This window comes from Chitinophaga sp. H8 (assembly GCF_040567655.1).
Taxonomy (GTDB): Bacteria; Bacteroidota; Bacteroidia; order Chitinophagales; family Chitinophagaceae; genus Chitinophaga; species Chitinophaga defluvii.
In genome coordinates this window covers 3,460,293-3,517,963 of record NZ_JBEXAC010000001.1, presented here as the reverse complement: position 1 = coordinate 3,517,963, position 57,671 = coordinate 3,460,293, and the positions used below count along the sequence as shown (strand labels likewise).

General features: G+C 46.3%; 47 protein-coding genes (2 of these 47 cut by a window edge). 31 read left to right on the top strand and 16 right to left on the bottom strand.

Annotation, left to right across the window (positions count from 1 at the left end; all coding sequences use genetic code 11):
• On the top strand, positions 1 to 28 hold the 3' portion of the coding sequence (locus ABR189_RS13425) for a sugar phosphate isomerase/epimerase family protein (RefSeq protein ID WP_354661017.1). Its footprint begins 1,004 nt before the window's first position; only the last 28 of its 1,032 coding nucleotides appear in the window; its start codon lies beyond the left edge, outside the window; its stop codon occupies positions 26 to 28.
• A gap of 78 nt (positions 29 to 106) precedes the next feature.
• On the opposite strand, the gene ABR189_RS13420 is transcribed toward ABR189_RS13425, so the two are convergent.
• Positions 107 to 952 (bottom strand): dienelactone hydrolase family protein, encoded by an 846-nt coding sequence (locus ABR189_RS13420; protein WP_354661016.1) that lies wholly within the window; start codon positions 950 to 952, stop codon positions 107 to 109.
• A 103-nt stretch (positions 953 to 1,055) separates the two neighbouring features.
• Between ABR189_RS13420 and ABR189_RS13415 the strand changes: the two genes are divergently transcribed.
• A complete protein-coding gene (locus ABR189_RS13415; protein WP_354661015.1) occupies positions 1,056 to 1,403 on the top strand; it encodes a hypothetical protein in 348 nt (115 codons plus the stop codon).
• A 133-nt stretch (positions 1,404 to 1,536) separates the two neighbouring features.
• Here ABR189_RS13415 and ABR189_RS13410 read toward each other — a convergent pair whose 3' ends face one another.
• The gene (locus ABR189_RS13410; protein ID WP_354661014.1) at positions 1,537 to 2,379 is read right to left on the bottom strand and encodes a FecR family protein; all 843 of its coding nucleotides are present in this window, start codon (positions 2,377 to 2,379) and stop codon (positions 1,537 to 1,539) included.
• Between the two features lie 219 nt (positions 2,380 to 2,598).
• Here ABR189_RS13410 and ABR189_RS13405 point away from each other — a divergent pair, with 219 nt between their 5' ends.
• The 3 genes from ABR189_RS13405 to ABR189_RS13395 are packed head-to-tail and all read left to right on the top strand — an operon-like array spanning position 2,599 to position 5,173.
• Positions 2,599 to 3,777, top strand: a complete 1,179-nt coding sequence (locus tag ABR189_RS13405) for a proline dehydrogenase family protein (RefSeq protein ID WP_354661013.1) — start codon at positions 2,599 to 2,601, stop codon at positions 3,775 to 3,777.
• Between the two features lie 43 nt (positions 3,778 to 3,820).
• Complete coding sequence (locus ABR189_RS13400; RefSeq protein ID WP_354661012.1) at positions 3,821 to 4,642, top strand: thymidylate synthase; 822 nt, start codon at positions 3,821 to 3,823, stop codon at positions 4,640 to 4,642.
• 36 nt (positions 4,643 to 4,678) lie between these two features.
• On the top strand, positions 4,679 to 5,173 hold the full coding sequence (locus ABR189_RS13395; protein WP_354661011.1) for a dihydrofolate reductase: 495 nt from the start codon (positions 4,679 to 4,681) through the stop codon (positions 5,171 to 5,173).
• 2 nt (positions 5,174 to 5,175) lie between these two features.
• Here ABR189_RS13395 and dnaG read toward each other — a convergent pair whose 3' ends face one another.
• From dnaG to ABR189_RS13380, 3 genes are all read right to left on the bottom strand, one after another.
• Positions 5,176 to 7,143 (bottom strand): DNA primase, encoded by a 1,968-nt coding sequence (dnaG, locus tag ABR189_RS13390; protein ID WP_354661010.1) that lies wholly within the window; start codon positions 7,141 to 7,143, stop codon positions 5,176 to 5,178.
• Between the two features lie 68 nt (positions 7,144 to 7,211).
• Positions 7,212 to 8,045 carry a hypothetical protein gene (locus ABR189_RS13385; protein WP_354661009.1) on the bottom strand — a complete coding sequence of 278 codons (834 nt, stop codon included), beginning with the start codon at positions 8,043 to 8,045 and terminating at the stop codon, positions 7,212 to 7,214.
• A 221-nt stretch (positions 8,046 to 8,266) separates the two neighbouring features.
• Positions 8,267 to 9,055 carry a hypothetical protein gene (locus ABR189_RS13380; protein ID WP_354661008.1) on the bottom strand — a complete coding sequence of 263 codons (789 nt, stop codon included), beginning with the start codon at positions 9,053 to 9,055 and terminating at the stop codon, positions 8,267 to 8,269.
• Positions 9,056 to 9,336: 281 nt separating this feature from the next.
• On the opposite strand from ABR189_RS13380, the gene ABR189_RS13375 reads away from it, so the two are divergent.
• Complete coding sequence (locus ABR189_RS13375) at positions 9,337 to 10,509, top strand: acetyl-CoA C-acyltransferase (RefSeq protein ID WP_354661007.1); 1,173 nt, start codon at positions 9,337 to 9,339, stop codon at positions 10,507 to 10,509.
• Positions 10,510 to 10,826: 317 nt separating this feature from the next.
• Here the strand turns inward: ABR189_RS13375 and ABR189_RS13370 are convergent, their stop codons facing one another.
• Complete coding sequence (locus tag ABR189_RS13370; RefSeq protein ID WP_354661006.1) at positions 10,827 to 11,459, bottom strand: hypothetical protein; 633 nt, start codon at positions 11,457 to 11,459, stop codon at positions 10,827 to 10,829.
• A gap of 245 nt (positions 11,460 to 11,704) precedes the next feature.
• On the opposite strand from ABR189_RS13370, the gene ABR189_RS13365 reads away from it, so the two are divergent.
• Entirely contained in the window at positions 11,705 to 12,688 is a 984-nt protein-coding gene (locus ABR189_RS13365; protein ID WP_354661005.1) for a pyruvate dehydrogenase complex E1 component subunit beta, read from the top strand.
• Between the two features lie 87 nt (positions 12,689 to 12,775).
• Here ABR189_RS13365 and ABR189_RS13360 read toward each other — a convergent pair whose 3' ends face one another.
• Positions 12,776 to 13,405: a VOC family protein gene (locus ABR189_RS13360; RefSeq protein WP_354661004.1), complete on the bottom strand. Its 630-nt coding sequence runs from the start codon at positions 13,403 to 13,405 to the stop codon at positions 12,776 to 12,778.
• 345 nt (positions 13,406 to 13,750) lie between these two features.
• On the opposite strand from ABR189_RS13360, the gene ABR189_RS13355 reads away from it, so the two are divergent.
• From ABR189_RS13355 to ABR189_RS13310, 10 genes are all read left to right on the top strand, one after another.
• Positions 13,751 to 16,987 (top strand): SusC/RagA family TonB-linked outer membrane protein, encoded by a 3,237-nt coding sequence (locus ABR189_RS13355; protein WP_354661003.1) that lies wholly within the window; start codon positions 13,751 to 13,753, stop codon positions 16,985 to 16,987.
• A 30-nt stretch (positions 16,988 to 17,017) separates the two neighbouring features.
• Positions 17,018 to 18,565, top strand: coding sequence for a RagB/SusD family nutrient uptake outer membrane protein (locus ABR189_RS13350; protein WP_354661002.1), 1,548 nt, complete (start codon positions 17,018 to 17,020; stop codon positions 18,563 to 18,565).
• Positions 18,566 to 18,578: 13 nt separating this feature from the next.
• Positions 18,579 to 20,075, top strand: coding sequence for a M81 family metallopeptidase (locus ABR189_RS13345; protein WP_354661001.1), 1,497 nt, complete (start codon positions 18,579 to 18,581; stop codon positions 20,073 to 20,075).
• Positions 20,076 to 20,143: 68 nt separating this feature from the next.
• Complete coding sequence (locus ABR189_RS13340; RefSeq protein ID WP_354661000.1) at positions 20,144 to 21,127, top strand: mannonate dehydratase; 984 nt, start codon at positions 20,144 to 20,146, stop codon at positions 21,125 to 21,127.
• 22 nt (positions 21,128 to 21,149) lie between these two features.
• Positions 21,150 to 24,188, top strand: coding sequence for a cellulase family glycosylhydrolase (locus ABR189_RS13335; RefSeq protein ID WP_354660999.1), 3,039 nt, complete (start codon positions 21,150 to 21,152; stop codon positions 24,186 to 24,188).
• Positions 24,189 to 24,350: 162 nt separating this feature from the next.
• Entirely contained in the window at positions 24,351 to 25,655 is a 1,305-nt protein-coding gene (locus ABR189_RS13330) for an aspartate aminotransferase family protein (protein ID WP_354660998.1), read from the top strand.
• 107 nt (positions 25,656 to 25,762) lie between these two features.
• Entirely contained in the window at positions 25,763 to 26,656 is an 894-nt protein-coding gene (locus ABR189_RS13325) for a helix-turn-helix domain-containing protein (protein WP_354660997.1), read from the top strand.
• Positions 26,657 to 26,800: 144 nt separating this feature from the next.
• Positions 26,801 to 28,375, top strand: coding sequence for a hypothetical protein (locus tag ABR189_RS13320; RefSeq protein WP_354660996.1), 1,575 nt, complete (start codon positions 26,801 to 26,803; stop codon positions 28,373 to 28,375).
• Between the two features lie 85 nt (positions 28,376 to 28,460).
• Positions 28,461 to 29,885, top strand: a complete 1,425-nt coding sequence (locus tag ABR189_RS13315) for a sugar porter family MFS transporter (RefSeq protein ID WP_354660995.1) — start codon at positions 28,461 to 28,463, stop codon at positions 29,883 to 29,885.
• A gap of 33 nt (positions 29,886 to 29,918) precedes the next feature.
• Entirely contained in the window at positions 29,919 to 30,683 is a 765-nt protein-coding gene (locus tag ABR189_RS13310; protein ID WP_354660994.1) for an SDR family NAD(P)-dependent oxidoreductase, read from the top strand.
• 17 nt (positions 30,684 to 30,700) lie between these two features.
• On the opposite strand, the gene ABR189_RS13305 is transcribed toward ABR189_RS13310, so the two are convergent.
• The 5 genes from ABR189_RS13305 to ABR189_RS13285 form a co-directional block, all read right to left on the bottom strand.
• Positions 30,701 to 31,600 (bottom strand): SMP-30/gluconolactonase/LRE family protein, encoded by a 900-nt coding sequence (locus ABR189_RS13305; RefSeq protein ID WP_354660993.1) that lies wholly within the window; start codon positions 31,598 to 31,600, stop codon positions 30,701 to 30,703.
• A gap of 24 nt (positions 31,601 to 31,624) precedes the next feature.
• Positions 31,625 to 34,078, bottom strand: coding sequence for a phosphoenolpyruvate synthase (ppsA, locus tag ABR189_RS13300; RefSeq protein ID WP_354660992.1), 2,454 nt, complete (start codon positions 34,076 to 34,078; stop codon positions 31,625 to 31,627).
• A 148-nt stretch (positions 34,079 to 34,226) separates the two neighbouring features.
• On the bottom strand, positions 34,227 to 35,108 hold the full coding sequence (gene cysM / locus ABR189_RS13295; RefSeq protein WP_354660991.1) for a cysteine synthase CysM: 882 nt from the start codon (positions 35,106 to 35,108) through the stop codon (positions 34,227 to 34,229).
• 24 nt (positions 35,109 to 35,132) lie between these two features.
• Positions 35,133 to 35,948, bottom strand: a complete 816-nt coding sequence (locus ABR189_RS13290; RefSeq protein ID WP_354660990.1) for a serine O-acetyltransferase — start codon at positions 35,946 to 35,948, stop codon at positions 35,133 to 35,135.
• Positions 35,949 to 36,178: 230 nt separating this feature from the next.
• The gene (locus tag ABR189_RS13285) at positions 36,179 to 37,033 is read right to left on the bottom strand and encodes a DUF4846 domain-containing protein (RefSeq protein WP_354660989.1); all 855 of its coding nucleotides are present in this window, start codon (positions 37,031 to 37,033) and stop codon (positions 36,179 to 36,181) included.
• Positions 37,034 to 37,218: 185 nt separating this feature from the next.
• Here ABR189_RS13285 and ABR189_RS13280 point away from each other — a divergent pair, with 185 nt between their 5' ends.
• From ABR189_RS13280 to ABR189_RS13235, 10 genes are all read left to right on the top strand, one after another.
• Complete coding sequence (locus tag ABR189_RS13280; RefSeq protein ID WP_354660988.1) at positions 37,219 to 38,403, top strand: sigma-54-dependent transcriptional regulator; 1,185 nt, start codon at positions 37,219 to 37,221, stop codon at positions 38,401 to 38,403.
• 37 nt (positions 38,404 to 38,440) lie between these two features.
• A complete protein-coding gene (locus ABR189_RS13275; protein WP_354660987.1) occupies positions 38,441 to 39,109 on the top strand; it encodes an alpha/beta hydrolase in 669 nt (222 codons plus the stop codon).
• Between the two features lie 236 nt (positions 39,110 to 39,345).
• On the top strand, positions 39,346 to 40,527 hold the full coding sequence (lepB, locus tag ABR189_RS13270; RefSeq protein WP_354660986.1) for a signal peptidase I: 1,182 nt from the start codon (positions 39,346 to 39,348) through the stop codon (positions 40,525 to 40,527).
• Between the two features lie 210 nt (positions 40,528 to 40,737).
• Positions 40,738 to 41,604 (top strand): helix-turn-helix domain-containing protein, encoded by an 867-nt coding sequence (locus ABR189_RS13265; RefSeq protein WP_354660985.1) that lies wholly within the window; start codon positions 40,738 to 40,740, stop codon positions 41,602 to 41,604.
• 218 nt (positions 41,605 to 41,822) lie between these two features.
• Entirely contained in the window at positions 41,823 to 42,743 is a 921-nt protein-coding gene (locus tag ABR189_RS13260) for an alpha/beta hydrolase (RefSeq protein WP_354660984.1), read from the top strand.
• Between the two features lie 26 nt (positions 42,744 to 42,769).
• Positions 42,770 to 43,693 (top strand): alpha/beta hydrolase, encoded by a 924-nt coding sequence (locus ABR189_RS13255; RefSeq protein ID WP_354660983.1) that lies wholly within the window; start codon positions 42,770 to 42,772, stop codon positions 43,691 to 43,693.
• A 236-nt stretch (positions 43,694 to 43,929) separates the two neighbouring features.
• Complete coding sequence (locus tag ABR189_RS13250) at positions 43,930 to 45,504, top strand: Na+/H+ antiporter (protein WP_354660982.1); 1,575 nt, start codon at positions 43,930 to 43,932, stop codon at positions 45,502 to 45,504.
• Positions 45,504 to 46,538 carry an MBL fold metallo-hydrolase gene (locus ABR189_RS13245; protein WP_354660981.1) on the top strand — a complete coding sequence of 345 codons (1,035 nt, stop codon included), beginning with the start codon at positions 45,504 to 45,506 and terminating at the stop codon, positions 46,536 to 46,538. The genes ABR189_RS13250 and ABR189_RS13245 overlap by 1 nt, the downstream gene beginning before the upstream one ends.
• A 14-nt stretch (positions 46,539 to 46,552) precedes the next feature.
• Positions 46,553 to 47,038, top strand: a complete 486-nt coding sequence (locus ABR189_RS13240) for a cytidine deaminase (RefSeq protein ID WP_354660980.1) — start codon at positions 46,553 to 46,555, stop codon at positions 47,036 to 47,038.
• A 117-nt stretch (positions 47,039 to 47,155) separates the two neighbouring features.
• On the top strand, positions 47,156 to 47,860 hold the full coding sequence (locus ABR189_RS13235) for a tetratricopeptide repeat protein (protein ID WP_354660979.1): 705 nt from the start codon (positions 47,156 to 47,158) through the stop codon (positions 47,858 to 47,860).
• Between the two features lie 162 nt (positions 47,861 to 48,022).
• Here ABR189_RS13235 and argS read toward each other — a convergent pair whose 3' ends face one another.
• Both argS and ABR189_RS13225 read right to left on the bottom strand, forming a co-directional pair.
• Positions 48,023 to 49,948, bottom strand: a complete 1,926-nt coding sequence (gene argS / locus ABR189_RS13230) for an arginine--tRNA ligase (RefSeq protein WP_354660978.1) — start codon at positions 49,946 to 49,948, stop codon at positions 48,023 to 48,025.
• A 148-nt stretch (positions 49,949 to 50,096) separates the two neighbouring features.
• Positions 50,097 to 51,443, bottom strand: coding sequence for an OmpA family protein (locus ABR189_RS13225; protein ID WP_354660977.1), 1,347 nt, complete (start codon positions 51,441 to 51,443; stop codon positions 50,097 to 50,099).
• Between the two features lie 320 nt (positions 51,444 to 51,763).
• Here ABR189_RS13225 and dnaK point away from each other — a divergent pair, with 320 nt between their 5' ends.
• From dnaK to ABR189_RS13205, 4 genes are all read left to right on the top strand, one after another.
• Positions 51,764 to 53,683 (top strand): molecular chaperone DnaK, encoded by a 1,920-nt coding sequence (dnaK, locus tag ABR189_RS13220; protein WP_354660976.1) that lies wholly within the window; start codon positions 51,764 to 51,766, stop codon positions 53,681 to 53,683.
• A 169-nt stretch (positions 53,684 to 53,852) separates the two neighbouring features.
• Positions 53,853 to 54,887 (top strand): dipeptide epimerase, encoded by a 1,035-nt coding sequence (locus ABR189_RS13215; protein ID WP_354660975.1) that lies wholly within the window; start codon positions 53,853 to 53,855, stop codon positions 54,885 to 54,887.
• Positions 54,888 to 54,980: 93 nt separating this feature from the next.
• Positions 54,981 to 56,075 carry a sensor histidine kinase gene (locus ABR189_RS13210; RefSeq protein WP_354660974.1) on the top strand — a complete coding sequence of 365 codons (1,095 nt, stop codon included), beginning with the start codon at positions 54,981 to 54,983 and terminating at the stop codon, positions 56,073 to 56,075.
• A complete protein-coding gene (locus ABR189_RS13205; RefSeq protein ID WP_354660973.1) occupies positions 56,072 to 56,788 on the top strand; it encodes a LytR/AlgR family response regulator transcription factor in 717 nt (238 codons plus the stop codon). The genes ABR189_RS13210 and ABR189_RS13205 overlap by 4 nt, the downstream gene beginning before the upstream one ends.
• Positions 56,789 to 56,850: 62 nt before the next feature.
• On the opposite strand, the gene ABR189_RS13200 is transcribed toward ABR189_RS13205, so the two are convergent.
• Both ABR189_RS13200 and ABR189_RS13195 read right to left on the bottom strand, forming a co-directional pair.
• A complete protein-coding gene (locus ABR189_RS13200) occupies positions 56,851 to 57,129 on the bottom strand; it encodes a hypothetical protein (RefSeq protein WP_354660972.1) in 279 nt (92 codons plus the stop codon).
• Positions 57,116 to 57,671: the end of a C25 family cysteine peptidase gene (locus ABR189_RS13195; protein ID WP_354660971.1), read on the bottom strand. Its footprint extends 968 nt past the window's final position; the window shows 556 of its 1,524 coding nt (coding positions 969–1,524); its start codon lies off the right edge, out of view; it ends in the stop codon at positions 57,116 to 57,118. Before ABR189_RS13195 ends, ABR189_RS13200 begins: the two co-directional genes overlap by 14 nt.

Below are 57,671 nucleotides of genomic sequence, written 5' to 3'. Positions count from 1 at the left end.
GTTGAAAGTAGGTCGTGAACTGGCTTAAACAGTAGGATAACTGAAATGAAAAAAAACAGGGGCTGGTAATCTACCGGCCCCTGTTTTTTATAGTAGTTATAGCTTGTTATTTTAAATACTGTTTTAAAAAAGTAATGGCATGTGAATAGGCTTCTTTGGTAGCATGGCTGTCATAGATCGGATTGCTGGGATTGGCAAATCCATGGTCAGCATCATACTGTTTTACCATCAGCGATTTACCTGCCTCCTGCATATGCACTTTAAACTCCTCCACAACCTGGGGTGTGATGAATTTATCTTTGTTGGCAAAAATACCCAATACGGGCGCATGCAACGCCTTCAGGGCGCTCACTTCTTTCTCCGGCATCCCATAATACATCACGCAGGCCACTCCCTTAGTACCCGCCATCATGGCTGCCTGTAATGACCAGCCGCCTCCAAAACACCAGCCCAGTGTAGCAATCTTTGCATGAGGAGGGGCATAGGCAAAGGCGCCTTTAATGATACTGCTGGCTCTTTCTGTTTTCACAGACTGCATGATCTTACTGGCATCTTCCCGGTTGGTGGCTACCCGCTGGTCATAGAGGTCTACTGCTATTACATTTACCTGCTTGCCCAGATCATTAAAAAGTTTTTCCGATTCCTTTTTTACAAAATCATTCAGCCCATACCATTCATGTATCACATAGAGATATTTATCAGAAGGATGAGTGGCTTTAAACATAAAACCATGCCCTTCCTGTCCGTCGGGGGTACTAAAGGTAATGGCAGTACCTGCTGTGCCCTGGTAAGTATAAGGTAGCGGATTGTCATGCGCCATCCGGAAATCTTCCCGGCTTCCCAGTTGGGCAAATTCAGTAGTGGCGTCCTGATGGCAGCAGGCTGCAGTACCCTGTGCCCATATCTTTAAATTGCCGGCCAGCAATAAGCATACAAGTGACAGCTTTTTCATAAAAGAACAGGTTTATACCCTAAAAGGTACAAAAAAATCCACTGGCATGATTTTAGTTTTATACGGGTGGTAAACCTGATTGTTGACCACTAAAAATGAAACCATGGAAAAACCATCTGAAATGAATACGCTCAGTAATATTATGGAAAAGCTGCGTTTAAAGGGACTGGATGATGAATTTACGTTGTCTGATCATGGCAAGCTGCAAAGTCCTAAAACGCAAAAGATTTACAACCCGGATGATTTGACCATTATTAAAACATTTCGCTTTGAAGGTGAGTCAGATCCATCTGATTCCTCTGTATTATACCTGATGGAAGATGCAGCCGGCAATATGGGGTATGTAATTGACGCTTTTGGGGCGTACAGCAATCATGAAGGGCCTGCCTTCGATGACTTTCTAAAGAAGATTCCGGTAACAGATCGGGATGAACAGGAACTGTTTAAATAAAGAAAGAGAGTGCAATCAGTATACAAAAACAGCCACGAATATTCGTGGCTGTTTTTGTAATCAGGTTATCCTTGTTTACCGGGCAGAGTATATACGTATTGCCGTGATGGTTATAGCGGGTAGTACGGTAAACTTAAAACTTAATGACGATGCCACCATCTTTCTCTTTGAAAGTGAAGTGATAGTTTTTGCCCAGTTCTGCTAATGTTTGCTGGAGGGTAAACCGGTAAAAGCTGCCGGAAATATCCGGCACTTTGCTGGCATCGCCGGTAATGGTAATCGTGGTATTATACCATTCTTCCAGTTTGCGCACAGTGGCCATCAGCGGCACATGCTGCAATACCAGGCTATCTTTCAGCCAGGCTTCCTGTTCTTCCGGCACAAATGTTTCTTTTTCCATCAGGTCTATCTCCTTATTGGCCAGTATCATATTACCCCTTTCCAGGTCTTCCGGTTGATTATCGGTAGGAGAGTGATAGGACTTTACCATTTTTACTTTTCCATCCAGTATATAGGCGGTAGCACCTTGCTGTGTAATAAAAGAGCGGATTTTAAAAGCAGTACCGGCAGTAGTAGCGGTGAGCTTATCCGTTTTTACTACAAAAGGGCTGTCGGCCGCAGGTACTGCAAAAAATGCTTCTCCGTCCAGGATCACCCGACGGTGCTTGGCTGGAAAACTTCCAGGTACCAGCAGGGTAGAATTAGAATTCAGGATTACACTGGTACCATCGGCCAGGGTGACATTTTTCCGGGTGCCTAAAGTGCCCTCGTGCAGGATATAGGTTTCTGTGCTGTCCATCAGGGACGTAATACCGGGAGTAGTATTTTCCTGGCATCCCCAGTTGAAATTGCAAAAGGAGGCGAGCACAAGCAGTACCGGAAGCCCCCATGGACGGTAACTGGAACGGCACGTAACCGGTAAGGGAGCATTACTTTTTTTTAATGGGCTGGTAGATGTATTGGAATTTATTTGCATGGCGGCAATTACAGGTAAGCAATAAAAATAATTAAAAAATGAAATGTATTTATGCGCTGATTAATTTTAAGAGATCGCAAAGAAGCTGGCAATTTAGTTAATAAAAGGGTAAGATTTTTTGACAATATTAGAAAATGGTAAAAGCGGCATATCATCCCACCGTCATGAAGTACCCCGGGGTTTTGTTAGAATAATGAGAGCCCCTTAACTTTGCGAACCATGGAAAAGCAGCTACCATTATCATTTGATAATACCGCCATAGCGTTTGAGAGCAAGACGGACAAGGATTTAAGAAAAGCCAACTTTTTATTCAGTAACATCGGCAAACCCTGGCTGGTGAAGTTAGGAGCAATATTCACTCCCTGGGCCTTTAAATTAAGACTGCCTGTTAAAGGCATCATTAAAAATACCATCTTTCAACAGTTTTGCGGAGGAGAAAGCCTGGAAGACGCGGCGCACACTGCCCTGTTACTCGGTAATTATAATGTAGGCATTGTGCTCGACTATGGGGTAGAAGCCATGGAAGGTGAAGAAAGCTATGATAAAGCGGTACCTGAATTTATCCGTGCTATCCAGTATGCTGCTGATAAACCTTATATTCCATTCATTGCTATCAAGGTAACCGGCTTTGCCCGCTTTGGCCTGCTGGAAAAGGTACACCGTAAAGATCCCCTTACCCACCAGGAACAGCAGGAATATACACATGTACGTTCCCGTATCCATTCTGTAGCTGAAGCGGCTGCCCAGCATAACGTTGGCCTGCTGATAGATGCGGAAGAAAGCTGGATACAACAGCCTGTGGATGACCTGGCAGATGAAATGATGGCACTGTTTAATAAAGAAAAGGTGATCATCTACAATACATTCCAGCTGTATTGCCATGACAGGCTGTCTTTCCTGCAACAGTCTTTTGAAAAAGCACAACGACTGGGATACCTCCTGGGTGCCAAGCTGGTAAGAGGTGCCTACATGGAGAAGGAAAATAAACGTGCGGAAGAAAATAATTATCCTACTCCTATACAGCCCAGCAAAGCGGCTACGGATAAAGATTATGATACTGCAGTAAGATTCTGCCTGGACAGGGTGGCACAACTGGGTGTATTCATCGGCACCCACAATGAAAACAGTTGTATGCTGGCGGCACAATACATGGATCAGCGGGAGATCGTACATAATCATCCACATGTGAGCTTTTCACAGTTGTACGGAATGAGTGACAATATCACCTTTAACCTGGCACATGCCGGCTACCGGGTATCTAAATACCTGCCTTATGGCCCGGTAAAGGATGTAATGCCTTACCTGATACGCCGGGCACAGGAAAATACTTCCATTGCCGGGCAAATGGGCCGGGAACTGGGGCTGATTAAGAAAGAGTTTAAGAGAAGACGTTTATAGCTGCATTTTACGGATTATCTATTATTCCGTAACTTGCCATGTTATGCAGCAGTACTTATCATTATTACAACATATTATAGATAACGGCACTACTAAAACAGACCGTACCGGTACCGGTACTACCAGCTGTTTTGGCTACCAGTTCCGCTTCGATCTGAAAGCAGGATTTCCGGTAACAACTACTAAAAAACTGCACCTGAAATCCATTATATATGAATTGCTTTGGTTCCTTAACGGGGATACCAATATCAAATACCTGAAAGAACACGGTGTAAAGATCTGGGATGAATGGGCGGATGAAAATGGTGACCTGGGACCTGTATACGGTAAACAATGGCGTAGCTGGGAAGCCCGTGACGGTAAAGTGATTGACCAGATCAGTGATGCCTTGCACCAGATAAAAAACAATCCTGATTCCCGACGTATTATTGTCAATGCCTGGAATGTGGGCGACCTGCCGGATATGGCTTTAAGTCCCTGTCATTGCCTGTTCCAGTTTTATGTAACCCCTCCCGATGCCGGCAAAGGTGAAACCAAAGGCAAACTCAGTTGCCAGCTATATCAGCGCAGTGCGGATGTGTTTTTAGGCGTACCTTTCAACATTGCGTCCTACGCATTGTTAACGATGATGATGGCGCAGGTGTGCCACCTGGAACCAGGAGAATTTATCCACACCTTTGGAGATGTGCATTTGTACAGCAACCATCTGGAACAGGCTACCCTGCAATTGAGCAGAGCGCCTTTCCCGCTGCCGCAAATGAAGATCAACCCGGATGTGAAAGACCTTTTTTCATTTAAGTATGAAGACTTTGAGCTGGTCAACTACCAGCATCATGCACATATCAAAGCGCCGGTAGCCGTATAGTACATTCATCATCACGCATTCGTAATCTGTCATCCCATGATCATTTCCGTTATTGTAGCGGCATCAGAAAACCAGGTAATAGGTATTGATAACAAACTGCCCTGGCACATGCCGGCAGATCTGAAATATTTCAAAAGCCATACACTGGGAAAACCAATTATCATGGGACGGAAAACTTTTGAATCGGTGGGTAAGCCATTGCCGGGACGACAGAATATTGTGATTACCCGGCAGCCGGATTATAAGCAGGAAGGGGTATGGGTAGTGCCTTCTATTGCAGCAGCTATTGATAAAGCCCGCACATTTGAAGGATCAGAAATGTTTATTACCGGTGGTACAGAAATATTCAAACAGGCGCTGCCGTTGGTGCAACGCGTATATTTAACCCGCATACATACTATCGTAGAAGGAGATGCCTATTTCCCTGTTATTCATGAGCCGGAGTGGACCTTGGTGAAAGAAGATGCCCATCAGCCGGATGAAAAACATAAATATGCCTATTCCTTTCAGGTGTGGGAACGCAGAAAATAATCTTATCTGAAGATAACGGTGCCCAGTCCCTGGGTCAGTTCTTTTTCCAGTTGCTTGAGATGCTGGTGTATTTCCATGCAGGTGATCTGTGACTCGGAGGTATCGGCCTTTTCCATTTCCTGCTGGTTTTCCTGGATCAGTTTTTTGATCTTTCTTAAAATGAGGTAGTTGGTGGTGGAAATAGTATCCTTGAGATAGGCATTGTCGCCAAAAACGGTATCTATTTCAAAACGTTCTTTCCAGTTTACACTCAGCTCCGCTTCTTTATCTTCCAGGATCATAGATACCTGTTTGCACAGGTCCTGGTCCTGATGGTAGAGAAACCATTTTTTATCCGGTGTATTCCCTTCATCGTACAATGTCTTGTACTCCCGCAGTATTTTTTTCACTGTTTCACTGTCTGCCAGTGATTCAAAATCATAAGGCAAATGGAAAATATAATCTGCTACAGTATTCTGCTCTTCTTCACTGAAAGGCATATCACCAAAGCGCAGTAATATTTTTACCAGTTCTCTTTCCTGCTTTTCATCTTTGTTAAAAAAGGAATCAATTTCACTGTTGCCCGCCTCCATGGCCTCCATAGCGGCAATAGCTTCTTCCGACAGATCATCTACCTGAGGGGGAGCGTTTTTGGCAGCCAGGTTTTCCCTTTTTTGCAGGCGTTCCCGGATAAATTTATTCACCAGGTTAATCAGCCCCTGTTCATCAATTTTGAGGAACTGGCTGCACTGGCGGATATAATCCTGTTGTTTGGTAAAATCCTCTACCTTATCAATTTTGGAAATCGTTTCGGCAATGTCATTTACCAACTGTGACTTGCGTACACTGTCGTTACCGGCTTCCTTCATGGAAAGCTGGAGCTTGAAGAGTACAAAGTCCTGTTTATTTTCTTCTATAAATTCCCGGAATGCAGGTGCTCCGAGCTTTTGTACGTAGCTGTCAGGATCTTCCTTATCAGGGATCAGTACCAGCTTTACGTTCAGTCCTTCTTCAATGGCCAGGTCCAGCCCTCTCAAGGCCGCTTTGACACCCGCATTGTCCCCATCATACAGAATAGTGAGGTTGTTGGTGTATTTCTTGATCAGCCTGAGCTGGTCCTGGGTAAGGGAGGTACCGCTGGATGCCACTACGTTTTCAATCCCCGCCTGGTGCAGGGAGATCACGTCCGTATAACCTTCTACCAGCAAACATTCGTTGAGCTTGTCAATAGCATGTCGGGCAAAGTAGGTACCATACAGTACTTTACTTTTAACGTAGATCTCGCTTTCCGGAGAGTTGATATACTTGGGTGCCCGGTCGGACTTGACAAGGATACGCGCACCAAAGCCGATGATTTTACCAGATTGGTTATGAATAGGAAAGATGACCCGTCCCCGGTAGTTGTCCACCGGTTGTTCATTGCGGATGGTAACCAGCCCTGTTTTTTGCAGGTATTCCAGGTTATAGCCTTTGGCCAGGGCTGCTTTTACAAAAGCATCTTTTTCGTTAAGGCAATATCCCAGCTGGAATTTACGGATGGTATCCTGTGTAAATCCCCGCTCTTCAAAATAACTCACCCCTACATTCTGTCCTTCTTCACTTTCGAGCAGTGTTTTTGAGAAGTATTCCCTGGCAAACCCATTGATAATGTGCAGGCTTTCTGCCATTAACTGGTGTTGCTTTACCTCGGCACTTACTTCGGTTTCTTCAATTTCTACCCCATATTTCTGGGCCAGCCAGCGCAATGCTTCCACATAGGAGTATTTTTCATGCTCCATGAGAAAACTGATACTATTGCCACTGGCCCCGCAACCAAAGCACTTGTAAATTTCCTTGCTCTGGGAAACGGTAAACGAAGGGCTTTTTTCATTGTGAAAAGGACACAGGCCCAGGTAGTTGGCTCCCCGCTTTTTCAGCTTTACGAAAGAGCCCACTATCTCCACAATGTCTATGCGGCTAAGTATCTGTTGTATCGTATTGGGTGAAATCACTGATCGATGTAAACAAATTGATGCAACTGCAAACTTACACGAAAATGGTGATTTTTGATGCTGCCACTTTATTGCACCGGGAAAAAGGCGTATTCAAAAGTATGTTCGCTTATTTTTTTACCATCCGGATAAGAGGTGAATGATGCGGTCGGATAACCTTTAGCATTATACTCGTAGGTAGTGATCCGCGGTTTTACTGGTGCACCTGGAGTCACCGGCCATTTAATGCTGGTAATATTGTTACGTGAGTTATACACCTCGTTATCGTCCGGTATGCCACCAATATTGAAGTAGGGGTTTAGTTTATTGTCGTATTCCAATATGGTTTCTTGCTTAAAGGTAATTGTGGGCAGTTTCCTTAACCTATTGATTTGGATAATATTACCCTGTGACCAGGTCAATGTTGATGAAGAGGATGCATTACTGTCACCAGGGTAGGTAACTTTGGTTAGTAATCCCTGCGTGTATTCCATAATGCGGGTAATAAAGAATAGCGGCCAGGTGTAGGAGGGGGAGCGGTGGTAGTCCTTAGTGCTCACTGTCTTAATCCGCTTATCTACATATTCGTAGACATTTGTCTCCGCTTTTGTGGAATCACTATTATACGTGTGAAGGCCTATTACTAGCCCGTTCTTACGTTCATAAACATAGAAGGCCATTAGGGTACTATCCGCTCTCCGGTGTACTATCTTTGCCAGCAGGCCCTGAGAATCATAACTGTAACGTGCTGAGTAGTCATTAGTTATTAGTGAATTGTCTGTTAAATCGTAAGTTTTAACCTTAACCATGCTTATCCGGTATACGGAGTCTTCTGAAGGTGGTGGAGGAGGGGGCTTGTCTTTTTTACAGCTGGCAGTAGTATATATGATCATTAACAGCATTGCAGCATATAGATATTTCATACATTTTATTATATACAAACGGGTTAATAAAAACATAGCAGTTTAGTATGGGTTTACATGCCATGTGATGTAGACGTAATTATCTGCAAAGTAACTGTTTTTTTTTGATGCCCAGGTATGCGGGTAAAAGTGAAGTTTCTACCCGGCATTTCATATTGAAATATTAGAAATTGATGCAACTGCAAACTTACACGAAAATGGTGATTTTTGATTCCGGCAGTTTATTGCACCGGGAAAAAGGCGTATTCAAAAGTTTGCTCCTGGATTTTTTTACCATCCGGGTAAGTGGTGAAGGAAGTGGTCGGATAACCTTTAGCATTATACTCGTAAGATAAAGCAAACGCCTGTTTTACCGCTCCATCCGGCTCCAGGGTTTTAACGCGCGTAATATTGTTGCGGGAGTTATACCGGGCATTACCATCGGGTATACCGCCGATATCAAAGTAGGGGTTCTGTTTATCGTCGTATTCGAACAGGGTTTCTTCTTTCAGGGTATTATCCGGCAGGTTACGGGTAACAATCCGGATGATATTGCCCTGCCACCAGGTAAGGGTGGTGGAATAGTACAGGGCACCTGTGTAGGTAACAAAGGTGGGCAGTTCGTTGGTATATACCAGTGTGCGGTCAAAAATGAGTACCGGTTCCGGCTTAAATTCTGTGTAGGTTATTTTCCGAATACTCTTTCCCTCATATTCGCAGGCATGGGTAGCTACCTTTACGGCAGCGTTATTATGCAGGTGATAGGCCAGTAGTTGTCCGTTATTGCGCTCATAAGCCTGAAAACTCATTAAAGTACCATCCGGGTGCCGGTCTGTTGCCTTGGTGAGCATTCCCAGGGTATCATAGCTATATTGTTCCGTGTAATATGATTGGTCTATAAAGTAAAATTTTGTCATACTTACCCGGTATACGGAGTCTGTTGAAGGAGCAGGAACAGGGGATCTGTCTTTTTTACAGCCGGCAATTGTGTATAGGACCGGCAATAATATTACCACATATAGATATTTCATATATTTATTGTTTACAAACGGGGTATTAAAAACGTACCGGTTAGTGCTACTTTGTAAGAGATGCTATGCAGATGGTAGTTATTTGGCAAAATAACAGCTTCCCGGGTGGCCGGGTATGCGGGTAAAAGGGGAATTTTTTATTTAGGGGTTTCTACTTAATCAGGCAGGCCATACGTGGCGGAGGGGGCATGCTTTCAGGCGACAATCCCTTTTCATCTGCCCGGCATTTCCTATATTTGGTTTTATTAATTCTGGTCAACCCAATTCAATTTTACAAAGCAATGAAAGAAGTATTTATTGTATCAACAGCCCGCACACCGATTGGAGCCCTTAATGGAGACCTGGCAGCCGTGCCTGCTACCCAATTGGGTGCTACGGTGATCAAAGCCGTGCTGGAAAGAGCCGGAGTAGCCGCCAGCGAGGTAAATGAAGTATATATGGGCAATGTAATCAGTGCCAACGTAGGACAGGCGCCTGCTAATCAGGCCAGTATCTATGCCGGCATCCCTACCAATGTACCTTGTACCACGGTAAATAAAGTATGTGCCTCCGGTATGAAAGCGATTATGCTGGGTGCACAGAGTATCATGCTGGGCGATAATGAGGTAGTAGTAGCCGGGGGCATGGAAAGCATGACCAATATCCCTTATTACCTGGATAAGGCCAGGAGTGGCTATCGTTTAGGACATGGTGCGGTGATAGATGGTATTTTACGGGATGGCCTCTGGGATCCGTACAAGGATTTCCATATGGGCAATGCCGCAGAGATCTGTGCTGCGGAGTACAAGATTACCCGCGAAGACCAGGATGCCTTTGCTGTTGAAAGTTACAAACGTGCTGCCGCAGCTACTGCAAAAGGGTATTTTAAGGGAGAGATTGTGCCGGTGGAAGTAAAAGGCAGGCAAACCGTGATCGTCAGCGAAGATGAAGACGTAAAGAAGGTGAATTTTGAGAAGATGCCTACTTTAAAACCAGCCTTTCAGAAAGATGGGACCGTTACTGCTGCCAATGCGTCTAAGATTAACGATGGTGCCGCGGCAGTATTGCTGGTAAGTGGAGAAAAACTGAAAGCATTGGGTCTGAAGCCTTTAGCTAAAATCGTTAGTTTTGCAGATGCTTCCCAGGCGCCGGAATGGTTTACTACTACACCGGTAAAGGCTATCAATAAAGCCCTGGATAAAGCAGGATTGAAGGTGGCTGATATGGATTTTGCGGAGATCAATGAAGCATTTTCCTGTGTGGCGATTGCCAATGCCAAAGACCTGGGCCTGTCGATGGACAAGCTGAATGTATGGGGCGGGGCAGTGGCCATGGGGCACCCGATTGGTTGCAGTGGTGCCCGTATTGTGGTAACTCTGAATGCCATTTTACACGAAAATAAGGGTCGCTATGGAGTAGCAGGTATTTGTAATGGCGGCGGCGGTGCCAGCGCTATCGTGATAGAGAAAGTATAAACCTGACAACGCAGCCTGTTAAAGGCTACGACTAGTAAAAAAAGATGGTCCACCTGTATGGGCCATCTTTTTTTTATGGTAACCTGGAAGCAGCGTTAGGAAACAGACAGGTTTAAATTACATTAGAAGCTGGGATGAGGTATCCATATAGTATCTCCTTTAAGGGGTACTATATGGGTACTTCAAGGGTACTTTAAGGATACTTTAAGGGTACTTTAACCCTAAGGATGAGTAGGCTTTATTATAGCTAAAAGGTGGCTTAACAGGCTTTGGGCAGTATCGTAGGGGAGTACACTGATACAATTTTCTCCGTTTATCTACCTCCTCAAAGCAATCGTGGTATCCATTTTTTCAACCGGAGCATTACCGGGGCTGATGCTGATATGTACACTGTCGGTCGCAGTTTTGGCAGCAGATACTGTTTTGGGGATCACGGGATAGTCAATAACAGGGCCGGTTACCTTTTCGAAAAACCAGTACTTATCTTCCACCAGGGCGTATTCAGGATGGGGAGAGAAGATCCCCAGGCTGCTGGTTTGCAGGGAAAAATCATCGTCAATCCGGTAGCGGTGCTGGTTGCCATCTGCCAATAGGGTGATGCCTATCACCACGGTCAGCATTTTGAGCGGAGGGAATACTATCCCGAATAATAAGATAAATGGGGTGCTGAAGAAGCAAAGCAGATAAAACTGCCGGGCATTGACCACTCCTTTGGATAACCCGTACAGGATCATGCCTGTGCCCGCATAAAGGGAGAGGAATACCCGCTCGGTACGGATCCCTTTAAAACCGTAGTCGTTGACCAGCAGAAGTACACTGATCACAGAAAAAAATAAGAGTACCAGGTGTACATACCATAAAAGACCTTCCAGCAGGGGAGCCTTCACTTTTTTGATCTTACAGGAAAGCGCAATGAGGAATGAGATCGTGAGCGTGGTAATGGTAAACATAGGAAAAGGCTTAGGGATATATAATAGTAATAGCTAATATATGTATAATATCTATTACTTGGTAAAATATTTTAATGTTTATGATGAGGGTCTGAGGCCAGGTAACTTGTATGCTGGTGGCTAATGCTCAATAGTTTATTGTATGCATTCTGTCAAATCCTTTGCTTTTTCATCAACAAACAATATTTTTGCGGTGCCTTTCGAAAGGGAGGAGCATTAACTTTCAAACTTTATCCAAGAATAGCATGCGTCAGATAGCTTTCAGACAAGCCTTAAGAGAAGCCCTTCAGGAGGAAATGCGCCGTGATGAACGGGTGTTCCTGATGGGAGAGGAAGTAGCAGAATACAATGGTGCCTATAAAGTGAGCCAGGGAATGCTGGATGAGTTTGGGCCCAAGCGTGTCATCGATACGCCCATTGCAGAATTAGGTTTTACCGCCATTGGCGTAGGGGCTGCTCAGAATGGCCTGCGGCCGGTGCTGGAATTTATGACCTGGAACTTTGCTGTACTGGCACTGGACCAGATCCTGAATACCGCTTCTAAAATGTTGGCCATGAGTGGCGGACAGGTAGGTTGTCCGATCGTTTTCCGCGGACCTAACGGTTCAGCCGGACAGCTGGGTGCACAGCACTCTACTGCTTTTGAAAGCTATTACGCTAATATACCCGGTCTGAAAGTAGTATCCGTATCCAACCCATACGATGCTAAAGGACTGCTGAAAGCTGCCATCCGGGATAATGATCCGGTAGTTTTCATGGAAAGTGAGGTGATGTATGGCGATATGGGTGATGTGCCTGAGGAAGAATACATTATTCCTATCGGTAAAGCAGATATCAAACGCGCTGGTAAAGATGTGACCATCGTTTCTTTCAATAAAATGATGAAAGTAGCATTGGGTGCTGCGGAAGAACTGGCTAAAGAAGGTATAGAAGCTGAAGTGATCGACTTACGTACCATCCGTCCGCTGGATTGGTTTACCATCCTGGAATCTGTAAAGAAAACGAACCGTCTGGTTATAGTGGAAGAACAGTGGCCGTTTTCCAGCATTTCTTCTGAAATATCTTACCGTATTCAGAAAGAAGGGTTTGACTACCTGGATGCACCTATCCGCAGGCTTACTGCACCGGATGCGCCTATGCACTATGCGCCCAACCTGGTGAAACTGTACATGCCCGATATCGAGCGTACCGTGAAGCTGGTGAAGGAAGTAATGTATATGAAGAAATAGGATCACAAGTCCTTAAAAGACTTAAAGATATAAAGCGAAAAGCTGATCATGTAAATGGTCAGCTTTTTTGCGTTTGAGGGAGATGTTTTACTCCACAAAACGATAGCTGGCATGGGTGTCGTAATCGATGCCATGCTTTTTCTTTAGTTCCTGTATATAATTAAGGGTGGTGATCGTGTGTGGGCTTGCAACGCCATCCCCTACACGCTCAAAGGTATGCAGTAATGTTTCTTCCAGGCAGCTGCTCAGGCTCATGTGTTTGTGTGCTGCCAGATCCTGCAATAATGCGGCCAGCCGTTTTTCAAGACGTAGGGGTACATCTACCCGCTCAATTTTAACGGCAGGTCCCTGATTATAGATGTAGCTACCAAAAGCAAGATAGTTGCCATCATGATCCCTGACCCTGTAATCACGTATTCCGTAAGGTCTGTCTTCCAATGGCATTACCACTTCCACGCCATTGGCCTTATGAAAGTGATACAGCTCGTCTGCATTATCTATAATAAAACCTACTTCGGAAGCCCCTTTTACATAGTAATCTTCTTTTTGCAGATGCACGGTTACATTACCCAGGTCTACGCCGGCAAACGTAGGTGGCTCTCCCCAGGAGAACCGATGGTGAAAACCCAGGCGGGTAACATAAAAATCAACTGCTGTTGCAATATCACTAACCAATAGGGTGGGAAAAAGCTGGTTGCATACAATGTCTGGAGTCATGGCAATTGCTTTTGGAAGTAAGGAAAAGAATGGGCGAATCTCTTTTTAAAAGGTAGGAATAGTAGCGGAAAATTCAAAGTGTTTTTTTACAGCTGCTTAATCAGGTAAGCAGCATATCCTTTATAATAGGCACGTTCCCACAATCCGGTAGCGCTCAGACCGGTTGTGCGCAAATGACTCCTTAGGTTAAGCTTGTTACAATTCCTGTTAAATCAGGAACATTTTTGTTGAAGTTTTCGCTATACTTTGGGAAGCATAAAGGAAGCGTAAAAGCGGGGCAATGCCCTGGCTGTAAGGGCAGCTTCCTGATTAACTATCAACGAACCGTTACAAATTTATCAACCAATGAAAGAGTCAATTGCTACGCTTCATACCCGGCTACATATGCCGTGGGGAAAAACGGGAGGAATTCTTTCCTGCTTATTGTACATGATGAGTATTGCTTCGCCGGGAAATGCAGCTGTGGGCAGCATTTTGCCGGAAGGTGTTACGGCTGCTATACGTAACAATGCTGCTGTGGATGATATCCAGGTAAAAGGAGTGGTAAGGGATGAAAAAGGGGAGGCTTTACCCGGTGTATCCATCCGCCTGAAAGGAACTAATAAAGGTACGGTGACTGGTGCAGATGGCAGCTTTCACCTGCTGGTGCCTGGCGTAACATCTATACTGGTGATCAGCTATTCCGGTATGGAAACACGGGAAATTACCGTGGGCAACCAAACAACATGGAATATTACGCTGAAGACCAGCAACGAGGCGCTTGACGAAGTGGTGGTGATTGGTTATGGTACACAGCGGAAATCCGATCTTACGGGGGCCGTTGGCTCTGTAAAAGCAGAACGTTTGCAGGAACGTCCGGCTCCTTCCCTTAACCAGGCGCTGGCAGGCAAGGTGGCTGGCGTACAGGTGAATACCAACTCGGGCCGGCCTGGCGGAAAAACGGAGATGCGTATACGTGGTTTCAGTTCTATCAACTCCTCCAATAATCCGCTGTATGTAATAGATGGGGTCATGATGCCCATCTCTACCCAGGCAGTGGGCAGTCAGCCGATCGATTATATTAATCCTAATGATGTGGTTTCTGTGGAAGTACTCAAGGATGCTTCTGCCACAGCTATCTATGGTGCCCGCGGTGCGAATGGTGTGGTGCTGATCACCACTAAAAGAGGCAAGGCCGGTGGTGGAGAAGTGACCTACAATGCAGATTTCAGCGTACCTAAAATAGGCCCCAACTTCCCGAAATTCCTGAATGCAAAGGAGTTCCTGGCCGTAGAAGACCTGGCGTATAAAAATATGGAAAAGTATGATCCGGCCGGATGGGCAGCAGGTAAATATGCAGGCCGTAATCCTGCGCTGGCGCGTACGGATCCAAGGATATTCGATAGTAACGGCAATCCGCTGTATGATACAGATTGGTTAAAGGAAGCTACGCAGCACCGCATTTCTCAGAACCACCAGCTGGGCTTTTCCAATGGCAACGAAAAAAGCAGCTATGCGGTGTCACTTGGTTACCGCAATGATGAAGGGCTGATTAAAACATCTTATCTGAAGCGATATTCCGCAAGGTTCACCTTTGACGATCAGATAAAGAAATGGCTGAAAGTAGGCGGTACATTAAGCTATAACAATCAGGAAGAAAACCTGGTAGACTTCGATTACCTGCCCATGCGTATGATTGCGGAAGGATTGCCTTTCCTGCCGGTAAAATATGCAGACGGCACCTGGGCAGATAACCGTGACTATCCCAATGCGGAAGGGTCTTTTAGTCCGCTGCATTATTTATACGACCGCAAGTATATCCTGAATACACAAACTACGATCGGTAGTTTTTATTCCAACATTAGCCTGGCAAAGGGGTTGGAGATGCGGACCGTATTAGGGGCCAATATCCTTTCACAGGGTACCAATACCTACACCGGCCGTACGCTGTCGATCAGCCAGAAAGGTATTGCGGCCTCCAGCAACGGACGGGAAAGCTTCTGGTCGTTGGAAAATTATCTGACCTATAATAAACGCTTTGCAGAAAAGCATGCCTTCACAGGTATGCTGGGGCTAGCCTGGCAGGAAACCAATGCATTCGGGCTGTCGGCCAGCATCCAGAATTTTTCGAGCGACTTCTTCCAGTTCAATAACCTGGGGGCAGGTAGTACCAGCCCGGGATATGGTACTAATCGTTCCCGCTTTGCTTTCAATTCTTATTTTGGCAGGATCAACTATAGCTACCTGGACAAATACCTGCTCACCTTTACAGGGCGTGTGGATGGCTCTTCCAAGTTCGGGAAGAACAACAAATATGCCTTTTTCCCTTCTGCTGCACTTGCCTGGCGGGTATCTGATGAGGATTTCCTGAAAGATAATGCCGTGATCTCTAATCTGAAGCTGCGTACCAGCTATGGTGTAACGGGCAATTCTGAAATACCGCCCTACACTTCGCTGCCCCTGTTAAGCTCTGGCTATGCAGCCATCTTTAATAATCAGCGGGTAGGCGGTACCGGCCTCGGACTGCTATCCAATCCGGACCTTCGCTGGGAAAAAACAGCCCAGACTGATGCCGGCCTGGAGCTGGGATTGTTCAAAGGCCGCATCTCACTGGAAGCAGATGTGTACTACAGGAAAACAACAGACATGTTGCTGGACGCTCCGGTGCCGCAAACCAGCGGTTACGCGATCATCCGGAAGAATGTAGGCTCCATGGAAAATAAAGGGATAGAGCTAACGCTGAATACCATCAACGTGGAGAACAAGAATTTTTCCTGGAACAGTACGTTCAATATTTCCATGAACCGTAATAAGGTATTGTCACTGGCTACACCATCAGATATCTATGGTGTAGGAGGATTGGTGTTCATCAGCCCTACTAATATTATCCGTGTAGGCGAACCCGTAGGGTCTTTCTATGGATTGGTACGTGAAGGCATCTGGAGTGAAGCGGAAAGAAGTGAAGCAGCCAAATTTGTCAGCTACCGGGGCGGCCTGCCCATACTTCCGGGCGACATCAAATACAAAGATGTAAACGGGGATTATACGATCAATGATGCCGACCGCATGATCATCGGCAATGGCAGCCCCAAAGCGTGGGGAGCATTTACCAACAGCTTCCGCTACAAACAGTTCGATCTTACCGTGGAATTGCAATATTCTTATGGCAATGATGTGTTTGAATTGAGCACAGGTTCCAGCGAGGACCGTGTAGCGCTGGCTAATAGTTACAAAACGGTATTGAATGCCTGGCGGCCCGACAATCAAAATACCATGATCCCCGAGATCAGGGATACGAGGGCGGGTTATGTGATCAATGAAGATACACATTGGCTGAAAGACGGGTCATTCCTTCGGGGAAGGAATCTGTTGCTGGGTTATAGTTTCCCTGCCGCTACGTTGAAAAAAATACATTTCAACCGGCTTCGCCTGTATGGATCAGTACAGAATTTTTTCCTCCTCACCAGTAAAGACGTGAACGGGGATCCCGAAACAATAGGATTGATCGGAGGGGAGAATACCAAAGTGTTTTCGCAAGGCATGATGTATCATGCCTATCCCAAATCCACCACATTCATGCTGGGTATTCAGGTGGCCCTGTAATTACATTCTTTAATTTTAAAGCTGTTTCTAATGAAGCTGAACATAACAGGTAAATGGTTGTTGGCGGGTGCCCTATTGCTGGGGACAGGATGCAGTAAATTCCTGGAAGAGAATAATCCGTCCAGTCTTACATCCGAAAGTTTTTATACGATTCCCGAACATGCCGAAGCGGCAATAGCATCGGTATATGCAGAAACGCGTTTTATCGGCAATGCTGCTGCTATATTTTCCGGCAACTGGCAAATGCTGGAAGCTGTGACCGGCACTTCCACATCGGAGGCATCAGAAAATACCAATCTGAATAACCTGTACGCCTTATCGTACGATGGCAACAACCTGCATGTAGTGCAATGGTGGAATGGCCTGTACCGTGTGATTGCGCAGGCTAACCAGGTAATTGAAAAAGTACCGGGTATTAATCCTATGGATGAAGTACAGAAGAAAAGGATATTGGGAGAAGCGCACTTCCTGCGTGCCTGGGCTTACTTTTATGCGGTGCGTTTGTGGGGGGATATTCCGCTCATCACCAAGCCGCAAACAGCTTCTTCCGAAGATTTTATGCCGTCCAGAACAGGACAGGAAGAAATTTATAAAGTGATTGTGGATGACCTCATAACAGCGGAGGCAGCGGGACTTTCCTGGATGGATGTATCGGGCCGGGTGCCGCTTGCAGCAGTAAAAGCAGAGCTGGCAAGGGTGTATCTTACTATGGCCGGACAACCGCTGAAGAAAGGAGCTGCCTATTATAAACTGGCAGCAGATAAGTCAAAGGAAATCATTGATTACGCAAATGCGAGTCCAGGGCAGATCAACCTTTTCCCTACGTATGGCGACCTGCACAGTGTGGCGCAGGAGAATAAGACAGAACTGCTCTTCAGTATCCAATACCTGGCTGATGTAGAGGCCAACCCAATGTTACATTTGCTGCCCAATAACAAACCGGTAACGGTTTTTGGCGGATGGACCGGCACTACTGTCCCCACCCGGTCATTTTACAATACCTACGAAGCAGGCGATCTGCGTGTTAAAAACCGGGAAGGGTTCTTTTACACCAGCTACTATATGAACGGCAGTGGTGCACTGTTTGAGCTGGGAGCACCCTATATTTTCAAATACTTTAACACAACAGCATTTGGCACAGCAGGGATACCGGGTACCGGACAAAATGATCTTAACCTGATGCAGATCCGTTATGCCGAAGTATTACTGATGTATGCAGAAGCACAGAATGAGAGTGGGGCAATTAATCAGGCGGCCTATGATGCGCTGAAGCGGATCCGCGACAGGGCACAGCTGACAACGCCTGCAATAGGCACTTTTACGCAGCAAACTTTCCGGGAGGCCGTATGGAAGGAACGTTGGCACGAGCTCTGTTATGAAGGCATCACCTGGTTTGATATGGTAAGGCTTACGAAGGTGTATAATGAAACAACAGATGGATTTGATGATTTTGTAGGGCATATCAATAAAAATTCCAATCAGCCTTTGCAGGCCAAGCACTTGCTGTTTCCCCTGCCCAGACTGGAAATGCAGAATAATCCTAATCTGAAGCCACAGAATCCAGGCTACCCTCAATAAAAAAGCATTGTTTATGAGCATAGATGGCAGGCAGTACCGCGTGGCTATACTGGGCATTTATCATGAGTCTAATACTTTCATTGCGCAGCCTACTACCTTGGATGATTTCAGCAACAGTCACTGGCTAAGCGGAGCAGCAATAATAAAAGAATACAGGGATGCCTATCATGAGATAGGCGGGATGCTGGAAATACTGGAAGCGCACAACATTACAGCAGTACCGGTGATGTTTGCAGAAGCCACGCCCGGTGGCATTGTAAGTGCCGCTGCTTACGAAGTATTGCTGGAAGAGATGATGCGGTTGCTCGATACGGTATTGCCGGTGGATGGTTGTCTTGTTGTACCTCATGGCGCGGGTGTTACTGAGCAGCACCTGGATATGGACGGGCATTGGCTGTCATTGCTCCGGCAGCGCCTGGGCCCGGATATCCCGGTAATGGGTACACTGGATCCCCACGCCAATGTAAGTATGGCAATGACGCAGGCTACGGATGCGCTGGTGGCCTATAGTACCAACCCGCATGTGGATCAGCGGGAAACCGGCCGGAAAGCGGCTTCATTACTGGTACAGACGCTGAAAGGCGAAATAAGACCATTGCAGCACCTGGTACAAACACCGGTAGCTATCAGCATAGAACAGCAATTGACATCGGCAGAGCCTTGCCTTAGCTTATATGCACAGGCAAAGGAAGCAGGCGCACAGCCTGGTGTGTTATCTGTAAGCGTGTTATTGGGTTTTCCCTATGCAGATGTTCCTGAAATGGGGAGTGCTTTTATAGTAGTGACTGATAATATGCCACAGCAGGGGAAGTCGGTTGGAGAGGCACTGAAATACATGCTGATAGATGACCGAACTGATTTTGTAGCTGCCAGGCAGGCTGTTGCAGGTTTATTGCCGCAGTTGCCCACATGGAAAAAACCGGTGCTGATGCTGGATATGGGAGATAATATTGGCGGTGGTGCTCCCGGCAACAGCTCGTACCTGCTGCATTCGATAGAAGCGTATGGCCTTTCCCGTTGTTTTATTTGCATCTATGACCCTGTGGCGGTGGCAGCAGCGATGACGCATGATATAGGAGCTACCTTTCTGTTGCCACTGGGTAATAAGGAAGGCGGATATACCACCAATACTATTGCTTATGACAGTCAGGTACGGCTGTTGTTTACAGCAGACGGCCATTTTACAGAAAGTAACCCCCGCCATGGCGGACAGGTGAATTTTGATATGGGGCAGGTAGCTGTTGTACAGACTGCTGGTGGAAATACGGTGATGCTGATGTCATTGCGTGTACCGCCTTTTAGTTTGCAGCAGCTCACAGCATTTGGCATTCATCCGCAGGATTATGAAGTGGTGGTGGCCAAAGGCGTAAACGCGCCAGTAGCAGCGTATGGCCCTGTTTGTCCTACGATCCTGCAGGTGAACACACCAGGGGTAACGCAGGCAGATATGACCCAGTTTTCTTACCGGCACCGGCGCCGGCCGTTATTCCCGTTTGAAATGCAGCTATAGGCTGCTATGCCCCCGCCGGTAGGCGAATTAAAGATTAGTTAATCAGAAAAAAGTAAAATAGTTAACGAATGAAAATAGCTGAAGTGTTGTCACAGTACCCCGATCGGCTCTGGAGGCTGGCCAAACAGGCAGGCGTAACACATGCGGTAGCCCGCCTACCTGTTCGTCCGGATGGAACCCCCTCCTGGGAATACATGGACTTGCTGCATATGAAGCAGCGTTTTGATGATTTCGGTTTTAAACTGGAAGTGATAGAACCGGGTCTGGATGCACAGATGCACCGGATGAAGCTGGGTATAGAAGGGCGTGATGAGGATATTGCCCAATGCCAGCAGCTCATCCGTAACATGGGCGCATTGGATATACCCGTACTGTGTTACAACTTTATGGCAGGTTTTAACTGGTTGCGCACATCGGTGTCAACACCCACCCGTGGTGGTGCACTGGTAACCAGCTATAATCATGCTTTGATGAAAGATGCGCCATTGACACCCGCAGGCATTGTGTCTGAAGAGCGGCTGTGGGATAATCTGAAATATTTCCTGGAGCGGGTAATACCCGTAGCAGAAAAAGCGAATGTGAAGCTGGCGTTGCATCCGGACGATCCGCCTGTATCGCCGATACAGGGTATCTCCCGTATTATCACCAGTGCAGCTGCTTTGAACCGGGCCATTAACCTGGTACCCAGCGCAAACAGTGGCGTTACGTTCTGTCAGGGAAGCCTGGCGGCAGCAGGAACGGATATACCGGCTACCATATTGGAACTCGGCAAAGCCGGCAAAATATTTTTTGTACACTTCCGAGATATACGCGGTAAGGCAGATGAATTTTCTGAGACCTTTCATGATGATGGGCAAACAGATATGTTTGCCGCCGTGAAGGCTTATAAAACGGTAGGCTTTGACGGGCCGGTGCGTATTGATCACGTGCCCACAATGGAAGGGGAGAATAACCGTGAACCGGGATATGGAGAAGTAGGTCGTCTCTTTGCATTGGGATACCTGAAAGGACTGTTAGAAGCAGCGGAAAATGGCCATGCGCCGGGAAGCTGAATTGTACACTAAGCGATCTTTTATGAATAGACGAGCATCACTGAAAGCACTTGCCATTGGATCGGCCAGTGTGATAGCGCCGTTGGCAGGATGGAGTCATGCAACGGGGAAGCGGCGGGCTATCGCTGAAGATATAACGGAAGCGGCTAAGCCCGATGATACAACAGCAAGCGTGCTGGCAGCGGCAGCGGCAGTTGCAGGCAGCGCACGGCGTAATGTTCTGCATCTGGTAGCCGACAGTGCCCTGCTGGATATTTTGAATGGCAAACTGCCGTCACATATCCTGCCACTTCCGCGTCACAAGTTGAATGAAACGGAACTGCTCGGAAAGCTGGCTGGGGGAGATGGTATGATCTGGATCGGATCGCCGGAAGGTATTCCGGCAGCATTATCCGTGGGGGCATTTCGTCCCTCAGCAACAGCTATGACGGTAAATGTTGCAGACAAGGCCCCTATGGTTTTGCCGGATATAGAGTTTAATCCGGCCGTGGTTTTTTCAGCTTACATCGCCCCACCCAAAGAGATGCCCAATCATAACATCGACGAGGAAGTGCGGGCCGATTTCCTGCCGGTGCTCGAAGCGCGCGACCGCTTTGGTAACCTGGCGGGTTATCCTGGTTTGCTGATGAGTTATTATGCACCTTCATTGGCGGAAGGGCGTTTCATGGGGAGCGACTGTTGGTTCTTTCTGTTCAGCAAGCCGGAGGCGGCGTTGGAAACAAATGGATGGTTGCGCTTATTGCAACAGGTGGATGCCCGCTGGAAGGGCGGGCTACAGGTGTATGCCAATCACTCCAATTATGCAGCTTACAACACTGGTGAGCGGGTGCAGGTACGTACCCGCCTGCAAAACCATTGTAACCAGGCGGTGGCGGCTACCATGCGTTATACTGTGAAAGCCCCTGGTGCTACTGCGTTTACACCCTTGCTGACCACACGGCGTGTAGCAGCTGCCGGTAGTGATACAGAGGCACTATGCGATTTCCGTCCGGCATCAATACCAGGCCTGTGGACAATACAGCTGGAGATCCTGCAGGACGTAGAAAAGGCTACCTTGCTTGCCCTTGAAGGAGAACCTGTGGTGGTGGACAAGCGCTATATGGGATTCATGGTCCAGGAGGCATCGCTGCAAACGCCACCTATACTGGCTGTAAAAGGCCCCAGTATTGTGCTGGATGGAGAAGAAGGCTTTTGGGCAGGCACACATTATTATCCCTCTACCTCGTGGTGGGAATGGGCATGGCGCGATTTTCATCCGTTGAAAGCAGCGGAAGACTTTTCCGCTATCCGCCGTGCAGGTTATCGTATCGTGCGGGTATGGGTAGATCCCGTACTGGATGAACCGGTGTTAAGGGCCATGGATGCCGCCATACGGCTGGCAGCAGCGAATGGGGTTGTGCTGGATATCTGTATTTTTACACAATGGGCCCGTCAGATGGGTTTTGAAAAGCCCGATGGAGAACAGGTGTTGTTTAATTACCGGGAGCAGCGGGATTTTAACATCGTCAGTTTTTCACTGCGTAACCTGGAGCTCCAACGTGCGTTTGTACGTACGCTGGCAGTGAGGTGGAAAAATGCCGGCAATGTTATTTACAACCTTGCGAATGAGGTATATCTTAAAGACCCGGACGACACGCAGATGGATGCTGCCGTACGCAATTGGCAGGATATCCCTGCTGCAAAGGGCACGGTACGCGATTCATTGTTGTTCCGGCGCTGGGCCAATGAGATGACCGCTGTTATCCGGGATGCAGGTGGCCGGCAGCCGGTGATGCCCGGCTACATGTTCTCTACTATGGATGGAGGAGATACTTATCTCGCCAATGAAGAGGCATCGATCCTGCCCTGGCACAACTATCTGCCACCGGTGCAGGCAGGGCTGACGGCACAGTATTTTGATCCGCTTGGCTCCAACCGCCCGATGATCATTGAAGAATTTGGTAACGGCAAATGGAACAATCTATCTTACTATGATGCCAGCGTGCATTATGCATTGGCTGGTGGCGCAGCAGCTGCCATGTCTTACGAATGGGGCGTGAGCTGGCTGTCACGCGAATCCTGTTACTGGCCATTGCCATTAAGAGAGGCCTCCCAGCAGACACCTGACCCACGCTGGTTTACGCCATACCTGGAACTGGATAAGACCTGGATGGAGCGTGGGGTAGGACTATGTCCCACACCCAGCGGTACAGGCTATGGATCTATTTGTCATGGTACCCCTTTCCCGGCACCTGCAGCAATAGCCTTGGGGCGCCTGGGATTGATGGGTAAAGGATTGCAACGGGTAGCTGCTCCTGAAAAAGTGTACATTATTGTACCGGCAGGACAACTAGCTGCAATGGAACCGGTAAAACAAACGCTGGCCGCACTGTGGGCGGCAAAAGCACTGTTTGGCGTATGGCAGGAGTCCGCACTGGAAGCACTGCCGGCAGGTACAAAAGCCGTGATTTGTCCGCACCCCCTGACCAACAAGGCGGCGTTCAATACATTGAAAGCAAAAGGAGTGGCGGTATATGAAGGGCCGGACGCCTGGCGCAATTGTACGGCACTTGAAAAGATCCCGGTGAGCAACGGAGATGCGGTAAACCTGCTGACACGCCGCACAAAGAATGGTATACTGTTTACCCTTGCTGCAAAAGAGGCGGGGAGTACCAGTGAACCCAATCCGGCTCCTGGCAAAGTACATGCTGTTTCATTACAGTATCACAATAATACTGCCGGGCTGGCATTGCGTGATTTTGGCCTGGTACAGGTAACTACTGATGGCATTACCTTAATGGAAGGAGAGGGGGAGTTGAGGATCAACGGTGCATTGCTCTGCAAAGTACAGGAAGGACGCGTTATTCTATCAACAGGGGGAAACAATAGTTTGCTGCGTACCAAGGACTTGCAGCTGGCAGTAACCATGCCTACCCGTATCACTTTTGCACAAAAAATTGCCGGTATTGCGGTGAGTGACGGGTTTAACCAACCAGTTAAAGCGCCCTGGCGAGTGACAGGAAAGGAGCTGTTGATTGACGACCAGCTGGCAAAATATATCATCCACGTTTCTTTTGTATAAATTCACATTTTATCCGCCCAGGGTTAAATGTGTTACAATTTTTGATAAGAAGCCCGCATTTTCTTACGGCTATTCTGCGGAACTTTAGGGAAGGCAGTATTGCAGGGAAGCGGGAAATCCTTCGCGGGGTGGCTTCCTATATACTATTAAACTTGTTCATGAATGGAGCGCATCAATTATACACAATCGGCACAATTACTGGAAAGGGCGAAGAAAGTACTGGCAGGCGGAGTTTCTTCAGAGTTCAGGAAATACAACCATCCACATGCTATTTTTTATACGCATGGAAAAGGGAGCCGCATTTATGATGTAGATGGCAATGAGTACCTGGATTTTACTTTGAGTCAGGGACCATTGATCCTCGGTCATTCGCATCCCCATGTATTAAAATCGGTAAGTGATTATTCGGAAACAGGGCAGCTCTTTGCGGGGCAGCACATCAAAGAGATTGAGCTGGCCGAGAAGCTGGCCGCGCTGATCCCTTCGGCAGCACTCATGCGATTTTGTCTGGATGGCTCTGAAGCAGTACAAACCGCATTCAGGGTAGCCAGGGCTAAAACAGGCAAACAAAAGTTCCTGCGCTTTGAAGGACATTACCACGGTTGGCTCGATAATGTAGCCTGGGGTATTTCTGCGCCCGACGTGGCAGCACTGGGCGCCAGGGAAGCGCCGGTGGCACATCCGTGGACTGCCGGGCTACCTGATCAGTCCAGGAATGAATTCATGATCCTGCCCTGGAATGATCTGGCCTTGCTTGAAAAGACGCTGGCACAGCACCATCACGAAATTGCCGGTATCATCACAGAACCGGTCATGTGCAACAGCAGCTGCATTATGCCGCAGGCGGGTTTCCTGGAAGGGGTACGTGCGTTGTGTGACCAATACGGTATTGCATTGATTTTTGATGAAGTGATTACCGGATTCAGGCTGTCTATCGGAGGAGCACAACAGTACTTCGGGATTACGCCGGACCTGTCCATCTTTGCAAAGGCAATGGGAAGCGGCTATCCGATTAGTGTGATCGCCGGGAAAAAAGAATGGATGCACCTGATCGAAAATGCACAGGTGATCCATGCAGGTACCATGAACTCAAGCAATGCCACCATTGCCGCAGCATTGGCTACTATTGAAGTACTGGAGCAGGAAAATCCCTATGATCGGATGTTTGCGCTGGGCAACAAGCTGATGCAGGGGCTGCGTGAAGCAGCGGCCCGCTATCACCTGCCACTGCTGGTGCAGGGACCGGGGCCCATGTTTAATACCGGCTTCACCGGATTGGAGCAAGTAAAAGATTACCGGGATACGTTTACTTACGATAAAACCAGATTGGGAAAGTTCATTGCAGGTATGCACGACAGAAAAATAAGGATCATCGGCAGGGGATTGTGGTACATCAGCGCTGCTCATACAACAGCAGATATTGAGCATGCCATTGCAACCGCTACAGAAGTGATGTCCGGTATGTAGCGCTGCAGTATCCCCGCAGTAAATTATTGCAGCGAATGGCGGAACAAACCAAAGAAATTGTTATATTTAAGTGTATACCACGTTATAATTCTTTTATCTTTTTGGATATGAGGCTGCTACAAACCGAAATCACTCCGTATATCAACAATTCTTTGTTCCTGGATTTCAGGGATCAACCTTATCTGTCGTCCCTTAATAATGCACAGGCATCATTCCATAAGCACCCGGAGCTGCAGCTCACCTTTATACTGGAAGGCTTTGGCAAAAGGATCATTGGGAATGAAGTAGCCCAGTTTGAGCCGGGCGACATGGTGTTTATCGGTTCCAATGTGCCACACATCTGGCTGAGTGATCCTGTATTTTATGAAGAAGGGTCCAGTCTGCGGTCAAAGGTGATTACCGTGTACATCAATCCAAAAATATTCCAGCAGATGTTCGACTTTGTGAACGAATTTGACGGGATCAGGGATATGATACAACAGGCCTCTAAAGGCATCAATATTTATGGAGAAACCAGGAATATCATCGCCGAAAAACTCATTACACTTTCTTCCAAAAAAGGGTTTGAAAAAGCGATGGACCTGTTGCAAATCATGAACATCATTTCTGTTTCATCAGAAAAGAACCTGATCATCAGCAAAGACATAGAAGAGCCGGTAACACATTCTGACCGGTTATTGGAGGTGATTAACTTTATTAAGGATAATCTTCATGAGCAGATTACGCTGGAACAGGTAGCGGAAGTAGCCTGTATGACTGTGCCTTCCTTTTGCCGTTTTTTCAAAAACAAGGTAAAGAAAACATTCCTGCAATACCTGGTGGAGCAACGTATGGCACATGCCTGTAAATTATTGATAGAAGTGGATAAGCCGATTTCCGATATTGCCAGCATGTGTGGATACAATTCAAATTCACACTTTTGCAAGGTATTCAGGGAGCACATCGGCCAAAGTCCCTACCAGTATAAATGCAGCATTGCCAAAAGTGCTGAACTCTGCTAGTCTTTAAGCTGTAGATGGTTAACAGTCTTACAATTCCGGTTAATTACAGAACATTTTTATTCACTGGCTATGCCTATTTTTATGTGACCTTCTGTTAGCGTATGCACGTTAACGCTAGTTTCATTTTAATTTATATTGAACGTTATGAAAAAAGCAATAAAGATATTTATCGCTTGCTGTGCGTTTTTTGCCATGAACGGCGCAGTTGCCCAAACTGCCGCACAACAGGCTCCTGCAGGAGAAAAGATATTAGGCATGTATATGCATCAGCATTGGTCCTATAAGCACCCGTATGCCGTACGCACCTGGACACTGGACGATTGGAGAGGTTATCTGGATGGTATCCGCCAGCTGGGGTATAATTATATCCTGATCTGGCCTATGCTGGAAACAATGCCGGATCCGCTTACGCCCAGTGATGAAGCTAATCTTGCGAAGATTGCCAAGGTGATAGACATGGCACATGAGGACTTTAAAATGCGTGTGTCTATCGTGTTTTGTCCCAATGTATCCCCCAGGAGTGAAGAGGCCCGTAAATATACCTTTGAGGACCGTCCGTTTTTCCACACCGATGACCGGGTAGATCCGGGAGATCCGGTGGCCTTTGGTAAGCTGATGGCCTGGCGCGAGCGGCTTTTTAAACCGCTGGCTAAGGCAGACGGGCTCTTTGTAATTGATAGTGATCCCGGTGGATATCCACATTCCACCAACATGGAGTTTGTATATATACTTGGTGCCCACCGGCGTATGCTGGACCATTTACGTCCTGGTATTGAAATTAATTATTGGGCACATTTTGGCTGGGAGTCATACGCCCATTTTTATGAAACCGGTGAATTGGACAAGAAAGGGCCACAGGAACCCAGAGAAGCCATGGAATTGCTGGCAAAACAACATTATGAACCGTGGGGCGTGGCTAATAGCGGATTTGAAGATGATTTTGCAGATCCTATAAATATGGGCAATAAGGTGCTGGCTTTTCCTTATGGTGCTATTGAAGGGGAACCATCGTTTCCGCTCACTATTTACGGAGGGGACCGTGCTTCCGGTGGAGGGCGCAGAGGCGGTGTCCGTGGAGTGCTGGGCAATGCACAAACGCATGTAGTACAGTTGCCAAACACCTTTGCATTTGCCCGGGGAGCGCAGGGGAAAAGCGTAGAGAAAGCGGATTACATTGCCTTTGCCAATGATCTGATACCAGGCGCAGGCCCCCGTATCGTAGAAGGTTGGGAGGCATTGCAGGGAGAAGACGCAGCGCGTATGCATAAAGCAGCGAAACAATTATCGGCTCTACCCAACAGTGCCTTGCAGGGAGGCCCATTGAAAGGCTTACTCTTCGGTAATCCGGCCGGATTTGTACGTGACTTGGTATTACAGCTTAATATGGCTGCCGCCATGCATGAATTGCGTGTAAGCGTAGATGGTAATAAAAGTGTGGCACTTAAAAAGAAAGCACTTGCTGCTTTTGTAACAGCGGCATCCGCGTGGCAGCAACAGCATGGCTACAGCAATTCCTGGTACTGGCCGCAGATGGAAACGACCCTGCGCAAGCTGAATTCAGCAACGATCAATGCCACATTGGACACGCACAAGTTTACCAGTGAAGAAGGCGCCACTGCCTTTGACAGGGTGAAGAACGGACTGGCCAGGATGGAATCGTACACCCCCCGGTTGATTGCAGCCATGAAGCAGGCGGTAACGGAAATGGGCGGAAAATAAACGCTGCATCAGCAGTCAAACCGCTTCCAGGTAAAATAATATTTATTGATATCAATTAGTATTACGGATGTCACACGGCAACATAATGGTCAATACAGTACGGCAGGATGATAGCAGGCAGGGTCCACCGGTGCCGCGTACGGGCAGGTTTTATATTTATGCAATTGTGCTGGTGGCTTCTATCGGCGGCTTCCTGTTTGGATTTGATCTGGTGGTGATTGCAGGCGCATTGCCATTTCTGGTGGAAGATTTTCACTTGTCGGCCGCCATGCAGGGGTTTGCCGTAAGTAGCGCTATACTGGGCGCTGTATCCGGCCCGCTTTGCGGCATGTGGTTTACCGAACGGCTGGGCCGGAGAAAAACCATGATGCTTGCCGCATTTTTCTTTATGATCTCTACAATAGGCACCGCTGCTGCAGCTGGTATATGGGACTTTGCCGTATGGCGCTTCCTGGGTGGTGTTGGTATTGGTTTGGCGATGATGTCATCACCGATTTATATTGCAGAGCTTTCCCCTCCGCATCTGCGGGGTGTGCTGGTAAATGTGAATCAGCTATCCAACGTGATCGGAATTAATCTGGCCGTGATCACCAGTTATTTCTTCTCATTTGAAGGATGGGGATGGAGATGGATGTTTGCCGCGCAGGCTGTTCCTGTGGCGTTACTGATAGCCGGGCTATTACTGATCCCTGAAAGCCCGCGCTGGCTGGCTGCCCGCAATCGGGTGGACGAAGCCCTGAAAGTACTTACCCGTATCAACGGCAAGGAACAAAGTGAACAGGAACTGAAGGAAATTGAGAAAGAGCTGCAACAGGAAACCGGTGTATTCTCGGAATTATTCCAGCCCGGTATCAGAACAGCCCTGTTTATCGGCGTCGTGATTATGATTTTTTCACAGGTGAACGGTGTGAACATGATGCTGTTGTATGCCCCCAGTATACTGGCTGAGGCGGGCATCCGCGTAGGGTCCAATGCCATACTCAGCTCTATTCCTATTTATCTGCTGATACTCCTGACTACCATTCTTGCATTTGGGTTGATCAAACGTTTCAGCCGTCGTGGACTGCTGATCACCAGCGTATTGCTGATGGCGCTGGGGCATGTGATTATGGCGATCAACCTACAACTGCACTGGCCGCCGATGTTTACCCTGGTGCCCATGTTGATTGGTACGGGTTCCTTTACCCTGGGGCTGGCCCCGCTTAGCTGGATCATTGTATCGGAGATATTTCCCAATCGCATCCGTAGCAAAGCGCTGGCGGTGGTATGCTTTTTTCTTTATGCCGCTTCGTTTGTTACCGCACAGGTATTCCCGATGCTGACAAACTGGTTTGCCGCCACATTCAACAGTGCCGCCGGGGTTTACTGGATCTTTGCCACCATATGTGTGGCTTGTGCCGTGTTTTCCTGGAAGATGGTTCCCGAAACAAAAGGTTTGAGCCTGGAGAAGATCAGCGAATTCTGGCGGGATCATCATCAGCATAAAACAGGCCAGGCCTCATTGGAATAATTATCAGAACTTTAAGATGAGCAAACGAAATATATGCGACTGAAAGATAAAGTAGCTATTATAACCGGCGCAGCGCAGTCCATCGGCAGAGCGGTGGCACTGCGCTTTGCCGCTGAAGGGGCAAAGGTGGTGGTGAACCATCTTGCACATCCTGCACTTGCCGCAGAAGTGGTAAACCTGATAACAGCACAAGGCGGGACGGCTATCGCTATTGCCGCCGATGTATCAGATGAAGCCGCTGTAGCTGACATGGTTGCACAAACGTTGCAGTACTTCGGTACAATAGATATTCTGGTGAACAACGCCGCCATTGATCCCCGGCAGGCATGGCATGAAATATCTGTTGTTGATTGGGATAGGGTAATGAGCAACAATGTAAGGTCGCAATTTGTATGTGCCAGGGCTGTTTATCCACATATGAAACAGCAGCAGTACGGGAAGATCATTAATGTATCGTCTGTTACCTTTTGGAGTGGAACAGGCAACTACGTACACTATGTGGCATCCAAAGGTGCTATTATTGGCTTTACACGTGCATTGGCACGTGAAGTAGGCCCTGATAATATTACGGTGAACTGTATTACCCCAGGTGCAGTGTTGACAGAAACCGAGCTGGAAAAGGTAGGTTCTGCAGCAGCGCAGGAACGGGCCACAGCTATGTTGCTGAAGGTACAGGCTATCCCCCGGCGGCAGCTCACGGATGATGTGGTGGGAGTATTTGTATTTCTGGCTTCAGCCGACAGTGATTTTGTTACCGGCCAGACTTTAAATGCAGACGGTGGCTGGATGATGCATTAATTAGCTTCCCATTCTTTTTATGGATACCGGAATATGGCGGGTTTCATTCCTTTGAATCCACAATTCCTGATAACGAAGAGTGATCCTGCAAGGGGTTGTTCTTCGTGTTGCTTTTCACTTAGACCTGCACATGCAGAAGTAATGTATAGATCCTGCAGTTCATCACCCCCAAATGTACACGAAGTGATAAATGCAGCCGGAAGCCGGAAACTGAATAGTTTCCTTCCCGAATCAGGGTTCCAGCGTGCTACCTGCCAGCCATCCCAATGTGCAATCCACAGCATACCTTCACTATCTATGGTCATACCGTCAGGCAGGCCTTCTGTCCGGGGAATGGTAAAGGCAATTCTTTTATTACTTATCTGACCCGTTTCAATATCATAATCAAAAGCCGCTACCTCAAAAGTGGGGGTATCTATATAGTAGAAGGTTTTGTTGTCCGGGCTCCAGGCCATTCCGTTGGACATTGTAACTCCTTTGATGGCAATTGCGCAGGTAAGGTCATTGTTTAACGTGTACAGGTTCCCAGCTTTCACAGTATTATTCAAAGAGGTGCTACCAATCCAGAACCGGCCCATGGGGTCACATTTACCATCATTATACCGGTTTTGCGGCAGGTGGGCTTCCGGGTGTTGCAGGAGCCTGGTTGTGCCATTGTTTCTGTTGACTATCATAAGTCCTTCTTTCAGACCGGCAATAAAATCGCCATTTTCACATAAAGCCACTGCACCTATCAGGTCATTCACAGGTAATGTGCGAAAGAGGTTGGCAGCGTGTGTATATTCATGGATACGACCATTCAGTAAATCGATCCAGCAAATGCTTCCGGTTTGCTCATCCCAGACAGGACCTTCACCGAGCAGGCAACAATGTGGCACAACAATATCGTATTGTTGTGCCTGGGTTGTAGTAATCATATAATATTGTTATTGTGCTGACGATTATTTTATGTTGGCAGCTGCAGACTGTTTTCTGCTGTCGCGCTCAATTTTATAGATTGCTTCGTTTGTTTTAAGAAATGAATCAGGCGTTATGGAAAGTGAATCTATGCCTTGTTCAACCAGGAACTGTGCAAAGTCCGGAAAATCTGAAGGCCCCTGTCCGCAAATCCCCACCTTTATGTTTGCTTTTTTTGCCGCTTCAATAAGACGTATGATCATTTCCTTTACTGCCAGATTCCTTTCGTTGTAAATGCTGGCCACTAATGAAGAGTCGCGATCCAGGCCCAGTACAAGTTGGGTGAGGTCATTGGAACCAATGGAAAAGCCATCAATGTGCTTTGCGAATTCGTGCGCCAATATAATATTGGACGGAATTTCCGCCATTAAATATACCTGCATCCCGTTTGATCCCCTTTTCAGACCATATTCCTCCATTACGCGGTAGACAGCAAATAGTTCCTCAATGGTTCTGCAAAATGGGATCATGACGATTACATTAGACAGCCCCATTTGCTCCCGGACTTTTTTTACCGCTTTACATTCCATGCCGAAGGCTTCTTTGTAGCTTTCGGAGTAATACCGGGAAGCGCCCCGCCAGCCCAGCATGGGGTTCTCTTCTTTGGGTTCGAAATATTTTCCTCCGAGCAGATTGTAGTATTCATTGGTTTTGAAATCGCTGAATCTTACAATGACGGGAGCAGGGTAGAAGGCAGCCGCGATTTTTCCAATCCCGTAAGATAATTTCTCAATAAAGAACGTTTCGCCGTTATCAAAACCTTTGATCAACTGGTTGATTTTTGCCGATAGCGCCTCATCTCCAAGCGTTGTATGGCGCAGCAGTGCAAGCGGATGAGCCTGAATGTAATTGTTGATGATAAACTCTTCCCTTGCCAAACCAACCCCCTTACCAGGTAAATTAGCAATATGGAAAGCCTGCGACGGAGCAGCTACATTAAACAGAATGGTGGTGTTGACCGCAGGTATATTGTTGATATTCGTTTCGATCAAATGGAAATCAAGTTTACCTTTATAAACCGCTCCCTCCTCACCACCTGCACAGGAAACAGTTACTTCCATATTATCAGATAATACTTCTGTAGCATTGCCGCATCCTACAATAGCCGGTACACCCAGTTCCCGCGCAACAATAGCAGCATGACAGGTACGGCCTCCTTTGTTGGTGATAATAGCGGATGCCTGCTTCATGACAGGCTCCCAGTCAGGATCGGTCATATCAGTTACGAGGACACTGCCCTTTTTAAATTCAAAATGTTCACCTATCCTTTTGTCCAATGAATACATGATATTGACGGGCCCTGATCCGATCTTATTACCTACCGCAATTCCTTTTAGTATCGGTTTTTGTGATCCGGCAGCATCGCTAAGTTTATATTCAGCCAGTATGTGATTATCTTTTCTTGAATGGATGGTTTCAGGCCGAGCCTGTAGAATAAAAAGCTGCTGACTTAACCCATCAATGGCCCATTCCACATCCATCGGGCACCAGTGACCGCGAAGCGCGGAGTAATATTCTTCAATAATACAAACCCATGCTGCCAGTTGGAGGATCTGTTGTTCATCCAGGCAAAATTGGTTTTGCATAGTTTTATCAACCGGGATCACTTTCACTCTTTCATCAGGGTTATCGCCATAGACCATCATTTGATCCTTTGCGCCGATTTTTTTCTCCAGAATAGCGGCGTAACCTTTTTTAAGCGTTGGCTTGAATACGATAAATTCATCCGGCGATACACTTCCCTGCACCACCATTTCTCCCAATCCGTAAGCCCCGTTAATGACCACAACATGTTGAAATCCGGATTCGGTGTCCAGTGAAAAGGCCACCCCTGAACTACCGAGATCACTTCTAACCATTTTCTGAATACATACAGATAGTCCTACTTTGAAGTGATCAAAACCAAAGGTAGTCCGGTAGCTGATGGCACGGTCGGTAAACAAAGAAGCGAAACAGTTTCTGACAGCATCCATCAGTGCAGCAGGACCACGTACATTCAAATAGGTTTCCTGTTGGCCGGCAAAGGATGCGTTGGGTAAGTCTTCTGCTGTTGCAGATGACCGGACGGCCACATCTGTTGACTCCTGTGCATATTTATTGGATAAATCGTAATAAGCCTGGATGATCTGCTGGCTCAGCTCTTTTGGGAAAGGGCTGTTTCGGATTAACTGGCGGATGGAGAGCCCACAACGCCGCAGTGATTCTACCTGTTCGTGATCAATATCATTGATCAGGTGTCTGATTTTTTCATCCAGTTGATTATGCGCTATAAATTGGTTGTAGGCTTCAATGGTAATGACAAAACCACCAGGAATGCGGATACCTAATGTACTCAGCTTTTGTATCATTTCTCCCAATGATGCATTTTTGCCACCTACTAACGGGATATCATTGATCCCAACACTTTTCAGGTCCAATATTAATTTTACTTCTGGCATTGTATAAAGTCAATTTCTGCCAAAAGTAGGATCGTTTATTACGCATCAATGTAGAGATGTTATCCATCTTTATAGACTTCTTACCCTGGAATAAAAAAAGCTGGTCATATCGTATGACCAGCTTTTTCATTTTATGTATTTAGTTTGCTCAGCTAAATAAGTCGGACGAAAGATACCTGTCACCGCGGTCGCAGATGATGCAAACCAGTATCCCGGAGGAGAGTTCTTTGGACAGGCGGGCAGCAGCAGCTACGGCGCCTCCGCTGCTCATACCGCAGAAGATACCTTCTTCTTTGGCCAGGCGGCGGGTCATAGCCCGGGCTTCGTCCTCAGAAATATCCATGGTGAGGTCTATACGTTCTTTTTCAAAAATTTTAGGGAGATAGGCTTCCGGCCATTTGCGGATACCAGGTATTCTGGAACCATCCGTAGGCTGGCAGCCAACGATCTGGACATCGGGATTTTGTTCCTTCAGGTAGCGGGATACTCCCATGATGGTACCGGTGGTCCCCATCGCACTCACGAAGTGGGTAACGGTACCGTTGGTGTCCCGCCAGATTTCGGGGCCGGTGGTGCGGTAGTGCATTTTATAGTTGTCGGGGTTGGCAAACTGGTTCAGCATCAGATAGCCGCCTTTGGCCACCTGGGCATTAGCGTAATCGATAGAGCCTTCCATAGAGCCTTCTTTAGGCGTGAGGATTACTTTAGCACCATAAGCTTCCATGGTAAGTACCCGTTCCTGGGTAGCATCCTCCGGCATCACCAGTTCAATTTCCACACCAAAAAGCCCGGCTATCATGGCCAGCGCAATGCCGGTATTGCCGCTGGTAGCTTCTATCAGTTTAATACCAGGTTTTATTTCGCCCCTGTCAAGTGCGCCTTTGATCATACCGTATGCTGCGCGGTCTTTTACACTGCCGCCGGGATTTGTTCCTTCCAGTTTGGCATAAATGGTTACCTGAGGATTTGCAGAAGTATGTTGTAATGCCACCATCGGGGTATTTCCAACCAGGTCTAAAATAGAAGACATCTTATCGTACGTGTTTTATATGGTCTAATATGAATTTTCAATAACGTTCATGCTCCCATCGGCTTTGTAATAAATCCGGGAGAAGGGAGCGGTACTTTTAATCAGCCACACATTGCCGCCAATTACGCTATGATGCCCTACAATGGTATCTCCGCCCAGGATAGTAGCACCCGCATAAATCACTACATGCTCTTCAATAGTAGGGTGGCGCTTGCTCCGGGCCATACTTTTATCAATACTCAATGCCCCGAGGGTAACACCCTGGTATAGCTTCACATGCGCACCGATGACGGTGGTTTCGCCGATCACAATACCGCTGCCATGGTCTATGCAGAAGTATGGCGCAATCACCGCACCCGGATGAATATCAATACCGGTGCGGGCATGCGCCTGCTCGGTGATCAGCCGGGGGAGGAGGGGTATGTTCAGCTCCTGCAGCGCATGTGCGATGCGATAGAAAGCAATGGCATAAAAGCCCGGGTAGGCACGTATGATCTCATAAAGACAGGTAGCCGCAGGATCGCCCTGGAAAATAGCTTCCGCATCTTTATTCAGATTGTCATAAATGGCAGGCACCTGCGCCATAAACTGTTCGCTCAGCGGAATCGCCTCCGCAGGCAGGTGCTGTTGCATGGATTGCAGCAGCTGTGCCAGCTGTCCCTGCAACTGATGGGCGTACTGCTCCAATAAAATAGGGTCAGCAATTACTCTACCCGTATGTTCTGGAAATAACCAATTAATAAGATTGCTGGCAAAATCATTTACCGCTTCTGTAGAGGGAAAAGCATTTGCTGCAGCTAACTGGTGTCTCCGCTTTAAGTCTTCAAGTAATTTTTTCATTTGCGGATATAATTACAGGTACCGGCTCTTTGTATATTGAATGTACGCATTAAGTATGCAAAATTAGTAGACTATTTGACGAAATTCACACTTTTTGAAAAATAAAAGTACAACGCCTGCGTGGATATAGCAGGGAAAAGGGATATATTCTTTTTTAGCTTTTAGCTGTTGGCTATTAGCTGTTGGCTCTTATTCCGGTATTTCCCCGTCAATGGCTAAAGGCTAACAGCTCACCAACTCATCAATTCCCCTTTCTCAAAGCGCCATTCCGGTGTAAGCAGCGTTTGTCCGAAATCTTCGGGATACCAGGGGGAGAAGGTCTTATCTACCGGATTTTGTAAAATATGGATATCCTGTGCGGGCATATAACTTTGCGCCAGGAGGAACATTTTTTGGCCAGCTGCATTGGTGGCCACATCCATTACGATCACGGCGTGGCCGGGGGAGCCGCCTTTTATGAAGACGTTGCCAGGCTCGATATTATGGATATGGGCGACAGGCTTTAGCTCTCTGCTGAGGGATAACGTGCCGGCATAAGCAAACACTGTTTGCAGGTACAGGTCAAAGCTGGCACTGGAATTCCCGGCAATACCGTTTTTTACCTTTATCAGCTTGTTGTTTAGGAGTTTAAACCGATAACCTTCCTGCCAACTGGGGTAATCTATCCGGGTACCATCTGTAGCCGAGAAAGCAATTTCAGCCGTCTGGCCTTGCTGGTACAGGTATGTAGCCCTTAGCCGGATAACGGCATCAGCGCATTGTTGCAGGTCTTTGTCGCCCACAGGAATGTCCAGCACAGCATATTGGGCAGTTTGATTGGGCTTGGGTTGCTTATTGTAGAGATATACCGTTGGATCCTTTTTAAGCGTTATATTCCTTAGCCAGGCGGCAAAAGAACCGGGAGAAGCGGCCAGGCGGGTATACCCTGCCGGAGGAGATAATTGGCTTACCTTGTCGGGAATAACGGCCTGAGTGGCAACAGTGGCAGTAACGGTGCCCGCTTTTTGAGTATGGGCAGGCTGGCATTGCAGGCCGGAAGACAATAACAGCGGATAACTTAGCAGTGGTAAAAGCAGGTGATGCATGTTGCTGTTTTAAAGAAGATCCATTTTCAGAAAAATGGAATATGTTACAGCGGTCATTTAACGGTATTTTAACAAATTGTCATGGGATAAATCTATCCGCTTCCGATTATTTTACTTTCCTTAATTTTGGCGCTGTTTGGTTACCGTATATATTATGGTAAGCGTCACTAAATTTATAATCCAGTATGGCCAACATTTTAATAATTGACGATGAAAAAAGTATCCGGAAAACATTATCGGAAATACTTTCTTATGAGGGATACAAGGTAGATGAAGCCGCGGACGGGCTGGAAGGGTTTAAAATGTTTAAAGAGAAGAACTATGATGCAGTATTGTGCGATATAAAAATGCCTAAAATGGACGGGCTGGAATTCCTGGAAAAAGCCCGTGAAACCAACCCTGATGTACCTATTGTAATGGTATCGGGGCATGGTAACATAGATACGGCCGTAGATGCGGTGAAAAAAGGAGCGTTTGATTATATCTCCAAACCACCTGATTTAAACCGTTTGCTGATCACCCTGCGCAATGCGATGGATAAAACCACCCTGGTTACAGAAACCAGGACATTACGCCGTAAGGTGAATAAAACTCCTGAAATGATCGGGGCTTCCACCCCTATTCTGAAGATAAAAGATACCATTGAAAAGGTAGCACCTACAGATGCCCGTGTATTGATTACCGGTGAAAACGGGGTAGGTAAAGAGCTGGTAGCGCGCTGGATTCATGAAAACAGTAACCGCTCAAGCGGGCCGATGATAGAAGTTAACTGTGCGGCTATCCCCAGCGAACTGATAGAAAGTGAGTTGTTTGGACATGAAAAAGGCTCGTTTACCTCCGCAGTAAAACAACGTATTGGCAAGTTTGAGCAGGCAAACGGAGGAACACTTTTCCTGGATGAAATAGGAGATATGAGTCTTAGTGCCCAGGCCAAAGTATTGCGGGCATTGCAAGAAGGAAAAATTACCCGTGTAGGTGGCGATAAAGAAATAAGTGTAGACGTAAGGGTAGTAGCCGCTACCAATAAAGACCTGCTCCGGGAAGTAGAAGATAAGAATTTCCGTTTGGACTTATACCATCGTTTAAGCGTTATATTAATTCATGTCCCTTCGCTCAATGAGCGAAGGGATGATATTCCCCTGCTGGTAGATCATTTCCTGCAAAACGTTTGCAGCGAATATGGCATCGCCAAAAAAGGAATTGATAAGGAAGCCATCAAAGGATTGCAGGACCATATCTGGTCAGGTAATATCCGGGAATTGCGTAACGTGGTAGAAAGGCTGGTGATCCTGTCGGGGAAAACCATCAGTCCGGAAGATGTGGATGACTTTGTGGTACCTAACCGGGAGAGAAAGAAAGTAAGTTCTTAATGATGGGGCAATGTGAAATTCAAAAATCGGCAGGCTTATGACCAGGCATTTGTACCTGATCAGTGGCCTGGGGGCGGATGAACGGATTTTCCGGAACCTGAAGTTCCCGGACAATTACCAGGTGCACTACCTGCCATGGCTGGCTCCCATACCGAATGAACCATTACGGGATTATGCCAGCCGCATGGCGGCAGGCATACAGGAAGGGCCGGTGACGCTGCTGGGGGTATCCTTTGGGGGTGTTATGAGCCTGGAAATAGCCAAGCTGATACCGGTAGCACAGGTCATCCTGTTGTCCAGCATTAAATATACCCGTGAAAAGCCGCCTTATTACAAATGGGTGAAAATACTGGGGCTGCACCACCTGCCGGACAGCATCCTATATAGCCGGCGGACATTAATCGTAAAACGGTTCCTGAACATAGAAACGGAGGAAGAGCTGGAGCTGGTCAACGAATACCTGCAAAAGAAAGACTACGGTTATCTGCGCTGGGCAGTAAATACAATATTACATTGGGAGAATGAAGAGGTGCCGCCAAATCTGGTGCATATCCACGGTGCAAAGGACTTTCCTTTCCCGATAAAACTGCTTACCCCTACCCATATTATTCCCGATGGTGGACATTTTATGGTACTAAACCGTGCCGAAGCCATTAATAAGATACTTCAGCAGGTGTTGCAAGATAAAGATAAGGAGGCGCCATAGCAGGCTTTTTTGTCTGAAAGGCAATTAATAGTATGGGAGATGGCCAGCCAGCTGATCCGTAAAATTTTCAATATCTTTAATCGTGAAAATGTTCGGGTATACAGGATACAACCGCAACAAAAGCAGCCATTTTAACGTTGGTGGCCAGATTTAAGAAAACTTTTGCTACGTAAAGTTAGGTAGCATAATACATAATATTATATTTGTTCTTTTAAAATATCAATAAACATAACTGAATGAACCTGGCATTTTGGAAAAAGGATAAAGATGGTAATCAACCGAAGAAGAAGAAATCTGTCTTACGTGAGTGGCTGGATGCCGGTATATTTGCCATTATCGCGGCTACATTGATCCGGACCTTTATCTTTGAGGCGTATACGATTCCAACTCCTTCCATGGAAAAAACCTTACTGGTAAATGATTTCCTGTTTGTGAGCAAAATCAGTTACGGGCCACGTATCCCTAATACTCCGCTGGCCATTCCATTTACACATCATACCATGCCATTAACGCAATACAGTAAAGCCTATTCCGAAGCGGTACACTGGCCTTACAAGCGTTTGCCCGGCTTTACGGAAGTGAAACGTAATGATGTGGTGGTATTTAACTTCCCCGAAGGTGATACCGTAGCGTTGGAACATCAGGAGCAAAGTTATTATGCACTGGTACGTAATTATGGCAGGGATGCTGTTTGGAGTCAGTTTCAGGTTACTTCCCGTCCGGTAGATAAACGGGAAAACTATATTAAACGCTGTGTGGCTGAATCCGGAGATACCCTGTCCATTGTAAACGGAGTGGTATTTGTAAATGGTAAACAGGCCCCCATTCCACCTGAAAGTGAGCGGAATTACCTGGTAAAAACCAATGGGGATCCATTGAATCCTTCCCGTCTGGAAGAGCTGGACATCAACCCAAGTCCGGAAGGATCTGATGGAGAGCGGTTTAAATACAATCTGACACCTGCCAATGTGGAAAGCCTGAAATCTTTCCCGGTGATCCAGAGCATAGAACCTTATGTAAATCCGGAACAAGCCATCATGGATGTGTTTCCGCATGATACTGCTAATTACAAATGGACAGAAAGCAATTTCGGACCACTGTACATTCCTAAAAAAGGAGCTACCGTGAAGCTGAACGATGCCAATATTGCAATCTATGATCGTATTATCCGGGTGTATGAAGAAAATACCCTGGAAAAGAAAAACGGGCAGTTTGTAATTAATGGCAAGCCTACCGACAGCTATACCTTTAAGATGAATTATTACTGGATGATGGGGGATAACCGGGATAATTCCCTGGATTCCCGCTTCTGGGGATTTGTACCGGAAGATCATGTGGTAGGAAAGGCCTGGCTTATCTGGATGAGCTATGGTAAGGGCAGTATCCGCTGGAGCCGCCTGTTTAAGTCTATTAAATAAGCTATTCCTGTAATTTTAACAGATAACTGCTTGAGAGGTTGTAAGTCTTTGATTTACAACCTCTTTCTTTTTGGGGCAGGGGGAGCCGTTAATTTTAGTTACCCTTATTATTCATGATAAATCAGTAAAATGTATCCGTTTACAGATGATATGTATCCGTCTGCTATCTGCTTAACTTTTAATTTTGCATAACACCGGACCTCTCATAAAATGGAAAAGCGCATACTGAACATACATGAGTTTACGAAGTATCTGAACATCGGGGATATTAAAAATGAAGATTTGCATATCGCCAATTTCGAAGGAAGAGATGATATGTTGCTGAAGTCGGCGCCTATTACGATAGATTTTTATTTGCTGGCCATCAAACCACCTTTTGATAACAAGATCGTTACCTATGATTTGTTGGAAGATCAGTCTGATGCTTCCTATATGTATGTGGACTGTCCGCACAATTCACTGGACTGGGATATTACACTGCCGGTTGCCGGTTACTGCATATTGGTGAGTGGTAAGCTCCTGAAGAAATATGCAAAGGATTATAGCTTTATGCATTATAATAATCATGAGGCCCTTTTTCTTACCAGAGCAGAAGAAGCGATTCTTTGGGATCTTTACCGGAAGGCGTATGATGAGTATCAAAAAGAATTTTATTCAAAGGAGGTGATCCTCTCTTATGTGGGATTGATATTATCCTATGCCCAGATTTTTTATGACCGGCAGTTTGATACCAGGAGTAAAATTTATCATAAGGTGATAACTGATTTTTATAAAAATCTGGAAAACTATTTCAGTAAAAGTGAGGAGGTAGCCGGGCTGCCTTCTGTTGCCTTTTTTGCGCAAAAGGCTAATTTATCTCCGAACTATTTTGGAGATCTGATCAAACATTTCACAGGGGAATCTCCTATTGATCATATTCAGGATTTTGTAATCCGGATGGCCAAAGATAAATTAAGAAATACCTCTTTATCTGTTAGTGAAATATCCTATAGCCTTGGCTTTGATTATCCTAATTATTTTGCACGTTTTTTCCGCAAAAAGACGGGCCTTGCACCTAAAGTATTCCGTAACCAGTAATGCCGGTATCTGCGGCAGGATATCTGAAAGCAACCAGTAGGTTGCTTTTTTTGTTTGTAACAAGCACCTGAAAATCCGGCAATACTTCCGGTCCTTTGGTTAAAAGAGAAAATCAGTAAAATGTATCCGTTTTAGCGTAAAGTGTCTACGAATCGTGGCGATGACTGCTTTTACCTTTGTATAAATCAATTATACAAACAGTTTAAAAGTTAATAATCATGTCACAGCAAAAAGTGAATTTCAGGAACAGTAATAACAGCAGCATTACGATGTCGGCTGTCATTAATTTCCCCCAAGGATTTCGGGAGGAGCAACAATATCCGGTTATTGTGGTAAGCCATCCAGGTGGTGGCGTAAAAGAGCAAACTGCTGGTTTATATGCACAGCACCTGGCCGAAAAAGGTTTTGTAACGATTGCTTACGATGCCTCCTATCAGGGGGAAAGTACAGGAGCACCCCGTCAGTTGGAAAATCCATATATCAGAACAGAAGATGTAAGTGCAGTTATCGATTATCTGACCACGTTACCTTACATTGATGCGGAGAGAATTGGTGCCATGGGTATCTGTGCAGGCGCAGGTTATACCGCAAATGCCGCCATTAATGATCATCGTATTAAAGCAGTGGGAACAGTAAGCGCTGTTAATATTGGCGCCATGTTCCGTAATGGCTGGGAAAACAATGTAAAAGATGCGGATGCCCTTCCTTATCTGATAGCAGGTGCCAGTGCAAGAACGAATGATGCGGGCGGCGCCGCCATTGCCACAATCCCTTTAGCACCATTAAAGAAAGAGGATGCACCTAACGCAGAACTGGCAGAAGCATGGGAATATTATCATACCGATCGCTGTCAATATCCTACTGCTCCGGGTTTTGCTACGGCAAGGAGTCTTTCACAGCTTATTTCTTATGATGCTTACAATAAGGCAGAAGCGTTCTTGGTGCAGCCGTTACTAGCGGTAGCAGGAAGTAATGCCGGCAGCAAATGGATGAGCGATGACTTAATAAACCGTGCAGCCAGCAAGGATAAGCAAATGCATATTGTAGCCGGCGCAAACCACATGTCATTGTATGATGGCCCTCAATATGTAGCCGAAGCGGTAGCAGTATTGGCCCCTTTCTTTCAAAAAAATATTTAATCACGTTTTTATAAAAATCAGTAATTATGTCACAAGCAATAACATTTAAGAACAGGGTCTGGGAAAATGCGGGGCTACTTCTTTTCCCCGACAATTTTGATGAAAAGAAAACCTATCCGGCTATTATCAGTATACATCCTATTGGCAGTTGTAAGGAACAGACTTCCAGCAATGTTTATGGCAAAGCATTAGCGGCAGCAGGATTTGTGGTGCTTGCCATTGATGCTGCTTTCCAGGGAGAAAGCGGTGGTGAGCCAAGATTTATTGAAGACCCCTATGAACGTGTAGAAGACATCCGTTGTGCTGTTGATTATTTAGTGACACTACCCTATGTTGAGGAAAACCGTATAGGCATACTTGGCATTTGCGGCGGTGGGGCTTATGCTTTGAATGCAGCTATGACCGAAAGACGTCTTAAAGCAGTGGTATCTATTACGGGTGTAAACTTCGGACGTTTATTACGTGATGGTTTTGCAGGAGGTACACCGGTTGAAAGTCTGGAGGCTGTAGCCAAACAACGCACCGCCGAGGCCCGGGGCGCTGCATTATTTGTGAATAATATGTTGCCGGCATCCGTGGAAGATGGTAAAAAGGCAGGTATTGAAGATATTGATGTGCTGGAAGCAACAGATTACTACAAAACACCAAGGGGGCGACAGCCAAATGGTGCCACCAGTGTATTGTTTTCCCGCTTAAGTACAGGTTTGGGGTGGGATGCCTTTCATCTGGCCGAAGTATTGTTAACACAGCCTATACTGGTAGTAGTAGGTGACAAGCCCGGAGGTTTCGGGGCTTACAGAGATGGTTTTGAAATCGTTCGCCGGGCAAAATCTGAAAAGAAGGAATTGTTGGCAGTAAAAGGTCAATCCCACTATGATCTATATGATAAGCCTGAGGCAGTATCCCAGGCACTGGAAAAAGCCATTCCTTTCTTCCGGGAACACCTGTGATATTGACCGGTATAGATCAGCAACCTGCATACAATTTGCACTGCTTAATGAACCGATTAAAAGTATTACATTTAAATAACTGGTATTTGAACCGGTTCATTAAGTTGCGTAAATTTTAATTCGCATGGGGAGGTCAGCAGCCAGCTATGGTAACCTGGGGATTTGTGCATACAGATTTGAAAATTGCGGATGAATCAATAGTGTGAAACTTCTACCTTTAATAATCAAAGTCTGATATGCTGGAACATTTCCCCTTTTATTTGGCCCTGATAGTTCTGATATTATTATTGATCATGCTGGGCAACAAGATTAAAGTAGCTTACCCTGTATTATTAGTGCTGGCAGGATTGGGAGTCAGTTTTATCCCAGGAATCCCGCCGCTGAAGATAGACCCTGAACTGATCTTTATAATATTCCTCCCTCCGCTATTGTATGAAGCCGCCTGGGCAAATTCCTGGAAAGAGCTTTGGCATTGGCGAAGGATCATTGGCAGCTTTGCCTTTATTGTAGTTTTTCTGACTGCTATATCCGTGGCGCTGGTAGCCAATTCTTTTATCCCAGGATTTTCTTTGGCATTAGGTTTTGTGTTGGGCGGGATTGTTTCTCCACCTGATGCGGTAAGTGCAAGTGCCATATTAAAATTTGTGAAGGTGCCCAAAAGAATGTCTTCCATACTGGAAGGGGAGAGCTTACTGAATGATGCTTCCTCCCTTATTATTTTCCGCTTTGCCATGATTGCAGTAGGTACCGGACAATTTATCTGGTACGAGGCCGCCCTGAGCTTTGGCTGGATGGTGATTGGAGGTGTGGGCATAGGGTTACTGATAGGATTGATCTTTTTGAAGGCGCATAAATGGTTGCCTACTGATGTCAATATGGATATTATTCTTACCCTGGTTACTCCTTATGTCATGTATATTGGAGCAGAGGCCGTGCATGCTTCCGGCGTGCTGGCGGTAGTGGGGGGCGGATTATTTTTGTCCAATCACAGATACCGGTTTTTAAGTAGTTCTTCACGATTACGAGGAGAGAATGTCTGGGAAAGTTTTGTGTTTTTATTGAATGGATTGGTATTTATGCTGATTGGACTGGACCTGCCAGAAATTGTTTCGGGATTGAAAGCAGAAGGGATCAGTTTTTATCAGGCCACCGGATATGGGTTGTTAATTACCCTGGTGTTGATTTTAGGCAGAATGCTTGCAGGTTTTGGGGCATTAATTGTAACGAAGATTGCCAGTTATTTCATAACAGTAGCAGATAGAAATCCGGGCATGAAAGCACCACTTATTATGGGGTGGACAGGGATGCGGGGTGTGGTTTCACTGGCAGCTGCATTATCTATTCCGGTAGCGATTGATGGCACCCCTTTTCCCCATCGTAATCTGGTACTGTACATTACATTTGTAGTGATTCTGGTAACGCTGGTATTGCAGGGATTAACACTGCCTATACTTATCAAAAAAGTAAAGCTGCCTGATTTTAATGATCATCTGCCGGAAGAGGAAACAGAAAACCTGCTCGGAGAAGAGCTGGCCAGGGAATCATTGCTTCATTTAACACAAAATCATCAGCCGGAGCTGGAAAGGAGTCTGCTCTTGCAGAAGCTGGCCAGCCAATGGCAAGGCCAGCTGGAGGCGGATGAACTCGTCATTGTTTCAGAAAATGTTAAATTGATCTACAAGGATATTTTAGAAAAGCAGCGCCATTTACTTTTACATAAGAATAAAAATGAGCAGCGGATTGATGAAGAGATTATAAGAAAATTTCTTCATCGGATTGATCTGGAAGAAGAAAAACTAAAACTGGGTTAATGAGTTTCAGCAAAAAGTATGGCCAGTACCCCGATGCTGACCGGAAGGCTTATTTTAATACGCTTTCCAATTACAAGAACAGGCAGTTTCAGAACCTGATAGCCACACCTGCATTGGTAGAAGGGGCGAGCATGATGAGAGTACTCTGGGATTTTTTGGGCAGGCATCCCCATACAACACCTGACGAGCCGATTCCATATGTAGAAACGGATCTGAAAAATTTAAAACCGGACGAAAACGTATTGGTCTGGTTTGGGCATAGTTCTTACTTTATCCAGGTAGATGGGAAGCGGTTGCTGACAGATCCTGTTTTCAGTGGTAATGCATCACCTATCAGAGGCTCAGTAAAGGCTTTTCCCGGAGCAAATCATTACCAGGCAGGAGATATGCCGCAGATAGATGTATTGTTTATTTCGCATGATCATTGGGATCACCTGGATTATGCAACGATAAAACAATTAAAACAGCAGGTAGGCAAGGTGATTTGTGGTTTAGGCGTAGCCCAGCATTTTGAATATTGGGGTTGGGAGAAAGACCGGCTCATTGAAAAAAACTGGTATGAAAGCGTGGAGCTGGGAGATGGTTTCAAGGTAACCTTAACCCCGGCCAGGCATTTCTCCGGCCGACTGCTGTCCCGCAATATTTCACTCTGGACTTCTTTTGTTTTACAAACGCCGTCAAAAAAAATATTTCTTGGCGGGGATAGTGGTTATGGGCCACAATTCAAGGAGATCGGAGCGCAATTTGGACCTTTTGATCTGGCGATACTGGAGTGTGGGCAATACAATGAAAAATGGCCGTATATCCACTCGCTTCCCGCTGAAGTAGTCAAGGAGGCACAGGAATTAAAAGCCAGTAATTTTATACCGGTGCACAACTCCAAATTCAAACTGGCGCAGCACCCCTGGTATGAGCCACTGGCCCAGGTAACTTCATTTGCAGCCGCAGCAGATTTTCCTGTTACCACCCCAAAAATCGGAGAAAAAGTAGATTTAAATCTTTTGGGAAAGGTTTGGGAGAAATGGTGGGAGTAGCGTTAAATTAGCGTATGAAAAAATACCAGCAACAATTTGAATATGACGTGTATGACGACCAGACAAGCCTGTCTGCCGCTGATGCAGCCTTGCTGCAAATAGCCAGGGACGTGACGCAACATGCCTATGCGCCGTATTCTCATTTCCGGGTGGGAGCTGCCGCAAGGTTGGTAAATGGGGAGACTATTACCGGTACCAATCAGGAAAACGCCTCTTTTCCGGTAGGCATTTGTGCAGAACGGGTAGCATTGTCTACCGCCTCCTCTTTATATCCTGAAGTAGCAATAGATACTATTGCTATCAGCTACCATAATCTGGAAGGAGAGAGTAATAAACCTATTTCACCCTGTGGTATCTGCCGTCAAACACTTGCAGAGTATGAACAGCGCCTGCATCGCCCTATCCGCCTGGTACTGGGAGGGCTTCAGGGCAAAGTGTTTGTATTGCAAACTGCCAGCCATCTGCTTCCTTTATCTTTTTCCAGCAACGATATGGGCTAGTGCCCTGGAATGCATATACTTATACAGGAATCCCCTATAAAGCAGGGGAATGTGGGTAAATTTAATGGTAGATAAATTAAATTTTATTTATATTTGTCGGTGAAAGCCAGGAACCATATGACCTATCGCCTTATCCTATGTCTGTTTTTGAGTAGTGGTATTGTCATGCAATCCACTATGGCCGCAGTTATCACTCCGCTAAATGATAAAGCAAAAGCATTATATAAAGAGGGGTTGGCACTTAAAAAAAGTGGCAATCTGGAAGGGGCTTTGGAATGCTTTATAGGAGCCATCAAACGTAATAGTGGTTTTGCGGGTGCTTATCTGGAAGCGGCCAGAATACATGCACAGTTGGAAAACTATCAGGAAAGTATATACTATTATCAGGCAGATCTGAAAATCGATAGTCTGCAGGCAACAGCCTGGTATGAACTGGGAATGATCTGTTTTAATACACAGGATTTTGGGGCCGCCCTGCGGGCTTTTGAAAAGGCTGGTAGTCAGGGGATTGCTACGGATGCTACTTTTCATTTTAATATAGGTGTTACCTGTTTACAGCTACAACAAATTGCCAGAGGAATTAAACATCTGCAAGCGGCACAAGCATTACATCCTGCAGATACCCAGATCACACATAGCCTGGCACACGCTTATTTTCGCCAGGGCAAATATGCAGCTGCAATTGAGCAATGGAATAAAGTAGTACAGCTGGAACCACAAAATGCCTTTGCCTGGTTTATGCTCGGTAAATCGTATATAGAGATAGGAGAACGGGAAAAGGGATATGCGCTTTGTGATAAAGCAACGGCAAATAGCTATTAGACCTTAGCTATTAGCTTTTAGCATCGGAGGAACAGCCCTTTTAATTATTGATTAACTGCGAGGGAATAAATAATAAGATTATTCGCTTAAAAAAGTAGCCGTTAGCTGGAGGAAATTGATCCTTTTGCTAACGGCTAACTGCTAAAAGCTAACAGCTGTTTCTTACATTCTTTCCGGTACCTGAATACCCAGGAGGCGCATACTTTGCGCAATGGTATTTGCGGTAAGCGTTACAATCTGCAGGCGTAATTTTTTCTTTTCTTCAGATTCAGCGTCACGGATGGAGTAGATGTACTTACCGGCTACTTTCTCTGCATAAAAAGAATTGAATTTTTGCGCCAGTGCAAAAGCGTAATTGGCAATAACAGCAGGACTCATTTCCTTATGCGCTTCTGCGATAGCTGTATCAAACTGTTCGTTTAAGATCAGCAATTCTCTTTCCAGGGGCAGCAGGCCGCCATTGTATTCGTATGCCTCCAGGCTTTCTGTATAGTTCGTTTCCCTTAAAATAGATTTGATACGCGCGTGTACATATTGTATGAATGGCGCGGTAAATCCATGAAGATCAATAGACTCTTCCGGGTTGAATACCATTTTCTTTTTAGGATCCACCCGCAGGAGGAAGAACTTCATGGCACCCAGGCCAATGGTGTTGTACAGGGGCTGGCGCTCTGCTTCCGTAAAGTTTTGCAGCTTGCCGGATGCCTGTGTATGCCGGGCAGCGGTATCTACCATTTCAGTAATAATATCATCCGCATCTACTACGGTACCTTCCCGGCTTTTCATGCGGCCATGGGGCAATTCCACCATGCCATAAGAAAGATGGTACAGCCCTGCAGCGGAAGGTTCTCCTAATTTTTCCATGATCAGTTTCAGCACACGGAAGTGGTAGTTTTGTTCGTCGGCCACTACGTAAATGCTTTGATCCATGTGGTAATCATCATACTTCAGCTTAGCAGTACCCATGTCTTGCGTCATGTATACAGAGGTACCGTTGCCGCGGAGTAGTAATTTTTCATCCAGTCCGTCTGCTGTCAGATCTATCCACACAGAATTATCCTCCTTTTTAAAGAGGATACCTTTTTCCAGTCCTTCGGTAACCAGTTGTTTGCCCAGGAGGTAAGTCTGGCTTTCGTAATACATCTGGTCAAAATCTATTCCCAGGCGTTTGTAGGTTACTTCAAAACCGTCGTACACCCAGCCGTTCATGGTACTCCACAGCGCCCTTACTTCGGGGTTGCCGGCTTCCCATTGTTCCAGCATGATTTTGGCCTGCTGCATGATTTCTGTCTGATTACGGGCCAGTTCCTTGATCTCCGCATGTATTTTGCCACTTTTTTCAGCGTCATTTTTTACTTCCGGTTGATGCAGGAGGGTGGCCAGCTTTTCTACTTTCCGGAGATTTTCTCCTTCAAAATCGCGGAAATCGTTGTCCAGTACCCGCTCAATGATAGGTTCGGCCTGCTCTTTCAGCACGGTTTCAAACTTCACGTAGTAGTCGCCCACGAGGTGATCGCCTTTAATCCCGGTGGATTCCGGCGTATCGCCATGCGCGAATAGCTGCCAGGCCAGCATGGATTTGCAGATATGAATACCCCGGTCATTGACGAGGTTGGCCTTGATTACTTCATAGCCGTTAGCTTTCAGTATTTCGGCAATGGAGTAGCCCAGGAAATTATTCCGCAGGTGTCCAAGGTGAATCGGTTTGTTGGTATTGGGAGAGGAGTATTCCACCATCACCTTTTTACCATTGGCAGGCTGGATGCCAATATTTTTATTGCTGAAGTTGTTGCGTACAAACCGGATCCAGAACTGATCGGTAATGCGGAGGTTTAAAAAACCTTTTACCACATTGAAGCCGGCAATCAGTTCAGGGAAGTGTTGTACCAGATAGTTACCTATATGCTGACCGGTTTCTTCCGGTTTTTGCCGGCTGAATCGGGTAAAGGTAAACACGACGATGGTATATTCCCCTTCAAATTCGGGTTTGGTGGTATTTATAGCAATATCCTGTTCGGGCAGGGACTGATCGTAAAGCGCCTTAATGGCTGCAACGGCAGCAGATCTGATGGATTGTACAACACTCATGTCGAAAAAATAATTAATGCAAGTTGGGGCAAAGGTAATAAAAAGTAGGTGCTACTTTATGGAGGATGAAACAGGGTATTGAAAAAGAGGCTGTTCCTGTCAGGAACAGCCTCCTCCGAGTATTTATAGGATATGGTAATTATGGCAATTAATAGATCGTAAATTCTACACGTCTGTTCTTTTGTTTACCCGCAGCTGTTTTGTTGCTGGCAATAGGTTGTGTTTGTCCGTAGCCTACCGCTTCAATCTTGGACGGGTTTGCCCCTTTACTTACCAGGTATTGTTTTACAGATTCGGCCCGGTCTTTAGATAAGATCATATTTTTGGCAGGCTGGCCTACATTATCTGTATGGCCTGCCAGTTTGAGGCTGAAGCCTTTGGTTTTCAGCATTTCTGCCACCCGGTCCAGTGCTGCGTAAGAATGAGGTTTGATACTGGATTTACCGGTTTCAAACTCCAGGTTCTGGATAGCTTCCCTTACAATGCGGTTATCTTCTTCTGTAATGATCACTTTAGTGATTGGTTTTACGGTATCTACCGGCAGCGGGCAACCGGCACCATCTACTTTAACACCGGTAGGTGTGTTGGGGCATTTATCAAAGAAGTCAGATACCCCATCCCCATCAGTATCTTTGGTCAGTTTGTCTACATCGGCCGTCAACCTGGCATTGTTAGACTTCTGGGCTTCCAGTTCAGCAGCCAGCTGGGCCTTTTGTGCTACCAGGTCGTCATACATTACTTTGGCCGGATTGCTCCATGCCAGTTGCGGGCTTCCTTTTTTACCGAGGCTGAATTCCAGTCCGGCGTAGGCGTAAGAGTACTTGTCTTTATTAGGACCGGTAGGATAGCCATCCAGGTTATCCCCATCGGTAAAATGCATGGTATATCCCAGGTCGAGGTTGATCATTTCAGACAGTTTGAATTTAAGTCCTGCACCTACCGGGATGATCAGTTCCTGTATGGTACCACCGCCGGCCTTATAGTCCTGGGTACCGCCACCGGCCAGGGTAAGGGTGGGGCTGTAGCCTGCTATCCCACCCCCTGCGGACAGGTAGATCTGCACAAAATTTTGTTTGTATAGCCAGTTGATGGTTGCCACATTCACTACTGCACTCAGGCTGGCAGACCATTTTAATTTGGTTTCGTAGGAGGTGTAGGGGCTGACGAGGGAGGACCCATCACCCAGTTTCTTTGAATTGTCTGCCTGGAGCTTTCCGCCGATATAATCAGCGCGTAATGCCAGGGCATGGAGCATCTGCCACTTTACATAGGCACCGTAGCCAAAATCGGCTTTCCATTTTGTAAAGTCATTGCTGCCACCCGTAGGGGCCACCGGGGCCAGGGCGCCCCCATTGATGCCGATAGACCACGTTTTGTAGCCAGTGCTGCCATTAAAAATACCTGGGGTAGAAACGGGTTGATCCTGGGCGTTACTGATAAAAGGGACGGTAATGAGCAGGGCGCACAATACGTGGCGAAGATTGCTTTTGTTCATGAGATTAAACGTTAGGTTACACAATTTTGCTTGACAATTAATATGATAAGTTCCATTAATGAGGCCGGGGATAAATAGCCAGTGTACGTAATCTTTTAATCTATAAAGCTTGCAGAGGTTATAAAAGTGCTTGAAAAAGAAAGGGTCAGGACAAATAGCACTATGTCAGGTAAGCGACTATTTTTCAAATATAAGCCGTTTGTATCATATAGGACTGACATATTTTCATATTTTTTTGCTTGGCATAATCATTGACAATCCTAAGACAAACACATTAATAAAAAACTTACAACTAACTAATAAAAGGGAATATTAATATTATGGGAAAAATAATAGGTATTGACTTAGGAACTACCAACTCCTGCGTTGCCGTAATGGAGGGAAATGAACCGGTAGTGATTGCAAATGATGAGGGCAGGAGAACCACCCCATCGGTAGTAGCATTCTTGAAAAATGGTGAAAGGAAAGTGGGCGACCCGGCTAAACGCCAGGCAATCACGAATCCTGTAAACACTATTATGTCAGTGAAGCGTTTCATGGGCCGTCATTTTGACGAAGTATCCAATGAAATCCATCACTGGAGCTACAAAGTAGCTAAAGGTGATAATAACACCACTCGTATCGATATCGATGGCAGGTTATATACGCCTCAGGAGATCTCTGCAATGATCCTTCAGAAAATGAAGAAAACTGCGGAAGACTATCTGGGCCAGGAAGTAACAGAAGCAGTTATTACGGTACCTGCTTATTTTAATGACGCACAGCGTCAGGCTACCAAGGAAGCCGGCGAAATTGCAGGCCTGAACGTACGCCGTATTATTAACGAGCCTACTGCCGCAGCGCTGGCGTATGGCCTGGACAAAAAACACCATGACAGCAAAATAGCTGTATTTGACCTGGGTGGTGGTACTTTTGATATCTCGATCCTCGAACTGGGTGATGGTGTATTTGAAGTAAAATCTACCAATGGTGATACCCACCTGGGTGGCGATGACTTTGATAAAGTGATCATGGACTGGCTGGCAGATGAGTTTAAGAAAGATGAAGCGGTTGATCTGCATAAAGATCCTATGTCATGGCAGCGTTTGAAAGAAGCTGCTGAAAAGGCAAAAGTAGAGCTGTCTTCTTCTATGGAAACAGAAATCAACCTGCCTTATATCACTGCAGTGGATGGTGTACCTAAACACCTGGTGAAAAAATTAACCCGTGCTAAATTTGAGCAGCTGAGCGACAGCCTGGTGGAAAGAACACTGGAGCCTTGCCGTAAAGCACTGAAAGATGCAGGGCTGACTACTGCTGATATTGACGAAGTGATCCTGGTAGGTGGTTCTATCCGTATCCCTAAAATTCAGGAAGTAGTAGAAAAATTCTTCGGTAAAAAACCAAACAAGGGGGTAAATCCGGATGAAGTAGTAGCATTGGGTGCTGCTATCCAGGGTGGTGTATTGACCGGTGAAGTAAAAGATGTATTGCTGCTGGACGTAACGCCTTTATCCCTGGGTATTGAAACCATGGGTGGTGTAATGACCAAGCTGATAGAATCTAATACCACCGTTCCTTCCAAAAAGTCTGAAGTGTTCTCTACAGCTGCTGATAACCAGCCAAGTGTAGAAATACATGTACTGCAGGGGGAAAGGCCAATGGCATCACAAAACAGGACCCTGGGCCGCTTTATCTTAGGCGATATTCCTCCGGCTCCGCGTGGTGTACCACAAATCGAAGTAATTTTCGATATTGATGCCAACGGTATCCTGCACGTTACTGCGAAGGATAAAGGTACCGGCAAAACCCAGAATATCCGTATTGAAGCGGGTAGCGGTTTGAGCAAGGACGAAATAGAAAAAATGAAGGCGGAAGCAAAGGCCAACGAAGCAACCGATAAGGAAGCCCGTGAGAAGGTTGAAAAACTGAATCAGGCAGATAGCTTAATCTTCCAGACCGAAAAACAAATCAAAGAATACGGAGATAAAATCTCTGCTGATAAAAAAGCGCCTATTGAAGCTGCCCTCAGTAAGCTGAAAGAAGCTCAGAAAGGTGGAGATATCGCCCAGATAGATGCAGCAGTAACTGAACTGAATGCTGCCTGGACTGCCGCTTCTGAAGAATTATACAAAGCTTCACAGGAAGCAGGTGCCAACCCAGGTGCCGGTGCAGACGGTGGAGCACAGCAAGCGCAGGGTAATGCCGGTGCTTCCGCTAACGATGGTGTTACGGACGCTGAATTTGAAGAAGTAAAATAACAAACAAGCGCAAGGGCACCTGCCCTATGCGGATAGATACTACTGAAAGGGGGAAAGGAACCGTTTAACGGTACTTTCCCCTTTTTCTTTTATCCTGCCTTTATACAGCAGTATCCCATTTCCTCCCTGCCGTCTTTTCTGTATCTTCACTTTCTAACAATCCTCTGTAATGAAGCTGACGTTACACCCGTATGAGTTAAAGTTCAGGCACACTTTTACTATTTCCCGCCGGTCAAAAGATGTACAGCCCTTGCTGGTAGTAGCGCTGGAACAGGATGGCTACACCGGCCTGGGAGAAACCGCTGATAACTCCTATTACAATATGACGGTACCCTTGCTGATGGAGGCCATTAACCGGCACCGGGATTATATCAGCAGTTATACCCTCTCCACACCTGAAATATTCTGGGAAGATATGTACCCTTTGCTGCAGGATAATATGTTTGCCTTATGTGCATTAGACCTGGCAGCGTATGATCTGTATGCTAAAAAGCAGGGTAAAAAACTATATGAAATATGGGGGCTGGATATTTCTCATAATCCCCTGACGGATTACACCATTGGTATTGATACCATTGAAAACATGGTCAGTAAGCTGAAAGCATTTCCCTGGCCTATCTATAAAATAAAACTGGGTACCAGAGAAGATATTGCTATTATAAAAGCGCTACGGGAACATACCTCCGCTGTTTTCAGGGTAGATGCCAATTGTGCCTGGGGAGTGGAGGAAACCCTTCGTAATGCAGCAGCTTTCCGTTCACTGGGGGTAGAATTTATAGAGCAACCTATGCCAGCCGCCGATTGGGAAGGTATGAAAAAGGTATACCAGGATGCTGCACTGCCATTAATTGCAGATGAAAGCTGTATTGTAGAAGCAGATGTGGCACAATGTATTGGTTATTTTCATGGTATCAACATTAAACTCACCAAATGTGGCGGCATTACCCCTGCGCGCCGAATGATTGCTGCAGCTAAGGCTGCTGGCATGAAGGTAATGACAGGCAGTATGAATGAAAGCACCGTGGGCACCTCTGCAGTAGCGCATTTACTGCCCTATCTGGATTATGTGGATATGGATGGCCCTTTATTGCTGGCAGAAGATATTGCTACAGGAGTTGAGATTGTAAATGGTAAAATCATCTATGCCAATCGTCCGGGAACAGGAGCTATTTTAAACAGCTCCGCACAGCCAGCTAACCATTAACGCAGAAAAATGCTCATTGATTGAAATGTGCTTTCGCATCCTTACCGTTCCATCTAGATTTGTTTTGAACGGATGTTAAAGCCCGTAACACTTATGAAAAAATTCTTTCAGTCTATTTACAAAAACTATCGGTATTGGTTATGTCAGCTGATTGGCTGGACCCTTTTCACCCTTACTTACAACAATATCCGGGATGATGGCTTTTCGCTGCACCTGGACTTATTTGCAGATCCGGATACCTACCGGGAGATCTTTCTGGGGATCCTGTATACACATTTGCTGCGGGGCTACCTCCGCCGGAATCAGCTGATTTATCGGTCTACCGGTCGCGGACTGATCCGGGTATGGATGGCAGTAATTATTACCGGTTTGGTACAGGCACTGACCTATTCGGCTATTGCTATTTACAGCACAGGTAATTTTCAGGATACCTATGATACATTTAAAAAGTCAGTAGCTGGACTATCGCCCGGGGTACTTATGTTTATCATTTTTATGGTGGTATGGATCGTATGGAGTCTGGTGATCTGGGCATGGACGCTTATATACCTGACGGTAAAACGACAGACTTTAAAACGGCAGGAGCTGGAAGGCGAAAACCGCTTGCGTAAAACAGAACTGGAGAATATCAAAGCAAAGCTGAATCCTCATTTTTTATTTAATTCGCTGAGCAGTATCCGTAGCCTGATCGCTGAAAACCCAGAGCGGGCACAGGTAGCAGTAGGAGAGCTGGCAGAAGTATTACGCAGCGCTATCATGGCCGAACAGCAGGAGCTGGTAAGCCTGGGAGAAGAGCTGGAAGTAGTACAGCATTACCTGTCTATCGAAAAAATACGCCTGGAAGAGCGGTTGACAGTAACCTGCGAAGTACCCGAAAAGATGCGGGACTACCAGGTACCGCATATGATGCTGCAAACACTGGTGGAGAATGCCATTAAACATGGTGTGGCGCAACGGGTGGAAGGAGGTAGCATACATATTCATACTGCCCAGGAATCGCCGGATCATTATTATATTCATATTGAAAATACCGGAGAGCTGAAGCCCGTAACCCTGTATAACGGACTGGGGATTTCCGGCACGATTAAACGACTGGAATTACTTTATAAAGGGCAGGCACACTTTGACATTACCACTACCGGCAACCAACTGGTAAAGGTTTCCTTAAAACTTCCTGTAGCGCCATGATTAACGCATTACTGATAGATGATGAACGGTTGGCCAGAAACGACCTGAGAGCCACTTTGCAAGCCTTTCCGGAAATACACATTGCCGGAGAAGCAGCAAATGCCGCAGCAGGTATTAAGTTGATTGCCCAATTACAACCCGACGTAATATTCCTGGACATTGCTATGCCAGAAGTATCCGGTTTTGAATTACTGGAAAAGCTGGAAGCAGTGCCGGAGGTGATCTTTACTACTGCCTATGACACCTATGCTATCAAAGCATTTGAAATAAATGCGCTGGATTACCTGTTAAAGCCTGTATCTGCGAATCGTCTGGGCGGAGCGATTGAGCGATTGAAAGCTAAACTGCAGCATCCGGCGGTGGTGCGTAACAGTTATCTCCAGGAACATGAGAAAATATTTGTGAAAGACGGTGATCGGTGCTGGTTTGTACGCTTGTCACAGATCCTGTATTTTGAAGCGGCGGGCAGCTATGTGAAGATCCATTTTGATCAGCTATCACCGATGGTATTACGCTCTATGAATTCCCTGGAAGAACGGCTGGATCCACAGCATTTTTTCAGAAGTAGCCGGCAGCATATCGTTAACCTGGACCATATCCGGAAAGTAAGTACCACTTACAACAGTACATTGGTGCTGGAAATGACAAATGGGGTGCAGATAGAAGTGTCCCGCAGGCAATCTGCCCGTTTCAGGGAGCTGAGGAGCATTTAGAAAAGGAAACTATGTGCCTGGATATACAGGCAAAAGCACCACCTGTTATGGTCACGGATATATTATTCATCATCAATCACCACCCAGGATTGGGCAAAAAAAACATATTCATTGAGGCGGCCCTTTGCTTCAATTGTTTTGCCGGCAAAAGGTAGTAATGGGTTGTCCATAAAAGGATTGGAACCTACCGGCCGGATCAGGTAATCGCCTTTCTCCGTAACAATATATACACCGAGGTGCTCACTTTTAGTGGTTTTGCCAAAGGTGCGCAGTTCCAGGCGCCCCCTGAGTGTAAGGGGCGCTGGTGCTGTTTGTTTATTTCTTTTTTTATTTTCTGACATATTCCCGGAAGCCTAAGATCTGGTTGTTTTTTTCCTTTACCACCAGCACTTTGGTCTTTTTTAATTTGCCTTCACCGGCAGACTCCGAATATACATGAAATTTCACGGTTGGCCTGAACGACTTGGCATCCCTGGTGCCGGATGATTTTCCCTCATTCACAAATACTTTTGCCGGCGCTGGTGTATCAAAGTTCCTTTCTTGCAATAAGGTTTTAATTTCCTTTTTCAAGGTAGTGCTGCCCTGTCCGTCATCGACTTTTTCCGGCGTGGAAATATACCCCTGCAGGGCTTTACTTTTTGCCTCCATATTATCCCGCCTGTTTTGCAGGGTATTTACAAATGACTTGCTTTTAGCCAGGTGATTGGGATCTGTTTCATTTTCCACCAGTACGAGGGATGGGTCGCCAAGCAGGTAAAACTGTGCCGCAGTTTTCAGTTCATAGGGATCGAGGGTAGGCCCCATTTCGTTCAGGAACCGTTGCCGGGCTTCCAGCAGTGCCCTGCCGGTAGAGGCACCATTGATCACATTGATCAGGAAATAT

Coding starts and splice junctions, on each gene's coding strand:
- ABR189_RS13420 (WP_354661016.1), bottom strand. CDS start 952: ATGAAAAAGCTGTCACTTGTATGCTTATTGCTGGCCGGCAATTTAAAG.
- ABR189_RS13415 (WP_354661015.1), top strand. CDS start 1,056: ATGGAAAAACCATCTGAAATGAATACGCTCAGTAATATTATGGAAAAG.
- ABR189_RS13410 (WP_354661014.1), bottom strand. CDS start 2,379: ATGCAAATAAATTCCAATACATCTACCAGCCCATTAAAAAAAAGTAAT.
- ABR189_RS13405 (WP_354661013.1), top strand. CDS start 2,599: ATGGAAAAGCAGCTACCATTATCATTTGATAATACCGCCATAGCGTTT.
- ABR189_RS13400 (WP_354661012.1), top strand. CDS start 3,821: ATGCAGCAGTACTTATCATTATTACAACATATTATAGATAACGGCACT.
- ABR189_RS13395 (WP_354661011.1), top strand. CDS start 4,679: ATGATCATTTCCGTTATTGTAGCGGCATCAGAAAACCAGGTAATAGGT.
- ABR189_RS13385 (WP_354661009.1), bottom strand. CDS start 8,045: ATGAAATATCTATATGCTGCAATGCTGTTAATGATCATATATACTACT.
- ABR189_RS13380 (WP_354661008.1), bottom strand. CDS start 9,055: ATGAAATATCTATATGTGGTAATATTATTGCCGGTCCTATACACAATT.
- ABR189_RS13375 (WP_354661007.1), top strand. CDS start 9,337: ATGAAAGAAGTATTTATTGTATCAACAGCCCGCACACCGATTGGAGCC.
- ABR189_RS13370 (WP_354661006.1), bottom strand. CDS start 11,459: ATGTTTACCATTACCACGCTCACGATCTCATTCCTCATTGCGCTTTCC.
- ABR189_RS13365 (WP_354661005.1), top strand. CDS start 11,705: ATGCGTCAGATAGCTTTCAGACAAGCCTTAAGAGAAGCCCTTCAGGAG.
- ABR189_RS13360 (WP_354661004.1), bottom strand. CDS start 13,405: ATGACTCCAGACATTGTATGCAACCAGCTTTTTCCCACCCTATTGGTT.
- ABR189_RS13355 (WP_354661003.1), top strand. CDS start 13,751: ATGAAAGAGTCAATTGCTACGCTTCATACCCGGCTACATATGCCGTGG.
- ABR189_RS13350 (WP_354661002.1), top strand. CDS start 17,018: ATGAAGCTGAACATAACAGGTAAATGGTTGTTGGCGGGTGCCCTATTG.
- ABR189_RS13345 (WP_354661001.1), top strand. CDS start 18,579: ATGAGCATAGATGGCAGGCAGTACCGCGTGGCTATACTGGGCATTTAT.
- ABR189_RS13340 (WP_354661000.1), top strand. CDS start 20,144: ATGAAAATAGCTGAAGTGTTGTCACAGTACCCCGATCGGCTCTGGAGG.
- ABR189_RS13335 (WP_354660999.1), top strand. CDS start 21,150: ATGAATAGACGAGCATCACTGAAAGCACTTGCCATTGGATCGGCCAGT.
- ABR189_RS13330 (WP_354660998.1), top strand. CDS start 24,351: ATGGAGCGCATCAATTATACACAATCGGCACAATTACTGGAAAGGGCG.
- ABR189_RS13325 (WP_354660997.1), top strand. CDS start 25,763: ATGAGGCTGCTACAAACCGAAATCACTCCGTATATCAACAATTCTTTG.
- ABR189_RS13320 (WP_354660996.1), top strand. CDS start 26,801: ATGAAAAAAGCAATAAAGATATTTATCGCTTGCTGTGCGTTTTTTGCC.
- ABR189_RS13315 (WP_354660995.1), top strand. CDS start 28,461: ATGGTCAATACAGTACGGCAGGATGATAGCAGGCAGGGTCCACCGGTG.
- ABR189_RS13310 (WP_354660994.1), top strand. CDS start 29,919: ATGCGACTGAAAGATAAAGTAGCTATTATAACCGGCGCAGCGCAGTCC.
- ABR189_RS13305 (WP_354660993.1), bottom strand. CDS start 31,600: ATGATTACTACAACCCAGGCACAACAATACGATATTGTTGTGCCACAT.
- ppsA (WP_354660992.1), bottom strand. CDS start 34,078: ATGCCAGAAGTAAAATTAATATTGGACCTGAAAAGTGTTGGGATCAAT.
- cysM (WP_354660991.1), bottom strand. CDS start 35,108: ATGTCTTCTATTTTAGACCTGGTTGGAAATACCCCGATGGTGGCATTA.
- ABR189_RS13290 (WP_354660990.1), bottom strand. CDS start 35,948: ATGAAAAAATTACTTGAAGACTTAAAGCGGAGACACCAGTTAGCTGCA.
- ABR189_RS13285 (WP_354660989.1), bottom strand. CDS start 37,033: ATGCATCACCTGCTTTTACCACTGCTAAGTTATCCGCTGTTATTGTCT.
- ABR189_RS13280 (WP_354660988.1), top strand. CDS start 37,219: ATGGCCAACATTTTAATAATTGACGATGAAAAAAGTATCCGGAAAACA.
- ABR189_RS13275 (WP_354660987.1), top strand. CDS start 38,441: ATGACCAGGCATTTGTACCTGATCAGTGGCCTGGGGGCGGATGAACGG.
- lepB (WP_354660986.1), top strand. CDS start 39,346: ATGAACCTGGCATTTTGGAAAAAGGATAAAGATGGTAATCAACCGAAG.
- ABR189_RS13265 (WP_354660985.1), top strand. CDS start 40,738: ATGGAAAAGCGCATACTGAACATACATGAGTTTACGAAGTATCTGAAC.
- ABR189_RS13260 (WP_354660984.1), top strand. CDS start 41,823: ATGTCACAGCAAAAAGTGAATTTCAGGAACAGTAATAACAGCAGCATT.
- ABR189_RS13255 (WP_354660983.1), top strand. CDS start 42,770: ATGTCACAAGCAATAACATTTAAGAACAGGGTCTGGGAAAATGCGGGG.
- ABR189_RS13250 (WP_354660982.1), top strand. CDS start 43,930: ATGCTGGAACATTTCCCCTTTTATTTGGCCCTGATAGTTCTGATATTA.
- ABR189_RS13245 (WP_354660981.1), top strand. CDS start 45,504: ATGAGTTTCAGCAAAAAGTATGGCCAGTACCCCGATGCTGACCGGAAG.
- ABR189_RS13240 (WP_354660980.1), top strand. CDS start 46,553: ATGAAAAAATACCAGCAACAATTTGAATATGACGTGTATGACGACCAG.
- ABR189_RS13235 (WP_354660979.1), top strand. CDS start 47,156: ATGACCTATCGCCTTATCCTATGTCTGTTTTTGAGTAGTGGTATTGTC.
- argS (WP_354660978.1), bottom strand. CDS start 49,948: ATGAGTGTTGTACAATCCATCAGATCTGCTGCCGTTGCAGCCATTAAG.
- ABR189_RS13225 (WP_354660977.1), bottom strand. CDS start 51,443: ATGAACAAAAGCAATCTTCGCCACGTATTGTGCGCCCTGCTCATTACC.
- dnaK (WP_354660976.1), top strand. CDS start 51,764: ATGGGAAAAATAATAGGTATTGACTTAGGAACTACCAACTCCTGCGTT.
- ABR189_RS13215 (WP_354660975.1), top strand. CDS start 53,853: ATGAAGCTGACGTTACACCCGTATGAGTTAAAGTTCAGGCACACTTTT.
- ABR189_RS13210 (WP_354660974.1), top strand. CDS start 54,981: ATGAAAAAATTCTTTCAGTCTATTTACAAAAACTATCGGTATTGGTTA.
- ABR189_RS13205 (WP_354660973.1), top strand. CDS start 56,072: ATGATTAACGCATTACTGATAGATGATGAACGGTTGGCCAGAAACGAC.
- ABR189_RS13200 (WP_354660972.1), bottom strand. CDS start 57,129: ATGTCAGAAAATAAAAAAAGAAATAAACAAACAGCACCAGCGCCCCTT.